This window comes from Fontibacillus phaseoli, assembly GCF_003337355.1.
Lineage (GTDB): Bacteria > Bacillota > Bacilli > Paenibacillales > Paenibacillaceae > Fontibacillus > Fontibacillus phaseoli.
Window position 1 is genome coordinate 173,014 of sequence record NZ_QPJW01000007.1, and the last position, 57,671, is coordinate 230,684.

Annotated in this window: 35 protein-coding genes (2 of these 35 only partly in view); 7 read left to right on the forward strand and 28 right to left on the reverse strand. The window is 50.5% G+C overall.

Annotated elements, in window-relative coordinates; translation table 11 throughout:
* The 11 genes from DFP94_RS17195 to xylA form a co-directional block, all read right to left on the reverse strand.
* Positions 1–43, reverse strand: partial view of a glycoside hydrolase family 130 protein gene (locus DFP94_RS17195; RefSeq protein ID WP_114497700.1) — the 5' portion only. 950 nt of this gene lie to the left of the window's left edge; the window shows 43 of its 993 coding nt (coding positions 1–43); it begins with the start codon at positions 41–43; its stop codon lies beyond the left edge, outside the window.
* Positions 44–111: 68 nt separating this feature from the next.
* Complete coding sequence (locus DFP94_RS17200; RefSeq protein ID WP_114497701.1) at positions 112–1,431, reverse strand: glycoside hydrolase family 125 protein; 1,320 nt, start codon at positions 1,429–1,431, stop codon at positions 112–114.
* A 68-nt stretch (positions 1,432–1,499) separates the two neighbouring features.
* Positions 1,500–4,616, reverse strand: coding sequence for an alpha-mannosidase (locus DFP94_RS17205; RefSeq protein ID WP_114497702.1), 3,117 nt, complete (start codon positions 4,614–4,616; stop codon positions 1,500–1,502).
* A gap of 4 nt (positions 4,617–4,620) precedes the next feature.
* Positions 4,621–6,918: a glycoside hydrolase family 3 N-terminal domain-containing protein gene (locus DFP94_RS17210; RefSeq protein ID WP_114497703.1), complete on the reverse strand. Its 2,298-nt coding sequence runs from the start codon at positions 6,916–6,918 to the stop codon at positions 4,621–4,623.
* 27 nt (positions 6,919–6,945) lie between these two features.
* Positions 6,946–7,863: a carbohydrate ABC transporter permease gene (locus DFP94_RS17215; RefSeq protein ID WP_114497704.1), complete on the reverse strand. Its 918-nt coding sequence runs from the start codon at positions 7,861–7,863 to the stop codon at positions 6,946–6,948.
* A gap of 22 nt (positions 7,864–7,885) precedes the next feature.
* Positions 7,886–8,824, reverse strand: coding sequence for an ABC transporter permease (locus DFP94_RS17220; RefSeq protein WP_114497705.1), 939 nt, complete (start codon positions 8,822–8,824; stop codon positions 7,886–7,888).
* A 103-nt stretch (positions 8,825–8,927) separates the two neighbouring features.
* Positions 8,928–10,427: an ABC transporter substrate-binding protein gene (locus DFP94_RS17225; RefSeq protein WP_114497706.1), complete on the reverse strand. Its 1,500-nt coding sequence runs from the start codon at positions 10,425–10,427 to the stop codon at positions 8,928–8,930.
* Positions 10,428–10,561: 134 nt separating this feature from the next.
* Complete coding sequence (locus DFP94_RS17230) at positions 10,562–12,076, reverse strand: response regulator transcription factor (RefSeq protein WP_114497707.1); 1,515 nt, start codon at positions 12,074–12,076, stop codon at positions 10,562–10,564.
* On the reverse strand, positions 12,069–13,892 hold the full coding sequence (locus DFP94_RS17235; protein ID WP_114497708.1) for a sensor histidine kinase: 1,824 nt from the start codon (positions 13,890–13,892) through the stop codon (positions 12,069–12,071). The genes DFP94_RS17230 and DFP94_RS17235 overlap by 8 nt, the downstream gene beginning before the upstream one ends.
* A 765-nt stretch (positions 13,893–14,657) precedes the next feature.
* Positions 14,658–16,154, reverse strand: a complete 1,497-nt coding sequence (gene xylB, locus DFP94_RS17240; protein ID WP_114497709.1) for a xylulokinase — start codon at positions 16,152–16,154, stop codon at positions 14,658–14,660.
* Between the two features lie 136 nt (positions 16,155–16,290).
* On the reverse strand, positions 16,291–17,607 hold the full coding sequence (xylA, locus tag DFP94_RS17245) for a xylose isomerase (protein WP_114497710.1): 1,317 nt from the start codon (positions 17,605–17,607) through the stop codon (positions 16,291–16,293).
* A 298-nt stretch (positions 17,608–17,905) separates the two neighbouring features.
* Here xylA and DFP94_RS17250 point away from each other — a divergent pair, with 298 nt between their 5' ends.
* Positions 17,906–19,078: an ROK family transcriptional regulator gene (locus tag DFP94_RS17250; protein WP_114497711.1), complete on the forward strand. Its 1,173-nt coding sequence runs from the start codon at positions 17,906–17,908 to the stop codon at positions 19,076–19,078.
* 90 nt (positions 19,079–19,168) lie between these two features.
* On the opposite strand, the gene DFP94_RS17255 is transcribed toward DFP94_RS17250, so the two are convergent.
* Together DFP94_RS17255 and DFP94_RS17260 are read right to left on the reverse strand one after the other, a co-directional pair.
* The gene (locus DFP94_RS17255; protein WP_114497712.1) at positions 19,169–22,726 is read right to left on the reverse strand and encodes an EAL domain-containing protein; all 3,558 of its coding nucleotides are present in this window, start codon (positions 22,724–22,726) and stop codon (positions 19,169–19,171) included.
* Positions 22,727–22,982: 256 nt separating this feature from the next.
* Entirely contained in the window at positions 22,983–23,789 is an 807-nt protein-coding gene (locus DFP94_RS17260) for a formate/nitrite transporter family protein (RefSeq protein ID WP_114497713.1), read from the reverse strand.
* 201 nt (positions 23,790–23,990) lie between these two features.
* Here DFP94_RS17260 and DFP94_RS25570 point away from each other — a divergent pair, with 201 nt between their 5' ends.
* Both DFP94_RS25570 and DFP94_RS17265 read left to right on the forward strand, forming a co-directional pair.
* Positions 23,991–24,146 (forward strand): hypothetical protein, encoded by a 156-nt coding sequence (locus DFP94_RS25570; protein WP_181873189.1) that lies wholly within the window; start codon positions 23,991–23,993, stop codon positions 24,144–24,146.
* A gap of 202 nt (positions 24,147–24,348) precedes the next feature.
* On the forward strand, positions 24,349–25,161 hold the full coding sequence (locus DFP94_RS17265) for a hypothetical protein (protein WP_114497714.1): 813 nt from the start codon (positions 24,349–24,351) through the stop codon (positions 25,159–25,161).
* A gap of 91 nt (positions 25,162–25,252) precedes the next feature.
* Here the strand turns inward: DFP94_RS17265 and DFP94_RS17270 are convergent, their stop codons facing one another.
* The 6 genes from DFP94_RS17270 to DFP94_RS17300 all read right to left on the reverse strand — a co-directional run bounded on the left by DFP94_RS17270 (position 25,253) and on the right by DFP94_RS17300 (position 34,299).
* Entirely contained in the window at positions 25,253–26,743 is a 1,491-nt protein-coding gene (locus DFP94_RS17270) for a glutamate synthase subunit beta (RefSeq protein ID WP_114497715.1), read from the reverse strand.
* Between the two features lie 359 nt (positions 26,744–27,102).
* Positions 27,103–28,722 carry a response regulator gene (locus DFP94_RS17280; RefSeq protein ID WP_114497717.1) on the reverse strand — a complete coding sequence of 540 codons (1,620 nt, stop codon included), beginning with the start codon at positions 28,720–28,722 and terminating at the stop codon, positions 27,103–27,105.
* Positions 28,697–30,610: a cache domain-containing sensor histidine kinase gene (locus tag DFP94_RS17285; protein WP_114497718.1), complete on the reverse strand. Its 1,914-nt coding sequence runs from the start codon at positions 30,608–30,610 to the stop codon at positions 28,697–28,699. The genes DFP94_RS17280 and DFP94_RS17285 overlap by 26 nt, the downstream gene beginning before the upstream one ends.
* A 63-nt stretch (positions 30,611–30,673) precedes the next feature.
* Positions 30,674–32,344 carry an extracellular solute-binding protein gene (locus tag DFP94_RS17290; protein ID WP_114497719.1) on the reverse strand — a complete coding sequence of 557 codons (1,671 nt, stop codon included), beginning with the start codon at positions 32,342–32,344 and terminating at the stop codon, positions 30,674–30,676.
* A gap of 110 nt (positions 32,345–32,454) precedes the next feature.
* A complete protein-coding gene (locus tag DFP94_RS17295) occupies positions 32,455–33,345 on the reverse strand; it encodes a carbohydrate ABC transporter permease (protein ID WP_114497720.1) in 891 nt (296 codons plus the stop codon).
* An 18-nt stretch (positions 33,346–33,363) separates the two neighbouring features.
* The gene (locus tag DFP94_RS17300) at positions 33,364–34,299 is read right to left on the reverse strand and encodes an ABC transporter permease (protein WP_425459265.1); all 936 of its coding nucleotides are present in this window, start codon (positions 34,297–34,299) and stop codon (positions 33,364–33,366) included.
* 289 nt (positions 34,300–34,588) lie between these two features.
* Here DFP94_RS17300 and DFP94_RS17305 point away from each other — a divergent pair, with 289 nt between their 5' ends.
* Both DFP94_RS17305 and DFP94_RS17310 read left to right on the forward strand, forming a co-directional pair.
* The gene (locus tag DFP94_RS17305; RefSeq protein ID WP_245954927.1) at positions 34,589–36,316 is read left to right on the forward strand and encodes a putative bifunctional diguanylate cyclase/phosphodiesterase; all 1,728 of its coding nucleotides are present in this window, start codon (positions 34,589–34,591) and stop codon (positions 36,314–36,316) included.
* A 143-nt stretch (positions 36,317–36,459) separates the two neighbouring features.
* On the forward strand, positions 36,460–37,314 hold the full coding sequence (locus tag DFP94_RS17310; RefSeq protein ID WP_114497722.1) for a GNAT family N-acetyltransferase: 855 nt from the start codon (positions 36,460–36,462) through the stop codon (positions 37,312–37,314).
* 28 nt (positions 37,315–37,342) lie between these two features.
* On the opposite strand, the gene DFP94_RS17315 is transcribed toward DFP94_RS17310, so the two are convergent.
* The 3 genes from DFP94_RS17315 to DFP94_RS17325 form a co-directional block, all read right to left on the reverse strand.
* Positions 37,343–38,248: a polysaccharide deacetylase family protein gene (locus DFP94_RS17315; protein ID WP_114497723.1), complete on the reverse strand. Its 906-nt coding sequence runs from the start codon at positions 38,246–38,248 to the stop codon at positions 37,343–37,345.
* 233 nt (positions 38,249–38,481) lie between these two features.
* Positions 38,482–39,480, reverse strand: coding sequence for a glycosyltransferase (locus DFP94_RS17320; RefSeq protein ID WP_114497724.1), 999 nt, complete (start codon positions 39,478–39,480; stop codon positions 38,482–38,484).
* Positions 39,481–39,526: 46 nt separating this feature from the next.
* Positions 39,527–40,510 (reverse strand): phosphotransferase family protein, encoded by a 984-nt coding sequence (locus DFP94_RS17325; protein ID WP_181873190.1) that lies wholly within the window; start codon positions 40,508–40,510, stop codon positions 39,527–39,529.
* Between the two features lie 154 nt (positions 40,511–40,664).
* Between DFP94_RS17325 and DFP94_RS17330 the strand changes: the two genes are divergently transcribed.
* Positions 40,665–40,844, forward strand: a complete 180-nt coding sequence (locus DFP94_RS17330; RefSeq protein ID WP_114497726.1) for a YjfB family protein — start codon at positions 40,665–40,667, stop codon at positions 40,842–40,844.
* 147 nt (positions 40,845–40,991) lie between these two features.
* On the opposite strand, the gene DFP94_RS17335 is transcribed toward DFP94_RS17330, so the two are convergent.
* Complete coding sequence (locus DFP94_RS17335) at positions 40,992–44,060, reverse strand: copper amine oxidase N-terminal domain-containing protein (protein ID WP_114497727.1); 3,069 nt, start codon at positions 44,058–44,060, stop codon at positions 40,992–40,994.
* Positions 44,061–44,275: 215 nt separating this feature from the next.
* On the opposite strand from DFP94_RS17335, the gene DFP94_RS17340 reads away from it, so the two are divergent.
* Positions 44,276–44,692 carry a hypothetical protein gene (locus DFP94_RS17340; protein WP_114497728.1) on the forward strand — a complete coding sequence of 139 codons (417 nt, stop codon included), beginning with the start codon at positions 44,276–44,278 and terminating at the stop codon, positions 44,690–44,692.
* Positions 44,693–44,800: 108 nt separating this feature from the next.
* On the opposite strand, the gene DFP94_RS17345 is transcribed toward DFP94_RS17340, so the two are convergent.
* The 5 genes from DFP94_RS17345 to DFP94_RS17365 form a co-directional block, all read right to left on the reverse strand.
* Positions 44,801–46,732 carry an LTA synthase family protein gene (locus tag DFP94_RS17345; RefSeq protein WP_114497729.1) on the reverse strand — a complete coding sequence of 644 codons (1,932 nt, stop codon included), beginning with the start codon at positions 46,730–46,732 and terminating at the stop codon, positions 44,801–44,803.
* Positions 46,733–46,760: 28 nt separating this feature from the next.
* Complete coding sequence (locus DFP94_RS17350) at positions 46,761–47,774, reverse strand: LacI family DNA-binding transcriptional regulator (RefSeq protein ID WP_114497730.1); 1,014 nt, start codon at positions 47,772–47,774, stop codon at positions 46,761–46,763.
* 1,036 nt (positions 47,775–48,810) lie between these two features.
* On the reverse strand, positions 48,811–49,359 hold the full coding sequence (locus DFP94_RS17355; RefSeq protein ID WP_114497731.1) for a hypothetical protein: 549 nt from the start codon (positions 49,357–49,359) through the stop codon (positions 48,811–48,813).
* A gap of 14 nt (positions 49,360–49,373) precedes the next feature.
* Entirely contained in the window at positions 49,374–56,885 is a 7,512-nt protein-coding gene (locus DFP94_RS26095) for a polymorphic toxin-type HINT domain-containing protein (protein ID WP_181873191.1), read from the reverse strand.
* Positions 56,886–56,920: 35 nt separating this feature from the next.
* Positions 56,921–57,671, reverse strand: partial view of an S-layer homology domain-containing protein gene (locus tag DFP94_RS17365; protein ID WP_114497733.1) — the 3' portion only. The gene runs 1,325 nt beyond the window's last position; 751 of the gene's 2,076 nt are visible here — the last part of the coding sequence; the start codon falls outside the window, past its right edge; the stop codon is at positions 56,921–56,923.

A 57,671-nucleotide genomic window follows, 5' to 3' on the forward strand; every position in this document is an offset into this window, starting at 1 on the left:
GCCAAGGCATGTTTTTCAGGGATTCGCCAATAATTTTGCTCATGATCATGTCTCCTTTTATAAGAACGTTTATTAATAGAGTTCAAGTTAGTTCAAGACAAGCCGGCCGACTTACAAAATGCCTTCCTGCATCGCCCGGTACACAAGCTGCGAGAACAGACTGTTCGACCAAGCGAACCATTTGCGCGTAAAAGTGTGCGGATCATCGGCATGGAAGCCCTCGTGCATGTAGCCGGTATCGGCGTCGGTCGCCTCAAGCATCGCGATCATTTCGAGCTTCTCTTCCTTGGTTTGCGCCGTAATGCCCTGCATCGACAAGGCCATATGCCAGATATAATCCTTCGGCGTATGCGGACTGCCGATGCCCTTGGCGGCTTTGCCTTCGAAGTAGAAAGGATTTGCCTTGCTGAGCGCGAACCGCCGTGTATTTTGGTAAATTTCATCGTCCGTGGTCACATAGCCGAGATACGGGATGGACATCAGGCCTGGCGTACCCGCGTCGTCCATCAGGCAGTAGTTGCCGAACCCGTCGGTCTCATAGGCGTAAATCGGGCCGAATTCCGGATGACGGTAAATGCCGTACAACTTGATCCCGTAATCAACCTCGAACTCCAGTTCCTTCAGTTCGGCCAGGAAGTCCTTATCGCGGAACACCCATTCTGCGAATTCCTGCATTTGGCGCAGCGCCACTACGGCGAACATATTGCCCGGAATGTTGTAATGGAAATCGCAAGCATCGTCGCTGGAGCGGAAGCCCGACCAGATCATGCCCGTGAAATTGACCGGCATGCCCAGGCCGCCGTTTCGCAGCGAATCTTCGGGAATCCCGTTGTTGCGCGAGAAACGGTACGGCGACTGTTCGAAATGGTGCTGCTCGGTTTTGAACACGTCGTAAATCCGCCGCATCGCTGCCTTGAAGCCGGCATCGAAAATGTCGGTCCGCTCGGTTTCTTTCCAGTACGCATAGGCCAGGCGGACGACGAAGCACAACGAGTCGATTTCGAACTTGCGCTCCCATACCCAAGGGGACATTTCCGTCACGTCCGCCGTGTTCCAGTGCCAGTCATTGGCCGATTCGTTAAACGCGTTGGCGTAAGGATCGACATGAATGTACTGGATATGGCGTTTGATCAGACCGCCGATGATCCGCTGCAGATCGGAATCGTTCTTGGCCAGCGGCACGTAGTGGATCACCTGCTCCACCGAATCACGCAGCCAGGAGGCCGGAATATCGCCGGTAATGACGAAAGTCGTGCCGTCATCCATCAGCTTGGTCGTCGTTTCCAGCGTATTCGGAAAACAGTTTTTGAACAATTGCAGCAATTTGGGGCGATGGGCGAGCTTGACTTCGGCATCGGCCAGCACGTCCTTAACGGCCTGCGGAAGTTCCAGCTTCGGCATCGGTATTTTCGGTAGTCTAAATTGTTCCATGGGCTATCGTCCGCTCCTTTTAGAGGTAGTTCAAAAAGTCATCTTTGGATTGAACACGTATTTATAATTTATTTGTTTATTTTCAGGGTCTTGATCTCATACGGGGCAAAGTCCAGCTTGATTGGCCCCGCCGCGGCGTTAAGCGGCTCAATTTCCCGCTCCAGCGCGTCGGACAGAAAGGCTCCGCTATACGTCCGGCTCCAGTCCAGCTCCACGGTCTCGCGTCCGCCGGAGGATTCATAGAAGCGGAGAATCACGCCGCTGCCGTCTTCGGCCGGTTTGACCGTATCGAGCACGACGTGTTCGCCCGTAAAGCCGATCAGCGAGTGCACCGGCGGCAACGAACCTTCGCGGGCTTCGGCGGCGACGACCGCCGGATCCAGATTCAGTTCCGCCGCAGCGCGCACCGTATGCGCCGATTGCCAATCTCCGGCATGCGGATATAGCGAATACGTAAATTCGTGGTCGCCCAAATCGGCGGTCACGTCCGGCCATTTCGGCGCGCGCAGCAGGGACAGGCGAATCGTGCTGCCTTGCACGTCATAGCCATATTTACAGTCATTCAGCAGGCTGACGCCGTAGCCGCGCTCGGATACATCGACGAAGCGGTGCCCGCAAACTTCGTATTGCGCCTGTTCCCAGCTCGTATTCCGGTGCGTAACCCGTTCCAAAGCGCCGAACGGAATTTCGTAGGTCGCTTTATCCGTGACGACATCGATCGGGAAGCCAACCTTGAGCAGCTTGTGAGCTTCGTTCCAGCTTACCTTGGTTTCAAAATCGATCCGTCGGTCGTGATGATACAGGATCAGATCCTGCGTGATCTCCGACTGACCGATGCTCCAACGAAAACGCAATACGTCCTGAACGGCTCCGTTAGCTACCACCCGGCTTTCCAGCAGTTTTGCTTGGCCGGCCGGCTGCCGCTCGTAGCGGCTGTCGATATCCCAAGCGTCCCACAACGTCGGCCGGTCATGGAAGAAATGGAACCGGTTTGCGGCTTCGCCCGCTTTGACGACTTCCCTACCGGCTTCTTTATCCCAAAGGCTGACGATTTCGCCGCGCTCATTGAACTTCAGCCGGTAGTACTCCGTTTCCCACTCGCCCGCAAAAGTCTTCCCGTGAACGGCATGATCCAACTCTGCATTCAGCGCGTCTTCGCTTCGCAGCCAAATCGTTTTGTAGCCGAAGGCCGGAATTCCGGGAACGTGTACCCGAATAACGTTATCTTCGCCATGCACTCCAGAGGCATTATCCAAGATCAGCCGTTTGCCGTTCTCGTCATAGGCGCCGAGGGTGCCGCTAAGTCCGTGGTCGCGGATAGGGACCGCCGCATCGCGGGACCAGCCCAGGCTGTTAAAGACGATATAAGGCTTGCCCTCGCCTTCCGTCGCCACCTGCCCGGCCAAAGACTCCAGACCCTGTGACAATCCTGCATTTCCCTTGCCGAAAATTTCCCTATATTCCTCTTCCGACGTCCCATACGTTTCGGTGATCGCCGATCCCGGAATGATGTCATGGAACTGGTTCAGCAAAATGAGCTTCCAGCCTTCATGCATCGCCTGCCGGATTTCGCCTGCACGCTCTTCCGGCATACCCGGAGCCGCCAGCGTATTCCAAACCTCCGCCTCGCGGTACAAAATTTCCGCCTTCCGGTTGTTCCGCTTGTTGCGGCCATGCGTCGTATACGTACCGCGATGCAGCTCCAGGTACAGATCGCCGTGCCATGCCGGGAGCTCCGGCTGCGCCGCATCGATCCCGGCAAAGAACGCCGCCGCGGTGCTGTACTCGCTGGCCGGCTGCCCGACCATAAGCTCGGCGCGGTCATTATATTCCAGCATCTCGCGGGTTACGCCGCCGCCTCCGTCGCCGTGGCCGTACAACAGCATCTGTTCCGGATGCGCGGCTTTCTCCCGGTAAGATTGCCAATGATCGTGAATATCTTTAGGGAGCGTATTTTCGTTGACTCCATGATTCAAATAAGAAAGCATCGGGGTTCCGTCAATCCCGACCCAATGAAATAGATCGTAGGGGAACACGTTCGTGTCGTTCCAGCCCAGCTTGGTCGTCATAAAGTAGCGCACGCCGCCATGACGCAAGATTTGCGGCAAAGACGCACAATACCCGAAGGTATCGGGCAGCCACTCGATCTCCGAGGTCATGCCGAACTCCTCTTGATAAAAACGTTGCCCGTACAGCATTTGCCGCATCAGCGATTCTCCGCTCGGCAAATTCAAATCCGGTTCGACCCACATGCCACCAACGAGTTCCCAGCGGCCCTCTTTGATGCGCTGCTTTACCCGTTCGTACAGTTCCGGGTCGTTCTCTTTCAAATAGGCGAACAACTGCGGCTGGCTCTGCGCATAGCGATACTCCGGATACTCGCGCATTAAGGCGTCCACGGTCGAAAACGTGCGGCTCGCCTTGCGCACCGTCTCCCTGGCCGGCCACAGCCAGGCGATGTCGATATGGGACTGGCCGACCATATGGATCAAGCCTTCGGCAGGACCCCCTATGCTCTTCACCCGCTCCCGGAGCCGTTGCTCCAGTTCAAGGATAGCTTGGCCTTCAGTAATCGCCGCAAGGTCCAGCGCTACGAATTCGTCCATCGCGGCATGCAGCGCCTCGATCAGGCGGGTGCGCCGGAAATCCTGTTCCGGGAGCAGCACGGCCGAATCCCGGATTACGGTCGCCGTGTACATTAAGCTTTGCACCGAGCGGTTAACTAGCACCAGCCTGCTGTTGATCGATAAAATCGGCGGCTGAATAACCGCTTGTCGGTTCAGGGGATCCACCGGTTCGGGAATCGGATCGAACAGTTCGATTTCCATCTCCAGCGGTCGATTCCCCGGCCCGACCGGAAGCGTTACAAACGTGTGATTCCGGTCCAGGCCCTGGTACGATTTCCCGCCGATGCGAAGCAACCCTTCGCCTCCGGACGCAAACACAAGACCGATATGGCCGTTCCGCCATGCCTCCGGCACCGCAAGCGTCATCCGGAAGAAATACGTCGTTCCTTGCTCACTTGGGAACCGCTCTAAATGCTGTCCTTCCGGGTAATTATCTTCCTCGGTGTACTTCCCGGGAACCTGATAGACGGAGGTCGTGATTTCCCACTCCCTCAGTTCGATCTGCTCCAGCCACTGCACATCCGATAGTTCCCGGATAAACCGTTTGATCCGTTCCATAGATTTAACCCTCCCGCACGATAAGTTTGGCGCTCAACGTCTCATTCACATGACTTCCGACGTGAATCACGAATTCCCCGGGTTCCACGACCGGCTTGTAATCCTGGCCTATATACTGCAGCTCTTCCGCGCCGACGGTAAACTCCACCAATCGGGTTTCGCCCGGCGCCAACTCAATCTTGCGGAAGCCCTTCAATTCCTTGGCAGGTCTCGTCACGACGCTGGCTACGTCGGTTACGTACAACTGGACTACTTCAGTTCCGGACCGCTCGCCGGCATTCGTCACTTCCACCGCTACGTTTACCGATCCGTTCGGAAGGATCGTCTCCGGCCCGACGCTCAGGTTCGCATACTTAAACTGCGTGTAACTAAGGCCGTATCCAAACGGGTAACGCGGCTGCGAATCTGCTTCCAAATACCGCTTGCCTCGCGAACGCTTGCCGTTATAGTAAACCGGAAGTTGGCCGACATGCTTCGGAATCGAGATCGTCAGGCGGCCGGAGGGATTGACGTCGCCGAACAGTATGTCGGCGATCGCATGTCCGCCCTCCTGGCCCGGATACCAGGCCTCCAGAATGGCGTCCGCGTGCTCGTCGATCCACGGCTCGGCAATCGGCCGTCCGTTGATGTAAACCACGATCAGCGGCTTGCCCAATTTATGAATCTCTTGAATCAACTCAAGCTGCACTCCCGACAACTTCAGGGACAGGCGGTCGATGCCCTCGCCGCAATCCATGTCGCTTTCCGCATTCCCGGTCACTTTGGAAGCTCCCGTCTTCAAATCGATGCTGCCTTCGCCAAAGTCCCGGGCGCTGGAACCGCCGAGTACCATCACGACCGTATCGGCCTGTTCCGCACAAGACAAAGCAAGCTCAAAACCTTCTTTGGATTCGCCTTTAATTCGGCATCCCGGGGCGTACAGCACCCGCTCCGGCGCCGCGGCCAACTTGCCGCGGACGCCGCCGAGCACGGTCGTGACTTTCGACTTCGGCTGCGGCGAAGTATAATCGCCAAGCTGGTTATAACCGGCGTCGGCGTTCGGGCCGATAACGGCGATCGTTCCGGCCGACTTCGACAACGGCAGCACGCCGCCTTCGTTTTTCAGCAGCACGATGCCTTCCCCGGCGATTTTCCGGGCCAGTTGGGCGTGTTCCGCGCTGCCGATCACCCGCTCGGCCTTGTCCGGATCGGCATAAGGCGATTCGAACAGCCCCAGCCTGAACTTCAGCGTCAATACGCGGCGAACGGCCTGGTCCACCACAGCCTGATCCAACTGACCGGACCGGACCGCCTCGAGCAGATGCTTGCCGAACATTTCACCGGACATCTCCATATCGATGCCCGCCTCGATCGCCTGAACGGCGGCATCCCGTCCGTCCCCGGCCACGTCATGGCCGGATGCCAGCATGTCGATGGCGCCGCAATCCGTAATGACCATGCCGTCAAAGCCCCATTCGCCGCGAAGGACGCCGTCCAACAAATCCGTGTTGGTCGTACAAGGCACGCCGTCGATTTCATTGTAAGCCGGCATGATGGAAGCCGCTCCCGCTTCCACAGCTTTGCGGAACGGCAGCAAATCCACCTCCAGCAACTCGCGCCGCCCCATATGGACCGGCCCGGCGTTGCGGCCGCCTTCGGAGCTGCCATAACCTACAAAATGCTTCAAAGTGGCGGCAACGCTGTCTTCACTGTCCATGCTGCTTCCCTGCAGCCCTTCCACCGAGGCCACCGCCATTTCGCCGATCAGATAAGCATCCTCTCCGAAGCATTCCTCCGTCCGGCCCCAGCGGGGATCGCGCACGACGTCAAGCACGGGAGAATACGTCACCGCTCCGCCCTGACTGCGGGTTTCCAGGGCTACCGCCCGGCACATTTCCCGGTATAAGTCCACGTTCCAGGTACTGCCGAGCGACAGCGGCACGGGAAATACGGTGGCGCCAATGGCCATATGCCCATGAGAGCATTCTTCCCCGATCAAAATCGGGATGCCCAACCGGGAATGCTCGATCGCATACCGCTGGATCTCGTTAACCGCTTCGGCCCCCTGGCGGGGAGACAATCCGCTCTCCAGGGTCACCCCCGTCCAAGGGTCGGCGCGAAGGACGCCGTATAGTGAACCGACACCTCCGTCCGCCACTTGTTGTTTAAAGCTTTCCGACAGCTCTATTTTTCCGTCTATATGCTCATAAGTCTGCCAGCCGAACGGCTGGATCAGCTGGCCGACCTTTTCTTCCAAAGTCATCAGGCTGAGCAAATGCTCCGCCCGTTCCCGTATCGGCTTAGTTTTGTCTTTATAGATCATGGTTTCCACTCTCTCCTCCAAATGATCCTATTCTTTAACTGCCCCTACCGTAAGACCTTGTATGAAATAACGCTGGAAGAACGGATATGCGAAAATGATCGGCCCCGTAGCCAGTACTACCATGGCCATCCGTGACGTATCCTGCGGCAATGAACGCAGCGCCTCCAGGCTCAACGAGCTGTTTTGCGAATTTTGCAAAATGAACTGCATGCTGGTTTCGATACGCATCAGCATAGATTGAAGCGGAACCAGATTCGGATTGTCGATGTACAATAAAGCGTTAAACCAGTCGTTCCAATACCCCAAGGTGCTGAACAACCCGATGGTTGCCAAACCGGGAAGGGATAACGGCAATACGAGCTTAAGAAAAATCCGGAATTCTCCCGCTCCGTCGATTTTACCGGATTCGATAATGGCGTCGGGAACGCTTGTACTGTAAAACGTACGCAGAATCATGATATAAAAGGCGTTGACCGCCAGCGGCAAAATCAGGGCCCAAACCGAATCTTTAAGCGAAAGCATTTGGGTCACGATAATATAGGTCGGTACCAACCCGCCGTTGAACAACATCGTAAAGAAGGCGAAAAAAGCGAAAAAGTTGCGGTATTTAAAGCTTTTACGCGAAATGGCGTAGGCGTAAAAGGAAATAAACAGCAAACTGACGATCGTGCCCACTATGGTCACGAAAATCGTTACCCCGTAGGATCGAAGCAAAGTATCCCCGGTTTGGAACACGTAGCGGTAGGCTTCCAGGCTCCACCCGGCAGGGATCAGTTTGTAGCCGTCTCTTGCCAGCACGTTTTCGTCCGTGAAAGAAATGATGACGACGAATATAAAAGGAAATACGCACAAAAAGGCGAAGATACCGGCAAAAAGATTGAATATTACATTCCAGGGCGTTGAAAGCCGATGAAAATCACGTGCTTTATAGGTTCTCGCAGACATGTTACTCACTCCTTCCGGTGGATTAGAACAAGGCGCTGTCCTTGTCAAATTTGCGTACGATATAATTCGAGGTCATGACCAGGACAAAGCCTACGACGGATTGGTACAGACCTGCCGCTGTACTCATGCCGATCTCTCCGGTCGTTTTGAGTCCGCGATAGACATACGTATCGATAACGTTCGTAACCGAATATAGGGTGCCGGAATCTCGCGGAACCTGATAGAACAAGCCGAAGTCCGCATAAAAGATTTTCCCGACGGCCAAAAGCGTCATGATGGTGATGATCGGGGTCAGCAGCGGAATCGTAATGTTGCGGATTTGCTGAAACTTGCTCGCGCCATCGATCATGGCCGCTTCGTAAAGCGACTTGTCGATCCCCATAATCGCCGCCAAATAGACTACGCTGTTGTAACCGACGGCTTTCCACAAATACACCAGGATAAGAATATAAGGCCAAACCTTAGGGTCGTTATACCACTGCATCGACTCCCAGCCGAGGCTCTGGAATACCTGGTTGAGCAGCCCGCGCTCGGAGCTGAGGAAGCTAAATGCGAAATAACCGACGATAACCCAGGACAGAAAGTAGGGAAGAAACATGCCGGTTTGATATACTTTAGCCAGTCTTTTGTTGGCGATTTCGCTCAAAACCACGGCCATCAGCACGGATAGAATCAGACCAATGATAATGAACGCGACATTGTAGAGCAAGGTGTTTCTCGTAATGATGTAGGCATCGTCCGTACTGAACAAAAATTTGAAGTTGTCCCAGCCCACCCACTTGCTGTTGACGATGCTCGCCCAGAAGCCGTCCCGGCTGAAGCGGTATTGCTTAAAGGCTATAATCGTGCCGAACATCGGCATATACGAGAAGAAGAGGAACCATAACGCACCCGGCAGAACCATTAGCAGCAACACTTTATTTTTGATGATATCGCGAAAAAATCCGCCTACCACTTTCATGCAAATCCCTCCTGATCGCTAAAATAAAAACCTGACGAGTGTAAAAAAGATCGGGCGTTAGGATCTTCACCCGCCCGATCTTCCTAAGCCTCATGAAGCTTGATTACTTGTTGTTCGCGGCTCTCCACTCATCGATTTGTTTTTGCGCTTCGGCAATGATCTTATCGAGTCCGGCTGCTTTGAATTTCTCGTTGGCTTTTGCCAGGTATTCGTTCGGATCCACCGTACCGGTCATCAGGGAAGACCAGAACTCTTCCTTCACGTTTTGCACGGCTGCGATTTCATTCGTTACCGCGGAGGTGTCGAAGTTGAAGCCCAGCAAAGGAGCGTTGATACCGGATGCGTTGAATTTCTTGAATTCGTCCCATTTGTTCTCCGGGTCTCCTTCATTCAGGTAGGTAATCATGATGTTGCCAAGCGAGAATGTAGGCATATCGTAGTTTTTGGCATCCGCCAGGTTTTTGAGCGTAGTGTCGTTCACTTTTTCGTAGTGGACACCTTCGATCCCGGAGTCGATCAGGTTACGCAGATAAGGATCCGTGTTCAGCAGGTTCAGGAATTCCATCGCTTTTTCCGGATGTTCGGAGTTTGCGGAAATGGCCTGCATGGAGCCCATTACGGACCAGTTGTAAATGTACGGTTGGCTGGCCGGCGTCGAAACTACCGGATAACCGTAGCTTGCAGACCAGAGGTTATCGGCCAGCGGCTGCGTTGCCGCACGGTCCATGAACCATTTGCCGGACTTGTACAGATCGTCTACGGATGTCGTCGTCGCTACTTCCGGAGAAACGTAACCCGCTTGGTAGTACTTGCGGACGGTTTCCAGCGTCGATTTGGCTTCCGGCGTTTCGAGGATGTTGATTACTTTGTAATCCTTCGTGTCCATATACACGGCCATCGGCATTTTCTCGATGACGTAGTCGAACGGTAAAACCGGCATGAAATCCTTCACCATAGCGTAAGGAGTGATGCCCGGTTCGTTCTCCTTGATCGTCTTGAGCATCGGCTCCAGGCTTTCCATCGTCGTCGCCTGGCTCATGTCCAGATTGTATTTGTCGAGCAATTCTTTGTTAAAACGCCATACTTCTTGAGCCGGGAGTTCTTTGTTGGCCGGAATCGCGTAGTTATGTCCGTCAACCTTGGAACCTTCCAGGAAAGCAGGGTCCAGCGTTTCCTTGATCCCTTGCCCGTATTTGTCTAACAGGTCATCCAACTCCATAAAAGCGCCTTTCCGCGCATTTTGAACATAGTCGAATGCCCAGGAGCATGTGAACATGATGTCCATCGGCTCGCCAGAAGCGGCCATAACTTGCATCTTTTGCGTGTAATCCCCAAAGTCGATCATTTTCATGTCGATGGTGGCATTGATTTTTTCTAAGGTGTACTTGTTGACTTCCTCCACCACACGATTCAGATCTTTTTGCGGAGCGCCGATGGTGTACCAGATCAATTCAACCGGCTTTTCGGCCTTTGCCGAATTGCCCGAATTGCCTGTTGCCGCCGAATTGTCGGCCGCTTTGTTTCCGCCGCAAGCGCTAACAATTAACGTAAGCGCAACCAACGAAGTTAGTAGCAAGGAGAAGCTTTTTCTTTTTTTGCTCATTTAGGTATAACCTCCCTTTGATGTAGAAGCATTAAAACTATCTTTACTGTAAGACATGAAAGCATTTTCAAATAGAAGAGAAAATAAATAAATCATGGTTCAAAATAAAGAAAAGAGTCGGCCAGCAGAGCATGCTAGCCTAACCCTTTGAATTCCGTGGGGGATACCCCGACATATTTTTTGAATTGCTTGTAAAAATACCCAGTTTCCCAGTAGCCGACATTGCGGGCGATTTCATGAACTTTCTGATGCGTCGTCTTCAGCATTTCCTTGGCTTTGTCGATCCGGTAACGGTTGATGTACTCGGTGAACGATTCGCCTACTTCTTTATGAAACAGCTGACCCAAATAAACCGGATGGATCTTGTAAGTATTCCCCAGCGTTTTCAGCGAGAGATCCTGGTTATAGGAATCCTGAATGGTGTTCAGCACCTGCTGCACCACCGGGCTTTTGACATCCCGGCTCAGGGCCTCCATGACCGCCGCAGCCGTGTTCTTCACAATGGCCACAAGTTCCTCCAACGTAGTTGCCGATCGGATCTGTTCAAATCCGCCCGAAAACATCCCGACGTCCTCGGAATGACGGATTTCTTGCAACTCCAGCTTAAAACGAATCATCCATTCCAGAGCCACTTCCTGAAGCAAGGCCGGAGACGCGGCGCCCGACTCGCCCAGTGAGGTAAACTGCCGGTCAATCAAAGCGAAAAGACCCTCTTTGTCTCGGGCAAGCAGCAGTCTGGAGCTTTCGTTCCAGTCAAACGAAGACGTCTCGGCGGTCGCGGAGCGGGCGTTCAGTTCGCCGTAGCTGATGACATCCCGTTCGGGAAAAATCATGAAATATTCCTGTGCCTTCTTCGCGTTTTCATAGCTGAGCGAAGCTCCTGTATCCCTGTCCTCTACGCTGCCCAGGGAAATTTGGGGCTGATAAGGGAACAAAATGGAAGCAAGGCGGTCGATTCTCGCCTGAACCTCTTGTGTACCTTGCTCCGGATCCTCAAAATGATGCAGCAGCACAATATCGCTGTCATTATTGCGAAACGGAATCACGTTGGGATTTCCGCCCAACTCCCGTTCAACCAAATCAAAAGAGCCGGCGGAATTCTGCCTGAACCTCAGCAATGAGATCAGAACCAGCGGCTTGTCGATGTCGATTCCAAGCAAGTCGGCTCTCTCTTTGAATTCCAGAGGGCCAATTTGATTGTACATCCAACGATGCATGACATTATCCCGCAAAATGCGGATGCTATATTCGTTGAGAGTCTCATTGCTCCGCGACAATTCAAGCTTGTTGCGGACGCTGGTCAAGGTTCCGCGGAACTCCTCCAGATTGATCGGCTTCAGCAAATAATTTTCGATGCCTAATGCCATGCCTTCTTTCAGATAGGCAAATTCGTCATATCCGCTTAACACGATCACCTTCAAAGCCGGCTTGAACTTCCGCGCCTCGCGGATCAGTTGTAGGCCGGTCATTTCCGGCATCGAGATATCGGTAATCAGAATGTCGACCGGCTTTTCTTGCAATGCCTGTAGAGCGGCTTTCCCGTTTTCGGCCTGGCCGACGATCTCCATGCCGAGCTGGGCCCAATCCACGATATCGTACAATCCTTCGATAATAAACGGCTCATCATCCACAAGAAATACTTTATACATTCCGGTCACCTTCCTCTAGCTCGGGGAAAGTCACGACCACCGTCGTTCCTTTGCCCTCTTCGCTGCGCACTTCCACTCCATAAGCATCCCCGTACAGCAGTTTCAATCTCTCATGAATACTCCGCAGGCCGAAGGATTCCGAATATTCGTCGGGCTTCTGAAGTCCTTGATTAATTTCCTCCAGCCTGTCCGGTGGAATCCCCCGACCGTTATCCTCCACCTTGGCTTGCAGCATTCCTCCATCGGAAGAGACTACGGAAATCGAGACGATGTTATCGGCCCGGTCTGTCCGCAGCCCGTGGATGATGTAATTTTCGATAATCGGCTGCAGGGACATTTTCATGACAGGCCTGGTATCAAGTCCTTTGTCATAATGAATTTCATACGCCAGCCTGTCCTTATAACGGATCCGGAACAGCTCAAGATACATTCGGCAGGCTTCCAGTTCATCCTTTAACGTGTAATTCCGCTTTTGCTGCACATAATTTTTGAAGAGCATCGACAGGCTGTAGATCATTTCGCCGACATCGTTCGCTCCCTGCGAAACGGCGCGCATGCGGATCACTTCCAGCGTGTTGTACAGAAAGTGGGGATTGACCCTGGATTCCAGCGCTTTCAATTCGGATTGCTTTTGCTTGATTTCCGCCTTATAGACCCTGTTGATATAAACATTCAAATTATCAAGCACGCTGTTAAAGCTCTTGGAAATGAGCCCAAGCTCATCATCCCGGTCGTCTTCAATGCGCACCGACAAATCGCCGTTTCTTACCTTGCGCGTAAAACGGACGATGCCGTAGGTCCGTTTGGCAAAATTGCTGATAAACAGGGACGGCAGGATGATCGCCACCAAAATACAAATCGCGCTGATCGTCAGGATGGTGTTCCGGAGACCGCGATAAGTTTTGGCAAGTTCATTTTTCGGGACCGTACTCAGAACAGTGAAGCTCCCCTGGTTTTGCATTAATTTCGTGACAATCAAATCGCCGCCTATAGTACCGTTGTCATACACGGAATTGACCTGATCGAAATGGGGGTACTTCCGGCCGTAATACGTGCCCGAACTATCGAATAGAACATCGCCTTTACTTGAAATCACGAGAATTTGGCCTTTCAAATTATCACGAAAACGCTCCAGAGTATCCTGCACCCGGTTCGTGTCGAAATAGACGACCAACTGTCCCATGTTTCGCAAAGACTGATTATTATTGACGGGAACCCGCACAGAGTACACCGGCGTTTCCGGCATGCCGATCGTTTTGCGGATCCAGATATTCGGCAGGGAGACGCCGGCTTCTTCCTCCAGATACATCGCATCGGGAACATAGGAACGGGAGGCGTTGGTCGGAATGATTTTAAACTGCTTAAAACTATTATAGGCGTATAATTGCTGCATATCCGCACTGTACAGCATAAGGCTCATAATATCCCGGTCATCCTCGACCTGGTTTCTGAAATATTGGACCGTATCCGTGGTGGAACCCGTATCGTTGAAAAACCGGTCCAGCCTGTACTTCACATAATCCTGATAAGGATGCTCCATAAAATAGGACGTATTATAAGCCAGTTCCCGGTCACGGTAGACGTCGCGCAGCATCCGCTGAACGGATTCGTATTTGCCGGAGATATAATTCGAAACGCTTTCTATCGCGCTTTTCTGCACGTCCATTTGCCGCTGGACTGCGGCTTCCGACATCACCTGATACATCAGATAGGAGAACGTAATAATCGTCAGAATCATGATCATGGAGAAGAACAGGATGATTTTCATGAACAGATTGTTTTTGAAGTATTTTCGGTAGATGCCTCCTACGATCATATCGCTCTCCTTTCCGCCAGGCGGCCGATTAACAAGATTATAACATGACCAAGCAAGCATTGCGGCTAGCCCCAATTCGGTTGCGCTTATTACAAGACGGTATGCGCACGTTCATTATCCAATCCGCTAAAACGCATTTTTCGGCTAAATTCGGCAACCGTCTCGGCCGCACTGGCTAAAGTAAAAAAACGCGCGTTTCCCTTTACCTAAAAGGGAGTCATAATCGTAATGATGAAGTTCCTTTAAAGTTTGCATTATGCACGCGGTTTGGAGTCCAGTTAGTTAAAGCAACTAATTCGTGCTCCAATGGCCCGGCTTCTCGGCTCAGTTGGGCCAGGCTCCAAGGCGGATCAGCAGGCTCAACGGCCCAGACTCATCAGAATGGGCTAGCCCCTCTCTGCCCGGCTCATTTGCAGGGCTCATCAGGCCTGGCCCCCAAGATTAACTGGAAATCCTACAGTTCATTCGCACGGCAAACCCGTTCTTAGCAAATTAACTGGGAAGCCTACAGCTAATTCCGGCACTTTAAGTGAAAACGGCGGAAAATGTGAAAGTTACCTGTAGGTAATACAGTTAATTGGCCCGAACGACCGAATCCCGCAATATTAACTGTAGGAAATACAGTTAAGTGCCTGGCTGGTGCTCCAATAGGAGCAGCCCGTACTAGCACGCACCGGCTAATAGTAAGTAAAGCGCGTGATTCCCATTACCTAAGGAGTCGCGCGCTTTTTATTTGTTATCTACTTTTCACTCCGACTAACCGCGTTAACCGCGGAATTCCTGCAGTCCCTCGTTCAGCGAGCGGGTTGCGGAGTAAACTTGCTGATACAGCTTGAACAAGCGGCCGTAAGTTTCCACGTTAGCCGGGATCGGCTCATACGTTTTGCCGTAGCCGATAAACTTGTCGGCGCACTCTTTCAGGCTGCCGAACCAGCCGCAGCCGACAGCAGCCATCATGGCCGAGCCCATGGCCGGGCCTTGCTCGTTCTTCAGCGACACGACCGGCGTGCCGAAGATGTCGGCCTGCATTTGCAACCAGACCGGATTTTTGGCGCCGCCGCCGATGGAAATGACGCGTTCGACCGTGATGCCGGCTTCGCGGAACAAGGCCACGGATTCGGCCAGCGAGAACGTGATGCCTTCCATCACTGCGCGGGCGAGATGTTCGCGGCGGTGCGTGCCGGACAGGCCGATGAAGCTGCCGCGGATCACGCTGTCCGCATGCGGCGTGCGTTCGCCGACCAGATACGGCGTGAACAACAGGCCGTCCGCGCCCGGAGGCAGCGAGCCGACAGGCTCCAGCAGTTCACTAAAGCTGAGCTCCGGCGCGAGCGAGTCTTTGAACCAGCTCAGCGAGTAGCCAGCCGCAAGGGTCACGCCCATGGCGTAAAAAGCGCCCGGATGCGCATGGTTGAAGAAGTGTACCTTGCCGGCGAAGTCCTTGTTCTTGTCCTCCTCATACGTGAGGACAACGCCGGACGTGCCGATGCTGCACAGCGCATCGCCCTTACGGACAATGCCGGCGCCTACCGCGCCGCAAGCATTGTCCGCGCCGCCGCCGAACACCCGGGTGTCCGGCGAGAGCCCGCTCTGCTGCGCGAATTCCGGCAGCAGCGTGCCGGTTTGCTCCGTGCTGCCGACCAGCGGCGGGCAGAACCCTTCCGGAAGGCCGAACGCCTGAGCGATCTCCTCGCTCCAGGCCCCTTCCGGAACGTTCAGCAGCAGCGTGCCTGCGGCATCGGAGATTTCCATCTCTACGCGCCCGGTCATCCGGTAGCGTAAGTAATCCTTCGGCAGCACGAACCGTGCCGCCTTGGCGAACAGCTCGGGCTCATGCTTTTGCACCCACAGGATTTTCGGCAACGTAAATCCTTCCAAAGCCGCATTGCGTGTAATGTCGAGCAGCTTGCCGCCGAGCTTCTGCTCGATTTCCCGGCACTCCTTCGTCGTGCGCGTATCGTTCCACAGGATCGCATTGCGCAGCACGTTGTTCTGCTCATCCAGCAGCACCATGCCATGCATTTGTCCCGAGAAGGACACGCCTTCGATATCTTCCCCCGAAACTCCGTTTTCTTGAAGCAACTGCTTCAGGCAGGCTACCGTTCCGTTTACCCATTCCTCCGGATTTTGTTCGCTGTAGCCCGGACGCTCCTGAATCAGCGGGTAAGCAGCCGTAGCTTCTCCCTTGATTTCTCCCTCCTTGTTCACCAGCACCGTCTTTACCGAGCTTGTGCCAAGGTCAATCCCGATTACGTATTTCATCACTTTACGCTCTCCCTTCAACCAAATAGTCAAGCCGTGGCCATCCGGCCAAATACCACAAAAAGGGACGGCAGGCGTCCCTTTTTGTGGTTTCAATCAAAGATCAATCGCACCGGTATGCGTTCTAACCGATTACTTATTTTGTTCCGAAAATGTATTCGTTCAAACGGGCTTTCACCAGCTCGAGATGGTTCGATTTATTACGGATGTCGCTGTGCTCAAGGGCATAAACTTCCAACGATTTGAAGTTGGCTTTGCCGGACAGAATGTCTGCGCCGATTCCGGATTTGAAGCTGGAGTAGCGCTCTTCGAGCAATCCGTCGATGAATTTCTCTTCTTTCATTTTAGCAGCCACTTTCAGGCCTTTAGCAAAAGTATCCATACCAGCGATGTGAGCATAGAACAAATCTTCCGGCTCAAAAGAAGAACGTCTTACTTTCGCGTCGAAGTTCACGCCGCCGGAGCCGATGCCGCCATTTTCGAGAATTTCATACATAGCGAGCGTAACGGAATACAAATCGGTAGGGAACTCGTCAGTATCCCAGCCGAGCAGCATGTCGCCTTGGTTAGCATCGATCGAACCGAGCATGTTGTTGATGCGGGCTACGCGCAGCTCATGTTCAAAAGTGTGGCCTGCAAGCGTAGCATGGTTAGCTTCCAGGTTGAGTTTGAAATGATCTTGCAAATTGTATTTTTGCAGGAACGCGATCGTAGTAGCCGCGTCGAAATCGTATTGGTGTTTCGTAGGCTCTTTTGGTTTTGGCTCAATCAGGAATTGGCCTTTGAAGCCGATTTCTTTGGCATAGTCGATGGCCATTTGGAAGAATCTTGCCAGGTTGTCAAGCTCAAGGCCCATATCGGTGTTCAGCAGGGACTCGTAACCCTCGCGGCCGCCCCAGAACACATAGTTTTCTGCGCCCAGTTCAACCGCAGTTTCCAAACCTTTTTTAACTTGAGCTGCTGCATAAGCGAATACGTCAGCGTTCGAAGTCGTTGCCGCACCATGGACATAACGCGGGTTCGAGAACATGTTAGCCGTGTTCCAAAGCAGTTTAACGCCTGTCGATTTCATGCCTTCTTTCAATTTAGCAACGATCACGTCGAGGTTTTGGTTGGATTCCTTCAATGTCGCGCCTTCCGGTGCCACGTCAACGTCATGGAAGCAGTAGTAAGGGGCGCCGAGTTTTTCAAGGAATTCGAAGTTAACTTCTACGCGCTCTTTAGCCAAATCCAAGCCGGATACGGTTTCCCAAGGACGGATCATGTTGCCTTGACCAAAAGGATCGCTGCCGTTCATTGTAAAAGTGTGCCAGTAAGCTACCGCAAACCGGAGGTGTTCTTTCATCGATTTTCCGAGTACGACTTCATTTTCGTTATAATGTTTAAATGCCAGAGGGTTGGTGGAGCCTGCGCCTTCATACTGAATCTTGCTAATGTTCTTGAAATAACTCACGTTTGAGTCCTCCCTGCATGATTTTAAATTTTAGTAAGCCCTTTCATGGGCTCCCTTAAAAAGATAGTTCAACAAATCAATTTTCGTTACTGTTCCTCGTATTCTAGGTGGTGAAAATCACATTTTTTGAACTTGATTCCAAAGGTAGCATGCCCCTTGTAATTCATCGCATGCCCTTTTCAACTAGATCGTATCACGTTATACTTAGTTTGTCTAGTAAACTAACTAAGTTATTCAGTTACCATTTTGTTTTTATGTTATGATGGCAAATATGAGCAAGTCTATACGGAGGATTATGATGAAAATTACCGGCGACCAGCAGTTGATAAAAAAAATGAACAAGAGCATCGTGCTGGACACGATTCGTCAGCGCCAACCCTTGTCCCGCGCGGATATAGCTGCCGGAATCGGTCTGAACAAAGCGACGGTCTCCTCGCTCGTCTCCGAATTGATCAACAGTAACCTCGTCACCGAAATCGGTCCGGGCGAATCGAGCGGAGGGCGGAAACCGACTCTCCTTCTTTTTAATAAAAGTGCGGGCTTTGCCATCGGCGTGGATATTCGGGTCAGCGATTTGCTGGCCGTGCTGGTCGATTTGGAGGGAAACGTCATTCGCGAGAAGAGCGTACCTTTGAGTGATTTTTCGCCGGAAATCGTTTTGGACCAAATCCGCAAAACCATCTCCCTGCTCAGCCGTAAGCTGCCGGAATCCCCCTACGGAATCATCGGAATCGGTATTGGCGTTCCCGGACTTGTCGATGAAAAAAGCAACGTCGTTTCCGCCCCCAATCTCGGTTGGGAACATGTTGATCTGGCCGGAGCGCTCGCTGGAGATCTTGGCGACAACATCCATATAGATAACGAGGCGAACGCCGGAGCCATTGGCGAGAAGCTTTACGGTGCCGGAAGGGATTCGCTGAATCTGATTTACTTAAGCATCGGGGTAGGGATCGGCTCGGGAATTATCGTTGGAGGAGCACTGTACCGCGGCACCTCTAATTTCTCCGGTGAGGTCGGCCATATGACCGTTGCCGAGAACGGCCCGCTTTGCCGGTGCGGCAACCGGGGTTGTTGGGAAACGCTTGCTTCGGAGAAGGCCCTGCTGGACCGGGCGGCCGCCATCTGGCCGGGAGATGATGCTCCTGATCTTGAGGATTTCCTGAAGGCTGCCAAACAAGGCGATGAAGAAGCCGTTAATCTGCTTAATGAAATCGGCTCCCAACTCGGCGTGGGCCTGGCCAACCTGGTTAACATTCTAAACCCCGAACTCATTGTCATAGGCAACCGTCTATCGCTAGCCGGCGAGCTGTTTGAAGATGCCATGCTGCGCACGATCAAGAGCCGTAGTTTGTCCTATCACCGAAAAAAAACGCATGTCGATTTCGCTAAACTGGGCATCCGTTCCACTGCACTAGGTGCGGCATCCATGCCGATCACGACCTTCCTGACGGACCCGGATATCAACATCTGAATAAGTATTACAGACGTTCGTTCTCCGATATTTATAAAAAGAGCAGGCGATTCCTCGGATCGCCTGCTCTCTTTATTTGCTTAATGAAATTCAAACCTGGGCTTTCCCGCTGAGGTCATAGACGGGGTTGCTGTGAAGCAACCTGATCGCTTCCTCTTCCGGAAGCGGTTTGCTGATATAATACCCTTGAATCACGTCGCACTTTGCCCGTTTGACATGCTGCATTTGCTGCTCCGTCTCGACGCCTTCCGCCACCACCTGAAGCCCCATCTTTCTGCCGATCAGTACGATCGCTCGGGCAAGCGAACGATTGTCATCGTCTTTCGGCACCTGTTCGATAAACGTTTTATCGATCTTCAGCGTCGTGATCGGCATTTGCTTAAGATACCCGAGCGACGAATACCCGGTGCCGAAGTCGTCGAGCGCAATCTGGATGCCCTTGGATCTTAAGAAGGACAGGCTTTGAATAAGCCGATCGAACGACTCCACGATGGTCGACTCCGTGATTTCCAGCTCCAGATATTGCGGCTCAAGGCCTGTCACTTCAAGCGCCTCCATGACCTTATTAACGAAATTATCCTGAAGCAACTGAATCACCGAAATATTGACGGCAATTTTATAAGTTCCGTGTCCGTCGTCCTGCAACCGTTTGGCGAACATACATGACTGCAAAATAACCCATTCGCCAATGGAAACGATCAGTCTGCTATCCTCGGCAACCTTGATAAACGTGAGCGGCGAAACAAACCCGAGCTCCGGACTGTTCCAGCGGATCAGCGACTCGAAGCCGGTGATCCGGCCCGTTTTCAAACTGAGCTGCGGCTGATAGTGGAGCAGGAACTCCCCGTTTTGCAAGCCCTGCCGCAAATATTTTTCCAGTTTAACCCGTTCATTGAACGCCTGCAGAAAAGAAGGATCGAAGACCATATATTTTCCCTTGCCCGCTTCTTTGGCCGCATACATGGCTACATCCGCATTCTTCAATATTTCCTCCGCGTTTTCTCCGTCTTGAGGATAATAGGAAATGCCGATGCTGACCGATACGTAAAGGTCGCTGCCATTGATATGGAACGGTTCGTGAAACCCTTCCAGCAAACGGTCGGCCAGATCGACCGTCTGCTCCTTCCGCTCCATGTTCTTCATAAGAATGACGAATTCATCCCCACCCAGCCGAAACAGGGTCCCTTCCTCTCTAATGATCTCGGAGAGGCGGGCGCTGGCATCCATCAGCAGACGATCGCCGAATTTATGTCCCAGCGTGTCGTTAATATATTTGAAGTTATCCGTATCTACGAAAAACAAGGCCGCTTTTTCCTCGGGACGGGAGAACACTGCCTCCAACTCCTCCAGCAGGTACAGGCGATTCGGTAAATCACTGAGGGCATCGTAATAGGCCAGATACTGCAGACGCTGTTGAGACAATTTCAATTCATGAATATCGGTATTCGATCCCGTAAACCGGCAGGCTTCCCCGTCTTCATTGAACACGATTTTTCCGCGAGCCTGAAACCAGCGGTATTCCCCGTCCTTCATACGGAGCCGATACTGACATTCAAACAGGGACTTGCGGTTTTCTATAGCCGCTTCCATTTCGCGCTCATAATCCTCCATATCATCCGTGTGAACAATGTCTGTAAGCATCTCGCTGGTCACATGATCTTCATGGGTGTAACCCAATAGCTCGAACCATCTTTGGGAATAATAATACCGCTTTCGCACCAGGTCGATTTCCCAAATCCCTCCATTAGAGGCTTCCGTAACACGGCGATAGCGCTCCTCATTCCGACGGAGCATCTCTTGATTCTCCAGCAGTTGCTCATAATTGATCCGCAGCTCCTCCTGAGCCGCCGTCAACTCCTCGCAAACCGCTTCCAGGTCCTGATAGCTCTGCTGCAGGCGGAGCTCCGACTGCTTGCGTTCCGTAATATCGATCATGGACCCGGCAAACCGGATAACATGGCCTTCGCTGTTTTTACGGAGTTTGCCTCGGGCTTCGATCCAATTATAGGACTCGTCCTTTTTGCGCATCCGATACTCGCTTTCATACACCGGCGTCTTCCCGTCCAAATAGTCCTGGCGCCGCTTCATGGTATCGGCAAGATCGTCAGGGTGGACGAGCATTTTCCAGCCCTCGATGCTATGCGGGATCTCGAACCTGTCGTACCCGAGCAGTTCAAATATCCGATCGGAAACAAAGTAATAGTCCGAATCATGTACCTTATCCCAAATGACCGCGCCCGATCCCAACGTCGCTAATCTGAACCGCTCTTCGCTGATGCGCAGCTTGTCCTCTTTTTTGATCAATTCATCGAACTGCAGTTCCAACTCCTCTTGGGTCGCCGCCAGTTCTTCATAGGTAGCCTCCAGCTCTTGATAGCTTTTTTGCAGCTTATTCTCATACATTTTGCGTTCCTGGATATCCACTCCAGCCACGATAAACACGTCCGGATCTCCCGACAAGCCGCGGATCGTGGCCGACCGGAACAAAAATACTTTAGGCGGGCTTCCGTCCGCGCAGACGAGTGTCATTTCCCGGTCATCCGCAAATTTCATGGTCAATGCATCATCCAAAAGGGCGAACAGTTCAAAGTAACGTTCCTTCAGAACTGGCAGATTATCGTATTTCTTGCCGACGGCATCACTTTCCTTAATACCGGTAAGCCACTCGGCATATTTATTGAAGCGGAGAATTCTCCTATCCCCTTGTACCGCCCAGATAAACAGGTTCGTATGATCCAGGATATCTTTGGAGAATTCCTGTTCCCCGTAAATCGTTCTCCTGAGCCGGTTGATATACAGCTTAAGCAGTACATAACTCAAGGCAATAAGCAACACAAGGACACAGCCGACTAATATGTATCGGTTGCGGATTCGCTCCCCGTAAAAATCGGAATGCTTGAAGAAATACTTTTCGTATAATTCTTCATAGTTCTTTTCCCCCCGCAGATCATCGATCCTTTGATTGATATAGTTCACCAGATCGGGCGATCCTTTGCTTACGCCATAGGCAATGTCTACGGGATACAGATCATGCATGACCTGACGAATTTCCTCGTTAAGTCCCTCCTTGACCATCAAATAATTTACGACTTGCTGATTCTCGAACAGAAGATCGATCGATCCTTGTCTTAACGCCTTAAGTCCCTCTTCAACCGTAGGATAAGTGCTGTAATAGTCCAATCCCACATTTTCCTTGAGTTGCTGTTCGGTGTATTGTCCGGCCGCAACGCCGACCTTATAATCCGACAAGGTTTCGACCGTTACTTCATCATCAAAATATTCTCTGGCATACACGCCAGCGTATGTACGCATTACGGGTTTGGAATAAATCAGATCGCTATTCCGACTCTCCATCACCGCCATCAGGCCGACGGTGTCAATCTCCTGGTTCTTTAGCCGAGCATAGGCGGCATCCCAAGTATCAAAAGTAAAATAGATCGAATACTTATCATCTTCAAATACCATGCGGGTCAGCTCAAGATCGAACCCTGAGGGATACCCGTGTTGATTGAACTTGTAAGGAGGATAGTCCAGCTCGGTGTAATAGGCTACGTTATAACGAACGCCTCCGGCTCCAAGTACGGGATTAGAGAAACATGTTACAAGTAGGACGGCAAAAATGAGCATCCAGAGGTTTCGCTTCATCATTATGCACCCTTTGAAATTATGGTCTACACCCGGCCATCAGAAGAGAAAAACGAGAGAGCAGGAACAGGATCGGGAGTCATGGTACTTGAAACAGTGACTGTGAGTCCGGCTTTCCAGAATATTCATCCTTTTTCGTTTAATTTTAACATATTCCGGGAAGTTGAAATAGGCTTTTTTACCTAACTTGCGAATCTGGTAATCATAAAAAAACAAGACCCGCTACTGCCCTATAAGCAGCGTCAGGTCTTAATCGGTTTTACTTTTTTGTCGAATCAGGAGTACTTTCCGCATCCAGAAACGGCTTGTTGACAAAATAGTACATATAACCCATCAATAAAACGCCACCCACCAGATTACCCAGCGTAACCGGGATCAGATTATGTACGACTCCGCCGAAGGAAATAGTCCCCGGGTGGTTAAGCACCAGCGCAATCGCGAAAGTACACATATTGGCAATGCTGTGCTCGTAACCCGAAATAAAAAAACAGAAAACGAACAACATCATGGCAAACATTTTAGCGCCGTCACCCTGGAGTGACATGGGTACAAAGAAGGCCAAACAAACCAGCCAGTTACACAGAATCGCCCGGAAAAACAATTCGATCGTCGACGTGCTCATCTTATGTTCCACGACATTCAGCAGAAAGCTGTTTACGGAAGAATCCGTGAATAGTCCCGTCAGATAGATAAGCAGCGCAAAAGCGCAGGCCCCAAGAATGTTGCCCAGATAACTGAGCACCCACAGCTTCACCACCTGGAGCCACTTCAGCTTCTTTCGAAGCGCGGCGTATGTGTAGTAAAAGGTATTTCCGGTAAACAAATCCCCTCCGCCGTAAGCGATCAGGATGATAGCCGCGCCAAACGTTACGGCGGCCATCGGATAAGTCAGCGGGGAATGCTCCAAGTAGAAGAAGTTTCCTGTCTTGAAGGCCACGATTACCCCAAATCCGATGAACATGCTGGCAAGCATGGCTCTGGCGATGTAACGAAGCTGGCTTTGTTTAAATATTTTGTATTTTTTCAGCGCCAGCTCTTCCACTTTTAGCAGCGATTCAGTTTCCATAGTGCCCCCCTTGTATTATTTCTCCTCATTTTCCATATATCCAAGACATTGTCAAGCCAATCCCCTTTTTCTGGGTAGAAGCTTGATATTTACTTTTTGCCGTAATTTATGCATAATGATAATTAGTATATGATAATGATTATCATTATTGATTTGTCCAACAAGAATTCGGAATTTCATAGAATAAGGAGTTTGAAGCCCATGAAAGTATCTACCCGCAAATCTTCGCTGCAAATCGACGATTACTTGGATCTGCTGAACCTCGCGTCCAGCTTGGAAGATCTCAAATGGCAAAAAGAAATTATCCGCAAGCTGGAATACCTGCAGGCGGAATTGCAGCCCGAGAGGCTAAAATAGCCTTACTACCTCAAGTTGGATTGACAAGCGCAGGATTTATACTGTATATTTGACAAAAATAGGATGCAAACAAACTTGCGATGGAAGCACCCGTAAGCAAAGGCACACTTCGTGCCTTTCTTGCGGGTGCTTTTTGTCGTCGGGAAGTCCCCGGAGAGATCCGGATGCTTTTAAATTTGGTAATCAAGGAGGAGTGCGTAAAATGAAAAAACAAATTCTGATGATGCTAGCCTTAGCCATTTGGCTGGCAGCGTGCTTGGGAGGTAGTACGGTTATGGCCGCAGCCATTGAATTTACCGATTCCCTGGGATCCCAATTGAACAAGACAGCCGACGGTGCCGGAGGCGCAATGCGAACCAAAATACTCAAGCAGTATGCCGACTTGTCCAAACTTCAAGATGAGCATAACTCTCTGGTGAGCAAAACCTCCGGTCTTCATTATGACAATGAAGCCCGGCTTACCGCCGCCCGTAAAGAAATCAAAGAAATCGACGGAGACAAAATTCGCAGGCTGGACGAACAAGTGAAATCGGCAAAAAGCAAGTACCAGCCTCTTTTTGATTCTTATTCATCTATCAGCAAACAGGCTTCCGCCGCCAAAAAGCTTAAAGACAAAACGTTGTCCAAACTGCTCCAAACCCAGGCTGATGGCCTTAAAACAGCCAGCACGCTGGCCAGGCAGGATATCCGCAACAAGGAATCGGCTCTACAAGCCGCCAAGAAAGAGAAGACGCGCAAAGCGAAGGAAATTCGGAAGATTCTCGGCGAGAGCGACCTTCATAAGAGCAAAATCAAGGCGGAGAAGAGCGCAATGGCTTCCACGAACAAACTGATTTCCACGGAGTGGAGTAATTTTAAGGCGGCAGTTAAAAAGAGCGAAGCCGACCGTACGACCGACACGCTTACCCGGCTGCATACCCTCTCTTCCCAAGCATTGAAGAACAAGCAGAACATCTATAATTTGGAGGTGAAAATTTCGGCATCCGCCAAGAATGCGGAAGACAAACTGCGTTAACGGTTGAAATACAACCGAAAAAGGCTGCACCGGTTCAAATCCGGCGCAGCCTTTCCTTCTCACCTATGCAACTTATTATTCATTCGAGGGATTAAATCACGGAACTCACAGTTTCTTTAAGCAGGTAACGATTGACCTCTTTGGCTGCCTGACGGCCTTCTTGGATAGCCCAGACGACCAGACTCTGTCCACGACGCATGTCCCCGGCAGCAAATATCCCCTCTACGTTAGTGCTGAAGCTTCCCTCCCTGGTTTTCACGTTGGAGCGCGCGTCTTGCTGAATGCCCAATTGCGACAACAAGCCCTCCTCCGGCCCGGTAAATCCAAGCGCCAGCAAAACCATGTCCGCCGGAAGCACTTGTTCCGTCCCCGGGATGAAGTCTGGAATCATCCCGCCTTGGTCCGAAGTCTTCCATTCGATCTCCGATATGTGCACCCCGGAGATGACTCCCCGCTCGTCGCCGACGAAGCGTTTCGTCGAGGTCAAATATCGGCGAGGATCGTTGCCGAATACCCGGATTGCCTCCTGCTGGCCGTAATCCGTCTTCAGTACCTTAGGCCATTCCGGCCAAGGATTTGCCGGCTGGCGGGTCAAAGGCGGCTGCGGCATAATCTCCAGTTGCGTAACGCTGCGGCAGCCATGACGGATCGCCGTAGCCACGCAGTCCGTCCCGGTATCTCCCCCGCCGATTACGACGACATCCTTGCCTTTGGCAGAAATATACCGGCCGTCTTCCAGGCCGGAATCCAGCAGGCTTCGCGTATTTTGCGTCAGAAAGTCCATCGCTTGATAGATGCCTTCCAGTCTTCTTCCCTCCAGGTTCAGATCCCGCATCCTCGTAGAACCGCCGCATAACACCACCGCGTCGTAAGACTCCAGCAATTGCTCCGTGGTAAGGTCTTTCCCTACCTCACAGCCGGTCACAAAGTCGATGCCTTCGGCCATAAGAAGGTCTACACGGCGTTGGACAGTAGCTTTATCAAGCTTCATGTTTGGAATGCCGTACATCAGCAGTCCGCCGACCCGGTCCGCGCGTTCATAAACCGTCACCGTATGTCCCGCTTGATTCAACTGATCCGCACACGCCAGTCCGGCCGGGCCGGATCCCACGACGGCCACTCTTTTTCCGGTCCGCGTCCCCGGGATTTCCGGCTGAATCCAGCCTTCGGCAAAGCCTCTATCGATGATAGCCTTCTCTATGCTCTTGATCGTTACGGGAGAACCGTTCTTGCCGACCGTACACGCGCCTTCGCATGGAGCAGGACATACGCGGCCGGTGAATTCCGGAAAATTGTTTATTTTCTGCAGCCGTTTCAAGGCTTCCCTCCAGCTTCCGCGATACACCAGGTCGTTCCATTCGGGGATCAGATTATGCACCGGACAGCCGGATGCCATTCCCGAGATCAGCCGGCCGGCATGGCAAAACGGAGTGCCGCAATCCATGCACCGGGCTCCCTGAACCCTCAGCTTCTCTTCTTCCAGCGGAACCGAAAACTCCTCCCAGGAAGATATCCGCCCCAGCGGTTGAATTTCCCCCGGCACTTCCCTCTGATATTCCAAAAACCCGGTTGCTTTTCCCATCTCCATCCCCCTGTTCCCGTACGCCGCCCAATCCATCCGAATTCCCGCGTCATTGCGTTATCGTTATAAAGCAAAACATTGCAAGTTTGCGTTACTATTCATGTTCGGCACACTAAATACGTTTATGTTATCACCGAACCCCTTGTCCGCTGAATGAAGAATGTCACTTCCAATGGCACAATAAAAAGCCCCTGCGACATATCTTTTATCCTCGATTGATCGGATAAAGATCTGTTTGCAGGGGTTTCCGGTCGCCGTATTGAATTTGAATGGGGCAAGTACGTAAAATGTTCTTACGATCGCTGTTGGCCGATTCTTCGGAATCATTTTACTCTCTTGCCAACATCTTATTCTTTAGTTCATTCCAGTTCCTCATGATTCGCCCGCCCGGAACCCGCAAGCCGTTCATGGCCCGCGAACAGCTTGCCGCGGTATTCGAACGGAGAAATGCCCTCCAGTTCCTTGAACACCCTGGAGAACTGCTTCGTATTCTCAAAGCCGACTGCGGCTCCGATCTCCGACAATTTCAGCGTATCGGTTCCGATCATCTCTTTCGCTTTGCGGATGCGCACTTTTTTTAAATACAGCACAAAGCTTTCCCCCGTATAGGCTTTAAAAGCTTCGCTAAAATAGGAATAATTCAGCGAGACATAGTTGCTCACCATGGCCATATTCAGCGCACGATGATAGTTTTCTTCGATATAGGCGACCGCTTCCCTCATATCCCCGTGTTCGCTGTGAGCCGAACGGATTCCCTTAATATATTCGTCCAGCCCGAGCAGCAACTGTTCCAGCGACCTGTAGTAGTCATGGAAGTGGCGGAAGTTCGTCATCGTGCCGACTTTCCGGTAGAGCTTCAATACTTCAATAGAAGCTTCCCCGTATACCCGGAACACTTCGTCCAGCACCTGTTCGTTGATGCGTCTGCTTACGGCTTCCAGATAAGCGATATCGATCCCGGGCAAAACCTCGATCCGGAAAATGTCATGCAAAAGCGCCCCGACCTCTCTCCCCCGGTTAGTGCCTAGAATATTTCCAAGCTTGCGGATATCCTCCTCCGGTACGGGAAACATCACCCTTTTCGCCTGCAATTCGCTGTACCAAATCAGCCGCGTTTTCGGAAAAATGAAGGTGTATTCCAGCGACGTCCGGGCATTCGCGTAACATTTGGCGATATCCTCCTGCCGGTTGCCCTCCTCGCTGATTCCCATCAGAAGGCCGCCCAGATCTTTCTCTGCGGCGAGTTGCGACAATTCCGCGAATTTCCGCTGCGGACCTCCGATCAGCACAACCCGGCCTTCACTGTCCAACAAAGAAGCATTTAAATGGCCTTGAACGCTGCTGAGCATATGTTCGGCCAGCGATTTGAGTTCGTCCCTATTCATCCGTCTTCCATCTTCATATCTATAGCTCAGCACGGCTACCGAAAAAGGAAGGGAGTAACCTTCGAATCCGATTTCCTCACCCAGTTTGGCCGCCTCTTCCTCCGTTATCTCAGGCTGCAGCAAAAACTCCTGAAGACGTCTTGACTGTAGCTGAATCCGATACGCTTCCGTCGTTGCAATCTGTTCAGCCAACTGCGAACGCTTCTTCAAGTCTTCCTCGCTTTTGCGCAGGGCGGCGAACAGTTCGTCCCGGCGAATCGGCTTCAACAAATAGTCCATGACCTGATACCGGATTGCTGCTTTAGCGTATTCGAAATCTTCATAGCCGCTGAGGATGATGACGATCGGCCGGTGGCCCGGATCATCCGGTCCGGATGTCCCCGACATTTTTTCGATCAATGTGATGCCATCCATAACAGGCATACGGATGTCGGTGATAACGACGTCCGCTCCCTCGGAACGATATAACTCCAGCGCTTCGGCTCCCTGTGTCGCTGTCATCACCTGATAGAGGCCCGGAAATTCCCGCTCAATCATCGTCTTCAACCCGATTCGGATATTTTTCTCGTCATCGACGATCAACAATTTTATCATTATTGCCTGCCCCTCCTGTCAAAAGCACTTTGGGTATGATCATAACAACACTGGTATAGCCGCCCGGCTCGCTGAGCACTTCCAGACCGTAAGCCTGACCGAAGAACAATCGGACTCTCTCCTGAACATTGATTAACCCGATCCCCCGGGCCTTTTCATCCTTTCCGAAACCGCCGGGAACCTTTTCCCTTGCGCCGATTAGATTCAGTTCCGCGTTCAACCTGTTCAACTGTTCGGATTCGATCCCGTCTCCGTTATCCGTCACCGAAATCCGGATATTCTCCTCCTGCCATTCGGCGACGCGGATATGGACTTCCCGGGTCCCCGTCTCTTCTCCCGTCCAGGCATGTTTTACCGCATTTTCAACAATCGGTTGCAGCGACATTTTGAGTACTTCCAATTCCATATAATCATCGGGTATATCAAGCCGGAGTTGAATGGGCTCATCAAATCGGATATTCATAACCTCTATATAGTTCTCGATGTGCCGGACTTCATCGCGGAGTTTCACGTACTCTCCGGACCATTTGAAGTTATATCTCATCATACCGCCTAGAGAGGTTAGCGCATCGGAGATGGCCCTCTGATTCTCAATCTCGGCCAGCATCTTAATGTTCTCTAAGGTATTGTAAAGGAAATGAGCGTCGATTTGGTTGTGAAGCGTACGCAGTTCCGCTTCCTTGGTCAGGGCCTGCTTATATACAGCCTGCGCCATCAGCGTATTGATGGTGTTCATCAGCTTCGAGAAGTGATGTGCCAGTTCCCCGACTTCACCGCCACCGCGGACGGCGATTCCGCTGTATGCCTCTCCCCTCCGGAGCTTCTTCATTTCCTCGGTCAGCAGACGAAGATTTTTCAAAATAAAAGCATTCATAATATAAGTAATGATGGTTACGAGCGTGATGAAACCTATATTGGCTCCGATCAATAGATTGCGTGTATGTGAAATTTCCTCCAGCACATTGTCCATAGAAACGATATTAAGCAGATCCGCATTGATTCGCTCGATCGGCTTGTGCAGCAGAAGAAATGATTTTCCGTTTTCCGTATAATTGTTATCCCATTCTCCGGTTACCCTGTAATGCTGAAGCCGCTCCCGGATCACCGTTTGCATCTTTGGATTGGCCGCAAGGAAAGAATTTTTGTCACGGGTAAATATCTGAGCTTCGCTATCCACGATCAACATTTGTGATTGGCTGTCCTGAATGACGGAGTAGGTTCTGGGGCTAAACTTCTCCAGCATCATATCTACCTGAACCATACCTACATGATGATTGGCCGGAATGCTCATTTCCCGGAGAAGAGACACCTTTGGTGAGAATGCAGGGGGCTGCCCCTTATAGCGGTTAAGGATATCCGGGTCATTGTAAAGGAAAGACCAGGATTCCATTCCCTTCATCTGCTCTGCCTTCCGGTACCATACTTCGTCAGCCACTCGGCTTTCGCGCAGAAACATCGGCCAAATTTCAATAATGTTGTTGCTGGAGAACATGCGAAGATGCTCCACATTAGGGTTATAGTATTGAATGCGTGTCAGATCCTTGAAGATATTGTTATTGAAATTCACCAAATCTTCGGTATCAGGCTCAATGGTATTAGCCAAGTAGTCCCTTGCATCCGGATCTTCATATGCGACCTGCATGGCCCGGGCCATGGATTCGATCTGCGTATCAATATGCAGTTCTTCCATATCGAGCAGGGAATAATTCTTGTCCCTTGCATCCCGCACATACATGTCATTAATCATTTCATACGAATAAAAGGACACCAACACGCAAGGTCCCAAAATAATAAAAACATAGGCGGCAATCAGCCGGCTCTGCAACGAGCGGCGCCCGAACCAATACATGAAGGAATCCCATATCGACGACCAGCGATTGCTCTTCATAAGCGGTGACTCCTTTTTATAAACACCCAAAAGCCCGCGTGCAGCGGGCTTTTGGGCATACTATTACTGCATGCCAAGCTTTTTCTTGTTCTCTTCGTATTTCGTTTGCTGGAATGCCATTACTTTGGCATTGCCCAGGTCTTCTTTCTTCTTCATGTAATCTGCATAAATCTTGTCAAACTCGGCCTCAGAAGGAGCCATCAACAGCTTAGGCAGCGTCTTGCTGCGCAAATCTTTGATTTTACTAAGGATGATACCCTCATCGGAGTTAGCCAACGGATCAATCAAGTCGAATTCCGAGACACTATTCGTCTTACCGCGAGTCCAGTCTTCCAATTGCTTGTATGGCTCTACCGATTGAGGCTTCCATTGTTCCGTAATGTTAGTATCTTGCATCATCCAGAACGTGAACGAGGATCCGTATTGCTTGTCGAATGCCGCGCGGTCTTTGTTCATCAGATCAAATGCTTCAGGCTTGAATTGGTCTTTTCCATCAATTGTATCATAGCTGACGCCTTTTTCACCAAGATAAAGGTCCTTTTGACCCTCTTCACTCATCAGGTAACTCAGGAACTTGATTGCACGAGCTTTGTCCTTAACATCCTTGGAGATCAGGGTTACTGTCCAGCCGGAAATGGAAGGGCCATTCAGCTTAGGCGCATCCAGGTTACTGTTCGCAGGACCGTCCACGGCGATATAGATCTTGTTAGGATCCTGTTGGAACAAGGTGCCCAATTGAGCTGCAAAATCTGTGCGTTGGTACAGCATGGCAAAGTAACGGCCTTGTACGATTTTTTCTTCCATTTGTGCACGTTTGTCGATGAAGATATCCTTCGCCAGCAAACCTTCTTGATTAGCTTGACGCAATGTCTTCATCCAGCGTACATATTCAGGGTCACTTTCGCGGTCATACAGCTTGCCGTCCTTTTCTCTCGGAATGGCCAGGTAGTTCTGAATGTAGCCTTCCAGGGAATCATTTCCGGTGGCCGTGAACTCATGCAAGCCGAGCGGAATCATCGGCTGACCGTCGATCTGAGGGAACATTTCTTTTGCTTTTTTCAGAGCAGCTACGAAGCCTTCAGGCGTACGCATGTCAGGGCTGCCGATCGCTTCGTAAATATCCTTGCGGACTACAAAAGTTTGGTTGGATACATAAGTATCTCCATATTTCTCGTAGTCTTTAGGGGAAGAGGAAGAGTTCGGATATCCGTATACATTGCCGTCCTCTTGAGTGTACCAGCCGAGTTTGTCCGGGTCGGCCACTTTGAAGAAGTACGGATCATATTCTTCAGCCAATTTATTCAGCGGCTCAACAAGGCCGCCTTCAATCATTTTCTTCACACCGTCTTCATACCAGCCGAGGGTGATGAAGTCAGGCAGTTTACCGGAAGCGATCAGCGTATTCAGCTTCTCGTTTTCGTTACCGGCTGGCACGATAAAGTTAACGTCGACACCCGTCTTTTTGGTTACATATTGGGACGTCGGATCGACACCCCATTTATTCGGGAACCAGGCAAAGTTCAAATACCAGTCAAACGTAATCGGAGACGTGTCAGACTTCCAGCCCGGTTCATCAGCCGATGGTTTAGCAGCCGGTTCGGACGGCGTCGTGTTGTTGGTGTTTTCTGTTTTGGCTGCATTTTTGTCGTTACCGCCGCAAGCGGCCAGAGACAGAACCATGATACATGCCATCAAAAGCATCATCATTTTTTTGGACTTACTCTTCATGCCCATGCTTTTTTACCCCTTTTCTGAATTTGTTTAAAGCTATAATGTGCAACTCCAGAACCGCCGCTTGGCGGACCGGAGGAGTTACTGCAATGAATGTAGGCTTACGTCGAAGATTAGCCCTTGATGGAACCGATCATCATACCTTTGACGAAATAACGCTGCAGGAACGGATATGCAAATACGATCGGAAGCGTTGTGACAACCATCGTCGCCAATTTAACGGACTGCGAGGTTACCGTTTTAGTGACTGCGCTTCCTTGCAAGGCTGTAGTCATAATATTGGAACTCGACTGCGCTACCACCCGGTAAAGGAAGGTCTGAATTGGCTGCAGCGATTCGTTATTGACGTAGATAATCCCTGTAAAGTAGTCGTTCCATTGATATACGCCGTGGAATAGGGCGATGGTTGCAAGCACCGGCATGGATACCGGAAGTACGATTTTCAGGAAGATCGTCCAGTCGTTTGCTCCGTCAATCCGGCCAGCCTCTTCCAGTCCGTCCGGAATTTCGCGGAAGAAAGTCATGAAGATAATGAGGTCAAAAAAGCTGAACAACACCGGAAAAATATAAACCCAAAAGTTGTCAAGCAAATGCAGATCGCGAATGAGCAGGTAAGTTGGAATCAGACCGCCGGAGAAGATCATGGTGATCGTTCCCATCAGAATATAAAACTTGCCGCCGATCAAACCCTTGCGCGAGAAGGCAAAAGCTACCATGGCTGTGAAGAATACATGCGCTACCACCCCGATGATCGTTTTTGCGATGGTGAGCCCCATTGCGGTCATAATGCCAGCATTATTAAATACGGCCTCATAGTTCTTCAGACTGAATACCCGCGGCCACCAGTATATGCCTCCCAGCATCGCATCCTTGCCGTCGTTAAATGAATTGATCAGTACATACCAGATCGGATACAGCGTAACAAAGCAGATAAGAAGCATTCCCAGATTGTTAAGGATATCGAAGGCGACATCGCCTTTTGTTCTACGTTTGGTTAAAAGCATGTGCAAGTCCTCCTTGGCCTAGAACAACGAAGTGTCGTTGAGTTTTTTGGATACTTGGTTCGCAATCAGCAGCAGCGTGATCGCAATGACGGATTTAAACAATCCGATTGCCGCAGAATACGAATATCGGCCGGAAGAAATACCAGTGTAATATACATAGTAATCAATGACATTACTAGCGCTGTCGTTCAGTGCGTTGCGTAATACCAGGATCTGGTCGAAGTTGGAGTTCAGCACGCCGCTGACGGCCAAAATAAACAGGATGCTGATCGTGGCTTTGATTGCCGGAAGTGTAACGTACCACATTTGTTGGAAACGTCCGGCACCGTCAATTCTGGCGGCCTCGTACATTTCAGGAGAAATGCTCGTGATCGCAGCCAAATAAATAATCGCGGACCAACCCAGCTCCTTCCACACATCCGAAGTGATGACGATCGTCCAGAAATACTTCGGGTCCGCCAAGTAAGAAATCGGCTGATCAACCAAGTTCAATGCCATCAAGATTTCATTAATAATCCCCACGTCCGACAACCAGGTTGCAAGGATTCCGCCCAGCACAACCCAAGACAAGAAGTGAGGCAGGTAAGAAATCGTCTGGATCGCCTTCTTGAAGCGCAGCGAGCGCACCTCATTCAAGAAGAGAGCGAACATAATCGGCAACGGGAACGTCAACAGCTTGAGCAAGCTGATGCCAAGCGTATTCTTCATGACATAGCCAAAATTTTCATCCGACAAAAATTCTTTGAAATGCTCCAGTCCGGCCCAAGGGGCTTCGGAAATGGTTCTGATAATGTCGTAATCCTTAAACGCAATGATGATGCCGTACATGGGAACGTAGTTGAAAATAATCATCCAGGCGATGCCGAGAAGAGCCATGATTTGAACATGTCTTTGCGAATACAGTTTTTTCAGCCATTTGCGCCTTTCTGATGGCGGCGTCTCTTTTTGTGTCATGGCTGCAGGTTTAGTAATCTGTTGCATTTCCATTCCCTCTGACCTCCAAGCTGTTCATGGGCTTAATGTGTAAGCACTTTCAAAATTCCATACTTTCATTCTAAGTTGATTCCCGGACAGAGGTAAGGCTTCAGATTTCGTATTGGAGGGCTCATTTTTCGGTTGTCGAAAAAGTATCCATTGATTTCCTGATTGGCCCACATGTATGATGGAACTAAGATGTACTCCCGTATACCGGACATCATCAGTTCAACAACCCGTTTACGGTTCATTTTTAGGGGGTCTTACAGTGGACAAGGAAGTCTATCCTGCCCGAATCGAGTCTACAATCAATGCTTCCGCCTTGCTGAGTTCTATCGATTTGATGAACGTAGGTTTGGCAATTACCGATCCCAACTTGAAGGACAATCCGCTCATTTACGTTAACCAAGGTTTCGAGAAGATCACCGGATATTCCCGGGATGAAGTTTTGATGCGAAATAGCCGGTTTCTTCAAGGGGAAGAGACGGATAAGGAACATCTTGGCGTTATTCGCCGGGCGATCAAGGAAGGCCGGTCGGATACGGTCACGATCAAAAACTACAGAAAAGACGGAAGTACTTTCTGGAATCAATTCATCATTAGCCCTATTCTCGATTCGGACGGCAAACCGCTATACTTTATCGGACTCCAGTTCGACGTCACCAAGGAAATGGAGGAGCGGGACGCTTCCAATCAGAAGATCCGCCAACTCTCATATTTCGACCCGATTACAGGCCTGTTGAACATGAACCGTTTTAAGGAAGTTGTAAAATCGGAGCTGGCCATAACCGGCAGCGAACAGAAAACCGCCGCCATTTTGCGGGTAAACCTGAACCGATTCAGATATATTAATGAAAGTTATGGGGAAGCGGCAGGCAATGAGATTCTTGTCGGGGTCGCGGACCGGATTCGCGGCTGCTTCAGCGAATGGACTCTGATCTGCCGTAGCTTCGCGGATGAGTTTATCATCTTGCTGTCCCGCCTCGCCGATCCGCTACAGATCCATAAAATGGCCAGCGACTTAAGCGGACTGCTTAAGAAACCGTATATGATGCACGGCGAAGAGGTCAGCATCGGCTTCGCTATGGGCATCAGCATTTTTCCGGATGACGGTCAGGATGTGCCCCAACTGTTAAAGCATGCGGAATTAGCTATGAAAGAGGCAAAAAACGAATCGTTAAGCGATCCGCATTACTTCGATTACTATCTGGTAGACAAGCTGCTGGAACGCGTCCAAATCGAGAAAAAACTGCCGCGTGCGCTGGCAGAAAACGAATTTGAACTTTTCTACCAGCCTAAAATCGATCTCGCTACCCATGCGCTTACCGGCCTGGAGGCGCTGATCCGGTGGAACGATCCGGAACACGGACGCATCTCGCCTGCTTCCTTCATTCCGATTGCCGAGGATAGCGGATTTATCGTGGAGCTTGGGGAATGGGTGCTATGGGAAGCGTGCCGCACCAATAAAGGCTGGCAGGATACCGGTTATCCCAAACTGCCGGTTTCCGTGAACGTATCCGCGGTTCAGTTCAGACATCCGCAGTTTGTCCGTACCGTAGAGACGGTGCTGGAGCAAACCGGGCTGGAACCCCAGTATCTGGAGCTGGAGGTTACCGAGTCGCTGCTGAATGACCCGGTATTGATCAAGGACCGTCTGGATTCCTTGAAACGCAGAGGCATTTCCTTATCGATTGATGATTTCGGAACCGGCTATTCTTCTATCTATTATTTGAAGGAATTGCCGCTACAGGTGCTCAAAATCGACCGGACTTTCGTTCAGAATACGCCGACCTCCCCGAGAGACAATTCACTGCTCCAATCAATCATCCAGTTGGGCAAATCGTTAGGGTTAACCGTGTTGGCGGAGGGAGTCGAGACGAAAGAGCAGTTTGACTTCCTGCGCCAAAACGATTGCGATCAAATCCAGGGCTATTACTACAGCCGCCCTGTCGATAGCGCCACGATGGGAGAAATGCTCCGGATTAGCATGATCTGACCGCATATTGCAAAAAACAGGCACCGGCGGTGATTAACCACCGGTGCCTGTTGCCGTCTTGTGACAAATCTTGGTGAAGTCCGCCTGGCCTTGTGCCTATGATGGTTTAAACTAGACTTTCATCTAGCAAAGGGGGAAAAAATTTGATCCGATTAAATGTAGAGGATTATTGCAAGGTTATGGAACCGTTGGAGCAGGTGCCGATTAATACCTTATTTGCCCAAACCGTCCTTTCGGGAATGGTTAAGGGAACCGTGTACGTGGATGATCCAAACCGTCCGGAAGCCTTTTATATCGCTCATTCCAATGGGATGTCCCTGCTGTTCGGGAATACGGAAAACAGTGCTTTTCTTGAAGGATTACGAAATTATTTGCTGAATGCAGGGCAAATCCGGAAAACATCGGAATGGCTTCAAGTGTATCCGGACAACTGGAATACCTTCGTCAGATCATTGAGCGAACCCGGACAGAGAAACAACGATACCGCACCGCGCAACACCTCCGACGTCAGCCAACCACCAATAACGGAAAATAGCAGAATCAATTTCACGTTTGACCGGCAAAAGTATGAAGCCGCGGCCAGCCAATCTTCTGCCGAATCCTTTCAAATCATCCATACAACCAAAGAGATCTTTCTGAAACTGGATGGACGCGTCAGCCCCAATCTTTTCTGGGTCGACGCGGAGCAATTTCTCGCCGAAGGGTATGGCTTCAGCCTCCTAGAAAACGGGGAAACGGTATCTACCGCATTTTCCGCCTACCGGATCGGAAACCAGTTGGAAATCGGCATCGAAACCTCCGAATCCGCACGCGGCAAAGGCTATGCCTTTCATGTCAGCCTGGCTTTGATCGCCTACTGTCTAGAACATGGCCTGGAACCGGTTTGGGCCTGCCGCAGAGAAAACGCGGCCTCTTACTGTTTGGCCCAGAAGCTCGGATTCGTACCTTCCATTAGTCTGCCTTATTATCGCCTGCAAGTATTTTTGCCAACTGAATAGTCAGAAGAAAGATAAAAGCTAAGGCAGGTTATTTCCCCTGCCGTTGCAGTTCGCGCAGCTCCTTCCAGGTAATCATCTTAATCCCTTCCTGCTGAAGCGCCTCCCGAACTTCAAGGTCGCGGAACAACTCGAAATCCCATTGTCTTTTTTCCCATTCTCTATGGATGGAACGCAGTTCCTCATCCGCCAAGGCAGGATGGATGATGATTTCCGAGACCCCCGGCTGCAGGGACCGCAGCGCTCCTATCATATCCCGCTTATAGGATTCATAGGTTTCCCCCGGCTGCTTACCGAACGGAAGCCCGACCAAATGGTCCAGGATCACAACGCCCAAGCTGTCCGCCAGTTCACCCACCTGTCTTGCGATCTCGGCGGCTTCCGCAGGCAATTTATTCATATCCGGTAACGAACGGGGCATTCGAAAAGGAAAACTGTATTGCACGCACACCTCGAATACGACGTCCAAGAAATGATTGCCGGTTACGAGTCCATACAAACTGCCCATATGATTATCCAGATGAGTAGGATCCACCCCCATGGAACGGGCCATCTCAATTTGGTTGATCATTTCGAGCCGAACTTGTTCCCGGTCGGCCTGCGGCTCAAAGGAGGCGCAATCCGCCGGAAAGAACCCTTCCTTTGTGACCAGGGTACTCACATCTCCATTACGGGTAACCGGCCCCCATTTATACCCGCCCCACTCACTGGTAAAAGTAAGATGTACGCCCACTTGATGCTCGGGGTGAGCCGCGCTCCAAAGCGCCGCCTCTTTCGCCCAACCGCAGGGCGTCATTAAAGTGGCCGAGGAAATAACCCCCTCTTGAAACAGCTGCTGGATGGCCAGGTTCTCAGCATGGCACATCCCGAAATCATCCGCATTGAGAATCAGCAGCTTGGCTTTGGGCTCATAGCCCAATCGTTGTCCCAGTGTCATTGCAAATCCTCCGTTCGCCATGATGGCTTTCATATAATAAAGCGCTTATAAATATAGAGGCAGCAGTGTATTGCTTGTATGCGAGCAAAAGGGGATGATTCTCCGCGAGACTGAAGGAAAACAGCGAAGGAAGCTATTCGTCTATTTATCATATGTGCGACGCTTCCTTCTATTTCCTGAAATTGTTTTCGACGCTTATCGTGAAACTCCTCTTCCGGCGATGATATCCGGTATTATCGCAGCCAACGCTCAAAAAAGTCTTGATACCCCTGCTTCATGACCGAACCGGAAAACTTGGAGAAGGCATATTCCCGGTTGTCCAAGGAAACCTTCAGCGGTGAAGCTGCCGCCATATTGACCAGTTCAAACCAATTCTTCTCATTGCCGGCAAAGGCATGACGGGAACTGATGTGATCGTAACAAGGATGCTCCGGCTTGACGACGATTTTCCCCATGGCAAGGGCTTCGGTCAACGGCATGGCGAACGTATCGAATTTGGAGCAGCTCCAGTACACTTTCGACGAGTTCATCAATGCGAAAATCTCATCCTGCGACAATGCAAACCGCAAGTTGACATTGGAGGGAATATCGTACTTTTTCATGCTCTCTTTGTACCGCAATCCGCCGAAGACCATAAACACTTCCTTATCGTGATTACGGCGGGCATATTCCAGCACCAGATCCGGACGCCGATTTTCCTCATCCCGGCCGATCCATAAAATCCGGTTATCCACAACCGAAGCAGGATCATAATGTCTCTCCGCCAGCTTCTCGCTGAACCCGATCGGGATCACATCCACATCCCTGACTCCAAACACGGTATCCAGCTGTCTTTTCAAAAATTCCGTCTGTACAATCGCCTTGTCCACATTGCCATAGAATGGTTTCATCATTTCATACCCCGTCAGCGCGGGATCCGGAAAGCTGTGGGGGAACAGCACGCTTTTGGGGAGGAACATTTTTAAGAAGGTGAACCCGGACACCGTGTAAATGACATGCTCAATTCCCTCGCCATATAATTGATCCAGTACAAGGTCATAATTGACGAGGTCTCCCTTTTCATGCTCATAGCCGGGAATCCAGTCGTGCCCGCTCACATGGCGCTCAGGGGAAATGAACACGACCTCCACTCCAAGCTCCCTGGCGATGTCCCGCAGTCTTTCGGCAAAAACGCGCGGTCCCTGAGATTCGGCGAACTGGATTTTTCGCATCACTAAACCTACTTTTGTCATATTGTATCTGCCCTTCCTCATAAATTTCCTCATTAGCGGCCTGAAATTACCACGCCAGCTTGTCCCCTTCATCATTTACAAACAAAAGCCTTGCTAAGCAAGCGGTCAAAATGTCCGTAGTTTCGTTCTTTTGTGCCAACAGCCGGTCCCGGGGCCAAACGCTGTCCCCTCTTTTGAGATCGCCGGAAATGAGCAGCAGCATCCATGAGGAGAATACCGCAGAAAAACAACAATAGACACGGATGAAATCATCCCGGTCCCATTTGCGTCCATGGTAAGCAGACTGCTTCAAGTAGTAGCCGAGTAGCTTTTCCCGCTCCGATGCGGGCAAGTTCTTTGGAAATAACGGATGCGACATATCAAGGAGATGGTACAAATCCCAAAATGGGGTGTTCAAATGCATATGCTCCCAGTCGATAATGTATAGCCTTCCGTTCGCTCCTCTAGCGTAATTGCCGAGATGCAGGTCGCCATGACTCAATACCCTGGTTCCGAGGTAAGCTTCTCCTTCCGTAAGGCCGTGGAGAAGCCCATCCAATCCCTCCGCTGATCCGGCCTCCTTCAGTAGCGCGTCAACTTCACCACGTCGTTCCATCAGGGCAACCGAGATTTGCTCCACAGGCGGCTTATTTCCTTGTCCGGTAAGACCGTTCCAATGCGACTCCGGGAAGGAGTGCCACCAGGCCATCTGCTTCACTACCTCCATAGCCAGCTCCACGCTGTACTCATGCCTCAGCCGACCAAGATCTTCGAAAACCAACCAGCCCGCCTCCCCCGCTCCTGTCTCCGAGGACGCCAACAGTTGGGGATAAACCGGCGGAAACAAATTCAGCACATACCGGTGTATCCATGCTTCACGGTCCATGCTCTCCGCGTTCGTCAGCGGCTTAAAAATATAACTCCGTTCCGGGGAGGGATAGAACCGTTCCACGATTTTTCCGTTCATCCCTTGATACAGCGGCTCCCTTTTCCAGAGATTTCTTCCGTTTAAAGTCCCATCCGGCAGAACAAAGCTGCTTAAACTTTCCACAACATGCTCCCCCTTACGATGTATCTGTAGTCTATGAAAGACGCACATACTTCTAAAATTTATTCAGTGTTAGCGTACAAAAGGTTTCAAACGATTGTCAAATCGGGAAAAGAAATCGAAGTCCTTGCCGATAATAATAAAGGGAGGTGTGAATATGGATATTGCAGCAGCAGCTACAGTCATGAGCCGGACCGCTCTTTCTCAAGCCGTGGGAATCCGAGTGCTGAACATGGCTAAAAATCAGGCGGAGGTACAGGGGCAGAATCTGATTCAAATGCTGGAGCAGAGTACTGGGAACCCCAATCTGGGAAAAAATGTGGATATACGAGTGTAAGTAAAAGTATTGCCTGCCGCGGGATCTATTTCCGCGGTTTTTTTTCATTGAAAAAACTGCCGATTCGTTGAGGAATCGGCAGTTTCATAGATCAAAGGGAACTTGAATTCCCTATAGCATAAGCAAGCTACTTATCAGACGGGTGCATTAAATTCCGTTGGTTACTGCAGGATTTACGGCAGCAGTAAACTTTCCGGACAAGCCGTAAAGATTTGGATTGCTGGTATCTGTAGGAATCGACAGGATATAGAGGTCATATGCGGAATCCGCTGTACTAAGCGGATTGCCTAAAGTGTCCACTGAGATAATTCCATTCCCCTGCCCTTTGTCTACCTTCACGAAATTTCTATTTGAATAAGCATTGACTGCCGCACTCAAATCCATGATTGTCCCTTCCTTCACCACGATGAGCGCATAAGAAGTAGCAACATTAGCGGTATCCGCCGGCTCATTAAAATTGACGCGAATCTCAGTGTTGGATACAGCCGTTGCAGTTGCATTGGCTACTGTTGCTGCCGCTACAGGTGCTTGGGGAGCCGGATTAATCTTAAATTGATTAGACATGGCCATTGCACCTTGACCGGATCGGGCTACGGACAAAACAATCAGTCTATATGGAGTGTCGGCGGTAACCGTTCTTCCGAAATAGTCTTTCGTATCTTGTACAGGAACATTATTAGCGTGGTCCCCTCCACTTGCAACCGTAGTAAAACTCTGGGCCGAATTGGCATCCGCCAGTGTGAAATTAGCCGCATCAGATGCAGGGACCACTAAAATACGGTACTCCAAAATATTTGACTCATTGGCCGGTTTTTTGAAGCTGACTTTGATGTCACTGGCTGTTCCTGTATTGCCATTAATAACAAGTGACAATCCGCTGACCGCCTGCACTGTCGAGCCGTCAGACAACGTAATCTCAGCAGCGGAAGACAGGGCGTAATTCCCGCTATAATTGTTATTGGCTACCGAGAGAACATACACCCGGTACTTGGTTCCGTTCTGGATCAAATGACCGTCAATGTCTCTGGCATTTGCGCCTAGCGTTTGAGTCAGCGTATTTCCGGCCTTATATACTGTAGTAAAGTATCCGCTCGCACTCGCCTTAGCCAAGTCGAGCGTGGTCGTTGCCTTTGCTACGATAACCCGGTAATGATTAATATTCGATTCATCCGATGCCCGGTTAAAGGTGACTTGCAGATCACGACCATCGCCGGAGTCGCTGATATCGTTCAGTACAGGAGTCGAAGTGGCGCCTACGCCGTAGTTGTTCCCCAGCGCAATTTGCGACGATTCACGGGACAACGTATTGTCTCCTGCATAACTTCCTCTGCCGACGGACAGAACGAATACGCGATAGCTGACTCCGTTGCGGATCAGATCTCCATCGACATCTCTTGTGCTGCTGGATAGGACTTTGCTGAAATTGCCTCCTGTATTCACCTGCGTATAATTTCTGCTATCTACATCATTGGCCTTGGCTAGCGTAAAGCTGCCGGATTTGGAAGCTTTCACCACCAAAATGCGGTAGTAACTGATATTGGACTCATCGGACGCCCTGTCAAAAGAAACCAGCAGATCACGACCGTCATTATAATCATTTACGTCGCTAATATACAAATTCGAGATGGAGCCCACACTGTAATTATTCAACAAGGTGATGGCGCTGGATGCGGAGGACAATGCGTTATTGCCCGTATTGCTTCCATTACCGATCGACATGACGAAGACGCGGTAGCTGACTCCGTTACGGATCAGGGCACCATCGACATCTCTTGATGTTGAGGACAAAGTTTGGTTTTGGTTATACCCCGTCTTGTTGAACTCGGTGTAATTAGAGTTGGATACAGCATTCGCCCGGGCCAGTGTAAAGTTCGAATAATCATTCGCCTTGACTACAAAGATCCGATAGCCCGATATTTTTGATTCATCAGAGATTTTGGTGAAGCTGACCCGCAGATCCCGGCCATCCCCGTTATCGTTTCTATCTTCAACCTGTGTAATAATAGGCGCTGCTACAGTTCCAACGCCCAGCGTGATGGCCGAAGATGCGGAAGATAGCTTGTTGGACGCGCTCGTATTGCTCACGGAGAGAACGAACGCGGTGTAAGAAACGTTGTTTTTGATTAGGTCGCCGGAAGTATCCCGCGAAGAAGAGCTTAGCGTTCCTGTCAAAGTGGTATTACTTCCTGTCGATTTGTTCACAGTCGTGTAATATTGGTTGGTATTGGCCGCAGCCAGATTAAAGCTGCCCGCATCTTTGGTCTTCACGATGAAAACACGGTAGCCCGAAATATCACTCTCCGCCGATGCACGAGTGAAGCTCACGGACAAATCGCGGCCGTCCGTGTAGTCGCTGATATCATTAGATCTTACATTCGTTGCCGCAGCTACGGAAACTCCCGTATCCAGGGTGAGCTTGGAAGAGGCATTGGACAATGCGTTGCCCGCATTGTTTCTTCCGACAGCCAATACATAACCCACATAGGATTGATTGGACTGAATAAGCGCTCCGTCCACGTCTCTTGTTCCCGAAGACATCGTGATGGCCGGATCGGAACCGTTTGGCCGTACCGTCGAATAATTGGAAGAAGTTACCCTCAGAGCCGAGGCCAGATTAAAGTTAGAGGCGTTCGCCGCCTTCACGATCAGAATACGGTAATGGTCCACCAACGATTCGTTGGAGGAGCGCGAGAAGCTAACCTCCAGATCGCGTCCGTCTCCTGCATTGCCTACATCACGCAAGGTGACGTAAGATACCGGATACAGCGTACCCGGCTGTTCTGTGGAGCTTCCGGTAACGATCGAAACCATCTTCGTCCTGGAGTTCCAGTTGACGGCCTCGCCGAGTGCCTCGCTGACAAAGCGGACCGGCACCATCGTTCTGCCCTTGATCGCCTGGGCCGGAACATCGAGCGACACCGTCTCGTTATTGATTGTCGCCGTTTTTGATTTGAGCTTTAAAACTACAGTTGTATTATTTTTGGTCGCAGTCACGGTTTGTGTCCACTGGTTCCAATCTACCGTGGCGTCCAATGCTTCAAAGATCGCGCGGAGCGGCAAAAGCACCCGTCCTTTAACAGACACCGGGGCCTGATCTGTAGCCAGTTTGTTGCCATCAATATACACGCTGATAGGCGTAGCGGCTTCCGCTGTATTTTGCAGCAGCATAGGCACGACCAGAATCGCTGCTAAAAGCATAGTCCATATTTTCCTCACAGTTTCATCCTCCCTCAATTTAAACAAAGCATAATTTTCTTATGACTATATGACGCGTCGGAGCTGATAAAAGTTTCTGCAATTTAGCATCCTAACAAAAATTACCCATCGCCAAAATTTTAGAACCCGAAAACTGAAACTAACTAGGTTGCCGAGCCGTAATACTTGTAGAAGGATAGCTACATAACTCCGACAATGAAAGAGGTTTCTTCTATATGAATATAAAAAAGATCGTCATCGTAGGCACCATGGCTTGCGTAATTACAGTGATCCCCGGCATTTCCGGCCATACTTCAAGCAAAGCCTATGCCGCCGTTTTTCCGGCGATGCTGTCCCATCTGGACAAATCGAAGGAAACCGGAAAGGACCGATTTATCGATTCCCTCGGCTTATCTGACGAGGGGGTATTGTATGACTCCTTGCTGGAAGGGCAGTCGCTGGCGGACATTGCGAAATCCAATGATAAGGAAGTAAACTCTGTCATCCAACTGCAGACGGAGCAACTCCAACAACAGTTGACCCAGCGTTTCGCAACAGGCCAGTTGAATGAAACAGCCTACAGGCTGCAAATGGAAGAAGCGCCGGGGATAATTAAAGATAGCGTTTATCAAACGTATCGCATTTTAGGATAGATCCGATCTCTCCATTCCTGAAAAAGGGCTGTTCCCAAGTCATCCGTAGATGAGGGAGCAGCCCTTTAAATTTTGCGCGGCCTGAGCCGGTGACAAGTCCCAATCGTCCTAATGCCGCTTCGGCAGCAGTTTAACGTACTCGTCCGAAAGCTTCATCAACTGTGTCACGTATTCATAATCGCTGCGGTATCCGGAAATATCCGGTACAGGCTCCAAGGTTTCCAGCGATATCGCCTTGCCATCGTCGAATCCCTGACCGGGCACGAACATGACCTCATTGTTGAAAAAAGAGCCTGTCGGCAAATAGTACCGCATCCCGGCCACATTTCGGTCGATATTCAGCAAATCCTGCCCAAACGCGGTGAACTTATCTTCCTTTAGGGACACCCCGAGCAGGTTAGCCATCGTCGGCATCATATCGACCTGGCCACCGGTCACCTTCGGAACAAGGCCCAGTTCTTGTCCCGGAATGTGAAGCAGGAACGGAATATTGAACCGGCTAATCTGGTCGTCATAGGCAATTCCGAGCTTCTCCCGGATTTCGTCCGCTCCCGTTTCGCTCGGCTGGATTCCGAAGTGGTCGCCGTAAATCGCCAGCATCGTGTTATCCCACATGCCGGCTTCCTTCAACTGCTCAATCAACTTCCCGATGGCATAGTCCGTGTAATTTACGGCAGTAATGTAATTGCCCAGATTCGTGCCTTTCAGGTCTTCGGGGAGTTGGATTTGCACCTTGTCTTCCGGGACTACGAACGGGGAATGGCTGGAAGTTGTGACAAACTGGGCGTAAAATGGCTGGCCCTCGCTCTCCAATTCGGTTAATCTCTCTATCCCGACCCGGTACATTTCCTCATCCGACGCCCCGAAATCATTGAAATGATCATTCTTAAAGGACGGCTTGTCATAATATTTATCAAAATTCAAGGCCGGGTACAGCTTATTACGATCCCAAAAAGTTACCGTATTAATATGAAAAGTGTTGGCCACATATCCATGCTGCTGCAGCAGGCGCGGCAAGCTTGGAATCTCACGGCTTCCATACCCTTTGGACATAGCTACCGCCGCCGTCGGATAGATCGACGTGTTGGACATGAACTCCGCATCCGAGGTATTGCCTGGACCGATTTGCTGGAAAATATGCGGGAAATAAACTCCGCTCTTAGCCAGACTGTTCAGAACCGGGGTCACCTCCTGGCCCTCCAGCTTCAGGTTGATCGGAAAGTTCTGAAAGGATTCCATCTGGATGACGATTAAATTCATCCCCCGTGCAGCTCCAAAATACTTCGGGCTATTCCCTTTACTGCCGTTGTCGTCCCCTGCCGTCCCGCGATACGGATACCCGGCCTGCAAATTCTCGACTTTGGCGATGGTCTCCTGGATATTGCCCTCCGCGATCATCCGCTCTTCCTCCCGGTTGCGAAGGGCGGCATCCGCTTGAAAATTCACGAAACCGATTTTTTCCGCGCGAACCAGCTCGTTATCGATTTTTTTGCCGGAACGGACAATCAGCCCGGATACGACTACGCCGATGATCAACACACTGACCATTCCAACTTTCCAGCCGAAGCCGGAACGGACGGGGCTGCGGGTACTTGTACGGAAGCTGAGGCTTCTGCTACGGCGTCGTTGCCGGATCATGTGAATAATGCCATTAGCAGCAAGCAGTACAAAATCGGAGAAAAACAAAAATTGTTCCGGACGGATCAGCGCGTTTACACTGGCCCGGATCTGCGGCACCTGATTTAGCTCGCTCAGCACCGCATAGGTGGGAACCGTTCCGAAATGTGCATAGTACAGAGTCGCTGCAAACAGCATAAATGAATAAATGAAGTTAAAGCTCCAATAGACTGGTCCTTTTCTTTTTACAGGAAAAATTAAATCTACTAGGCAAAGAATGGCCAGCATGGATATCGCTTCGGATAGCAAGCCTTGCAAGTGAATTCCCTCGTAGAAGAAAAAGCGCATCAGCCCGATTTTTAACAACAACAGCATGAAAATGAATATAAACTTTCCCTGATTCGATGAAAGCTGACTCCTCATTGCTTTATTCAACTCTTCTCTAATGATTTTACTGATTTTCCCCGCAAATACCGCATGATCCGCGGATTATGAACTCTGTAGGAACCACAAGCATCGGGGGTGCAACTTGGGGCGTGCGGATCATTTGATCCAACTGCTGAATCGCCTGCCGTCCGATGGTCTTGAAATCTTGCCGAACTGTTGTCAGAGGAGGCTGCATATACCTCGAAATCTCAATATCATCGAACCCGATCACCGAAACATCTTCGGGCACCGATAATCCGGACTCCGCCACAGCTTCCATTACCCCCGCCGCGCTCATATCCGAGCTGCATATCACGGCTGTCGGGGGCTCTGGGGATTGTAGAAACTGCTTCATCGCCAAATACCCGCTGTCTCTCGTGAAATCTCCAAAGTAAATATATTCGGACCGGTAAGGCAAATCCGCCTCCTGAATTCCCTGACGGTATCCTTCAAACCGCAGCTTACCTACATAGGAATCAAGATATCCGGCCACGAACGCAATTTTTCGGTGCTTCAACCCAGTAAGATAGTGCACGGACTGTTTGATGCTATCCATGTTATCCGAAGTAATATAACCCGCCCGAACTCCGAGCAGGTCCAAATCGATGAACACAGTCGGAATTTCGGACTGGAGCATTTCCTTAAAATTGAGATCATTCCGTTGAAAGCCGAAGATCAGCACCCCGTCCACATTCCTGCTCCTGCAATGACGCACCAGACTATAATCCGGATTCCAATCGATTTGAGCCAAGTAGATCAGATCATAACCCGACTCTTTCAGCGGTCCTTCCAACCCGGCAAGGAGCTGCACAAAAAACGGATGCGATAATCCAGTCGTCAAAAAAAGCCCCAAGGTCTGCGTACTGCCTTTGACGAGCCCCCGTGCCGTAGAGTTCGGAACGAACTGCTCTTCCTGAACGACCCGCATGACGCGTTCTTTCGTTTTAGCACTTACATTGGGATAATTATTGATGACCTTGGAGACGGTCGAAACCGAAACCCCGGCCGATTTAGCTATGTCGCGAATATTCCGAACCATGGCCCACCTTACTTCTAAACCATATTTTGAATCTATTCAAGAATACCCCGTTTCCCCCGGTGATGCAATGCGGACGAAGGGATGCCGGAACGCGCCACTGCCGCCTCCCAACCTATTTGCAGACCAAAAAAAGCAGAATAGTCCCTTATGAACATGCTATTTAAGGAAGCTCTCAATGGGATTAAGTAGTAACGATCTTTGGCAAACTACCGGGATTACCAAGTAAGAAAGGAAAGAAGTCCGCCTGATCCAATTGTTCATTCATCACATTTCATAAATAAACCAAATGGAGTATAAAATTCGTATTCTCCCTTACTCTTACACGGTATTTGATTACTTTTTCCTTCCCGTAAAGCGCGGTATTGTAGTGTTCACATAGCCTCTAACGAAACGGATTGAAGAACGTCCAATACACATTCGTAAAGTCCACTACTACACGGTCAATTGATACCTTCGCACCTTTCATGTTCAGCCCCCACCGGAAATTTTATAACGAATTTCCGTCTATATTTAGAGGGCAAGGTGGCTAGCCTTCACGTTGCCTTACCTGTATGTGTTGACTGGCACGTTACAAGATTATCTTTACAGCGTAATCATCGCTTTTTATATCCAGATCGTTGCGGAGTAAATAAAAATTATTAACAGCTTCTATACCCTTGGTAGTCGCTCTACGTTAGCAAAATGATGTTATGCGTTTATCAAAATAAACAAACCGCCCATGGCGGTTAGCTACAGATTCAAATTATTTTGGAAAAACCGTGAGAAAACAAAGGTAAGGTTTTTGAATCCAAATACGATGGTATCTGATAATTAGGGAGGTAATATGAAAGGAGAAGCTTGTTCAGGTAGTACCATTTAACGCTTCGACGAGTACGTACATTCAAATTCAGAAGAATTTCATATAGGGCTAATGAGGGTAAAGCTTAGTTCAAGACAGCCGCCCGATTCATTCGGCACTGGGTATGTCCTAAGTTTCATGATGAGAACAAAAAGAAACCCATCAAAATAATTTTGATGGGCGTAAACACGATAAAATTTAACTACTATAAGGATAATAGGACGATGAATCTTCGAATAGACAATTATAAACACTAGGTGTATCTTCTTGTAATTCTAAAACTACTCCAGGTACAGCTTTAGTCAACACATTGTCATCTAACACTGTGTACCCTTTGTCACTTAGAAATCCCCGTATTATTCCGTCTATACTATTTTGATTCGAAAGAAACGGCACATTGCTACTTTGTACTACAACAGTATTATCCTTTTTTTCATATTTAAGATACTTGACCACCGCATAAGGTGCAATCAATGACATCTGTACATCCACTCTGTAAATATTGCCGTTTTCAGAAATGAACTTTTCAAATAATTGGCTACCAAAGGGAGAATCAATGTCGGATAAATTTATGCAAATGCTAAAGCATTTTGAATAACTAAAATCCGTCATATTTTCTATATAATTGCCTACGAAAAGTTCTCTAAAATTCTGCAGATAATAGTCTCTATCTACATAAGTTGACAGAAGAAACGATAAATCACCATTTTTATAAACATTCTCTATAACTTTTACTATATCGACCAAAATAGTTTCCCTCCTTAATTAACAGGATAGCCATGAAGATTCCCTTTACCATCAATATGAACCTTTATTCTCACTGTACTATTATCCCAAATCTTAACTGTACCGTCCGGCTTGACAACTGTGCCATTCATCCAGGCTTGTTGAGTTAGTTCAACTCCATTCTGTCCGTCCGGCCACTGTGACTTACCTGACACATTGTTAGGGTGTCCTGGGACATGTTTACCTTGCTTCCCTGCGTCAACAGGTGGCGCGCCCTCCACAACAGATACTTTCCCTTGACTTGGTAATTTATCGCAAGAACCAATATTATGAACCCAAATTCCCAAATCACTTACAAAATACGTGTGGAAATCGGCAACAGTAAAGTTGTACACCTTGACCTTTTCTTCGTGCTTAACAATCTTAATGTTATCAATCGTCAAGGTGTTTCCATTGCTCTGCTGTAGTTTATCCCCTACCTGCAAGTCTACCGCAAGCACCCAACCTTTGCCTTCAACCCAAAATGGATGATTATCGGTTGTTTCAATGACTTGGTCGCCTACTGTAAGTTCATAGATGATTTCCTTTTCATTTCGATAAAGATGCGTAACTTCCTTGTAGGCAACCTCACCAGTCTCTTCATCCTTGGAAAGAACCTTATCTCCGACTTCAATGTCTTCGATATTCTTCTCCCCTTCGTCTGTTTGAACCTTAGTTCCAGAGGTGAAGCAGTTACATCCCAAAGTTTTGCCGGTTTTGCCGGTTTTGCCGGTCTTACCCGCTTGTCCCTTTCCGCTCGAAGTCTTTGATTTTTTGCCAGTCGTTTGATTTAATGAACTTTTTATGCTTCGTATTGGAACTTGAGGTGAAACATTGCTATACATTTCTTGCGCTAGTGGTATTGCCAGTACCCATTCTTGATAATATTTTTCTTCGCTTATACCTGATGCTTCCCAAAAAGTGGAGTGATAAGGCTTTTCATTGCTTTGATATCTTACGACACCATCTTCACCCATTAACCAGAACCCATATACAACACTATCTCGAATCATTGGTAATGCATGTATTAAAAAATCAGGAACATAATAATCTACAGGATTGCTTTTATTACATATACCATAATGTGCATTTCTTCCATCGGGGGAAACGCAGTAGTTTCCGCTCGGATCTACGTAACCTGTCGGATTATTCTCCACATACGTATACAAATTCAAACTCTGAGGATTATTAATCTCTCCTTCATACGTATCCTGACTCACAAACCGTCCGATTCCTGAGTCAAAATATCTTGCCCGCGCGTAAGAGAGGCCGCTTGCGGAATCATACCCAAGTCCCGTGTAGCCGAACAAGTTGTCCGGTCCCGGGTAGTTCAGGTCGAACTTCTCCGGTTTTTCCGGTGTGCCAAATTCCTCGTAGTGGTAGCGAAGAGCTACTTCACTGTTTTGGTTCAACAAGGCAAGCGGGCTGCCTAGCATGTCATTCAGGTAGTACAAGGTTTCCGGCGCAGTGTTCGGTGCTGCTCCGCTGACTCCAGGGGTTGGCTCCCAGGCTGTGCTGTCGTCTGCGCTTGGCAGATAGCTCATGCTGATCCGTTCTCCGCCTGCTCCGTAGACGTAAGACTGTACCCATTTCGTGCTGCTGGCATCTGTCGCATACAAGGGCTCTGGCAAGGGGCTTGTGATGTCATAGGTGAAATAAACTTCACTCTGCTGCTTCTTGTACTGCGGTTCCCAGCCACCAATCGATCCTGCCGGATGGCCGGATGGGTAACGGTTTTGCTGGCTGCCGCTTCCTACGGTAATGCCCATATATACTCGGTTATTATCGCCGTCATATTGGTACTCCGTTTGGTCGCCTGCCGGGTTTGTGTGGCCGATCAGGCGGTTTGCCGCATCCCATGTGTACGTCTCCAGTACGCCCGGTCCTGCAAAGGCGGCGAGCATAAGCGGGTCAAAAGCGTCCGGTCCGTATACTTGGTCCGTTACGCCGAGTTGGTTAGGATCTACCTGACCCGGGTCAATCTGCGACCGATCCATTTGCATTGGATCCATTTGCGTCGGATCCAACGGGTTCGAATAAGGGTTCAGTTGACCTGCGCTAGGCGGATTCGGAGTTACCGGACTTGTTCCATTCGGGTTCAAATCTGTTTGGTTCACACCGGTTCCTGCAAATGGGTCAACAAACGCATCCGCCAAAGGATTTACGGTATCCAGCACATCCGGAGTTCCTGATGCCATGTCAGGAACCAGAGAATTTATCGTTCCATAGACGCCCTGCGGCACCGTGATAAGCATCAGCGCCGCGGCGCTGTCGACGCCCGCTACCTGCAGCAGATTGCCGCGCATGTCGTAGGTGTAGTCTTTGTAGTCAGTTCCTTTGTCCCAACGGGTAAGCTTGTTCGCCAAGTCGTACGTATAATTCTCCACTTCCGGTACACCCATGACGGTTTGGGTCTTCTGCAGACGGTTGCCTGCCGGGTCATAGGTGTAGGATGTGGTTGAGCCATTCAAATTCTGCACTTCGACCAGACGGTTCAAAGCATCGTAAGTATAGTCCTCAATGTCCGCCGGCTTCGGCGTGTCTTGAGGGCGATCTTCATCCCGGCCTTGTTCCTGCCGCTCTTTATGGATGATGTTGCCCACCGGATCGTAAGCATATTGCAGTTGCTCGAGCAATTGCCCCCCGGTATTCCGGTGTTCAATTCCCACCAATTGTCCGAGCGCATCGTATTGGTAACTGCTGATCTCCCCGCCCTGCAAGGACCGGCTTGTGGCCTGACCGTTCAAGTTATAGTCATAGCGGGTCTTGTTCTGCTGCCCGTCCGTCACCTGGCTGATTTGACCAGCCTTGTCATAATCGTAGATGACTGAAGTGTTGTTCGGGTAAATGATCCGGCTGCGCTGGCCGGATGTCGTCCATTCATAGCGGACATTCTGGCCGCGCGGGTCGATCATTTCCGTCAACCGGCCCAAGGCATCATAGTTATACCGGGTTTGACCGTTGCCGTCATCCATTGTCAAACGACGGTCCGCAAGGTCGTATCCGTATTTGATATGTTGACCGTCCCCGTGCAGAATTTCGGCTAACCGGCCCCGGCGGTCATAATCGTAACGTGTCGACATTCCGTCAGGAGCAATTACAGACTTCACATTCCCGTTGCCGTCATAAGTCATGGACGTAGTTTCCTGCAGCGGGTTGACCGTGCTTTCCATAAGCCCACGGCCATTGTAGCTGTAGCTTGTGACCGCACCAAGCGGATTCTTCTTCGTAAGCAGGTTGCCCAGCGCATCGTAAGTGTAGGACGTCATATTACCTTCGGCATCCGTTACTTTGGTCAACTGCCCCAACTCATCGTAGTTGAATTTGGTGGTTTGACCTTTGGCATCCGCCAACTCCGCTACTTGGCCGAGCGCATTATAAGTATATTTCGTTTCATATCCCAGCGCATCACGAATCAAGGTTGTACGGCCCAACGGGTCATACTCGTACGCGGTCTTATTGCCTTGGGCATCCTTGTACTCGGTTAATCGGCCGCGTCCGTCTCTAACCTTGAACGTCTCTCGGGACAAGGGATCAATCGTGCCGCTCTCATAGCCGCGGGCATCATATTTGGTCGTCCATGTGATGTCATCCTTCAAGATGGTGGACGTCAGCAGATTCCCGGCTGCGTCGTAATCGTACTTGGTTTGGTTACCCAATGCGTCGATCTTGGCAATCATCCGACCTGCCGCATCGTATTCGTACCAGGTGCTGTTACCGAGCCCGTCTGTCTCTTTAATGAGCTGCCCGGCCGCATCGTATTTATACTGGATGACCGTTCCAAGCTCGTCCTTCACCGTAAAAATCTGGCCCAGATGGTTATACGTATACCGCATCGTGTTGCCCTCGGCATCCGTCATTGAAGCCATATTGCCATTGCCGTCATACGTATAAGTCGTGCTGTTGCCGTCGGCATCCACTCGTTTGGTGATCCGACCCATGCTGTCATATTCGTACTGGTTCACGCCGCCGCTGCCATCGCTCTCCTTCACGATGTTGCCGACCGCATCATACCCGATTTCGCTGAGATGGCCGAGCGCATCTTTGACCGAGGACATGCGATATACTTCATAGCCGTAGACTGTTTCAGAACCGGCTTCATCCTTGGATGTCATAAGATTCCCATTGGCATCGTAGGTCGACTCAGTCGCTTGTTGCAACGCGTCCTTGCTTGCCTGGATCCGGTCCTTGGCATCATAAGTAACTTCTTCAATAACCCCTTCACTGTCTCGGGTAGAGCTTATGCGGTGAAGCGGATCACGGTCAAACTCCATCACATAGCCAGTCGGATCTGTCAGAGCTTGAGCAAATCCGGCCCCATCAAGCGTATATTGGGTCTTTTCCCCGCGTGCATCTATAATTTCCGTTGGCACGCCCTTGCTGTCTCTTGCGATCGTTACGCTATTGCCGAGCGCATCCTCCGTGCCGGTCAAATTGCCTGAAAGATCATAGGTGTATACCGTAGCTTGATCGAGCGCATTTACAACCTCTGCCGGAAGGTTCAGATCATTGTATCGGATCACTGTGGATTCCCGGTTTCCGTCAGCCACTTGTACCTGGTTCCCCCGGGCATCGTAGCTCGCCGTAGTTTTGTAGCCGTTGCCGTCGGTCACTGCCGCCAAACGGTGGCTGGCATCATAATCATATTGCCAGTTCGACCCGTCCGGCATCCGCACCTCGGATAACAGGAACCGGTTCCCCCACTCATAAGCCGTCTTATTCCCCTGCGCATCGGTGCGCTTCGTTTCGCTGACCGACAATAAAGTCGCGGAAATACCGACCGGCGCGGAGCCTCCGGTACTTCCGGCAGCGGTATTCGCATTGCCGGTTCCCGCCCCGGTTGCCACAAGGGTTTCGGGATAGGTCAGAATCGTCTTCCCGTTTCCGACACCCACTCTAACCTTCGGAGTCTGGTTCGGTGTCATATCGCCGCCAATCGCAAAAACACCGCCTGCGACGACAGACATTTGATTGTTGACATTCACATTGTCGCGGACAAACAAATCTCCGCCTATGATGTTCAAATCGGCAAGTTGGTTATTGGAGACAATACCGCCCAGGGTCATCTCCTTCGCAATGTTCATAGTCACTTTCGTATTAATCGACAGGTCGCCCTTCACGATCACGGTTTGCGCATCAATCGTCAATTGCCCGCTGTTGTACGTCAGCACGCCTGCATACAACGTATCGTCGACTTTGACGGACGAGTCGTTGTTTAAGTGAATCGTACCGTTCGACCAAATATTTCCGTAGGACCCGCCTACTTTATAGGCATTCAGCTCCAGCTTCGTATTCGCGTTCAGGCCATTCTCCAAAATAAGCGTGCCGTAAATGCTGACGGTGATATCTTTATTCGTGTTGATTCCGTCGGCGATCAAAATGACCGGCTTGTTCGCACTGCCAAAGGTCACGCTTTCCTCAATATTCAACTGCGACGCCCGGACAATGGCCGGACCGCTTCCGCTGCTACCAGCAATTTTCTTCTTCACCGCATCTACATCTCCGGCGATCCCGGAACTCGCGGAAGCCTTGAACCCGTCCGCCTTCGTCTTAATCCCTGCTGCCAAGCTATCCAGATAATCTGTAATGACCGGCTTCAATCCCGGTACAATTTTGTATGGAGGGGCATTGCGTAAATTGTGCATCGTCCCCGACAAAATCACGACATCCGACTCCGGAATATCCCGCCCGTTGTTCGGGTCAATCGACACCAGTCCGGACGGCAGAGGGTCATCCTCTTCCCCACGTACTACCGGAGCAACTTTACCGCTATACTCGGCCGTTTCCGTCGAGCCATAAAAATCGGTAAAACCCGTCACCCTTTGATGCTGGTCGTAAGTCACACTCATCACTGCGGTTTGGGCCGGATCCGATACCGACACCACGTGATGGTTACCGTCATAGCCAAACTTCGTCACCGAACCGTCCACATCGGTAAAAGAAACCATATCCCCCGCGCCGTCATACCCAAATTCGAGCTTCCGGTTCGTGTGATCGGCGATCGACACCAGTTGGCCGCCTCCGTCATAGTCCAGCGTAAAGGAGGCCCCGTCCGTAACAACCTTTTGCAAAAGCTTATTTAGATAGGTCATCTCAATCTCATTGCCGTTCAAATCACGAATCAAGGTCAGCAACCCGTTTGTATCAAACTGGTAGCTGATTCCGTGCGGTGTCTCAAGCAAATGCCCGTTTCCGTTTTGCTGCAGAATCCAATCCGTTCCTGCCGGAGTTAAGAATTTGCCGCCCGTTATTGGAACAAATTCAAAGCGGGCTCCATCCGGCTGCATTAGCTCCTGTTTACCGTCCACCGGTGTAAGCCGCCATTCATAGGAATGATGCCACCCCAGCCCATTGACTCCGGTATAAGGATCACGGCTCAGGTAGGATATGCCGAAGCTGAGCGGCATTAGCGCTTGCAATTCAAGAGTATCCGTCGAATAAGCAAAATCTCCGCGCGCGGGCTCCACGACGCCGCTCCAGGATGGATTAACAATGCGCAGCCGCTTCTTGATCGCCTCGGCCGTAAAATTCGGCAAATCCGCTTGGGTCAATTGTCCGGTGGTTTGCGGATTGACGAGCAGGACCGACGCTCCGGTTACATTGTCTCCCTCGTTTACCGTACTCAGCCCGTTCCAGGCTGCTATTTCTTGTACCTTCGCATGTACGGAAGCTGAAGAATCCGCTTTGTAGTAATAACCGGCAAGCGCCCGCCAAGTGACAGGGAAGCCAGGTGCCACATAGCGAAGCACTTCCTTGATCTCGGAATAGCTTGAGGTTCTTCCATCCCGGTGGCTGCGGGCGGCAATCTGGATCCCTTGCCCTGCGCCCAGGTTCAGCGACTTGCTCCATTGTCCCTGCCCGTTTACCGTGATCCCGGTATGGCTGTCCACAAGATTCCCGCTGTCGTCACGCAGTTCCAGACTGACTGTTGATCCAGCTTCGGATGTGCCCTGAACCACTGTCGTTCCGGAATTCCCCGACTTCAGGGAAATCGATGCCGGCGGCTTAGGCTGAGTGCTGTTCACAATCTCAAAGCTGCCGATTTGACCGTAATACACCCCGCCGCTATAGTCAGCCGGGGTAACGGCGATATAATATTTACCTTCTGACAGGGGAACGCCCCCGATGTTGCCGTCCCACTCTACTTCGTGCACGATATACTCGCCTTGAGCATTCTTCGTCCGGTAGGTCCCGCTCGAAATGAGTTCCTCCAGTTTCGGAGACTCGCCATTGGCGCCCGGTGTGCACAGATTTATATTCACTTTATGTTCCGCCTGGCCGTTATCCGCGGCGCTGAAGCTAAAGCTGATGACCGTCTTCTCGCCCAGATCCGTATTGATCTCGCTCGGCGAGATGCGCAGATTGGTCGAAGCGTTGGCTTTCGGAATGCCCATGCCCGGAACGAACGGAACCGAAGTTACCAGCATCGTAAGGACAAGCATGCTGACCAGCAAGGCTCTTGTCCGGCCAGAGCGTATTTTATGAAATACTCTTTGCAACAAGTTCATATAGCTATATCTCTCCATTCACTAAATATATGGAATTACAACTGCCCGATCCGTTCCAGCAGCCTGTAAACGACAGTGGCAGCTTCCGCTCTCGTCGTTGTGGCGCGGGCGTTGATACGGTCACCGCTACCCTCTACGAGATGCAACGATACCGCCTGTTCCACGAGCGGCAGTGCCCATGCGCTGATTGAAGCGCGATCTTCAAACTTATCCAAGCCCGCCTCTTGTTGCTGTCCTTCTCCCAGCCGTTCTTCGGCGGCACGGACTAGCATCGCCATCATTTGTTCCCGGGTGAGGGCGTCTTCAGGTCTGAACAGCCCTTGATCGCCTTCCGCAATGCCTGCGGCAGCGGCAGCCTCTACCCAGCCGAAGCTCCACTTCGCGGAAGCGACATCCCGGAAGGTCGGCTGCGCTGGTGTGACCGGTGATATCCCAAGTGCGCCGGCCAGCATTTTACTGAATTGGGCCCGAGTTAAGGTATCCTTTGGCGCAAAAGCATCCGCTCCCATCCCGTCAACGATACCGCGGGCGGCCAGCACTTCCACTTCCTTCACGGCCCAATGGCTTGAATTCAGATCTCCAAAGCTTACCTTCCGCAGCAGCACGGCATAGGTGCCGGACAAACCGATCGAGGTGCGGACGATCCGTCCGTTGGAGTCAGACGTAGCCCCGCCAATATAGGTCCAATAGCCAAGTGCATTATCGTATCGATAAATGCCGAGCTTTTCCCGATGCCCCGTCCAGTAGGCCTCATCGTCGTAAGCCAGCGCAAGCTGTGCTTTTTTG

Excerpts from the sequence above, each read along its gene's own strand:
- DFP94_RS17255 (WP_114497712.1), bottom strand. The coding sequence starts at position 22,726 with ATGATGAAGCGAAACCTCTGGATGCTCATTTTTGCCGTCCTACTTGTA.
- DFP94_RS17315 (WP_114497723.1), bottom strand. The coding sequence starts at position 38,248 with ATGACACTGGGACAACGATTGGGCTATGAGCCCAAAGCCAAGCTGCTG.
- DFP94_RS17250 (WP_114497711.1), top strand. The coding sequence starts at position 17,906 with ATGAAAATTACCGGCGACCAGCAGTTGATAAAAAAAATGAACAAGAGC.
- DFP94_RS17220 (WP_114497705.1), bottom strand. The coding sequence starts at position 8,824 with ATGAAAGTGGTAGGCGGATTTTTTCGCGATATCATCAAAAATAAAGTG.
- DFP94_RS17205 (WP_114497702.1), bottom strand. The coding sequence starts at position 4,616 with ATGGAACGGATCAAACGGTTTATCCGGGAACTATCGGATGTGCAGTGG.
- DFP94_RS17210 (WP_114497703.1), bottom strand. The coding sequence starts at position 6,918 with ATGATCTATAAAGACAAAACTAAGCCGATACGGGAACGGGCGGAGCAT.
- DFP94_RS17235 (WP_114497708.1), bottom strand. The coding sequence starts at position 13,892 with ATGATCGTAGGAGGCATCTACCGAAAATACTTCAAAAACAATCTGTTC.
- DFP94_RS17295 (WP_114497720.1), bottom strand. The coding sequence starts at position 33,345 with ATGCTTTTAACCAAACGTAGAACAAAAGGCGATGTCGCCTTCGATATC.
- DFP94_RS17280 (WP_114497717.1), bottom strand. The coding sequence starts at position 28,722 with ATGATAAAATTGTTGATCGTCGATGACGAGAAAAATATCCGAATCGGG.
- DFP94_RS25570 (WP_181873189.1), top strand. The coding sequence starts at position 23,991 with ATGAAAGTATCTACCCGCAAATCTTCGCTGCAAATCGACGATTACTTG.
- DFP94_RS17270 (WP_114497715.1), bottom strand. The coding sequence starts at position 26,743 with ATGGGAAAAGCAACCGGGTTTTTGGAATATCAGAGGGAAGTGCCGGGG.
- DFP94_RS17285 (WP_114497718.1), bottom strand. The coding sequence starts at position 30,610 with ATGAAGAGCAATCGCTGGTCGTCGATATGGGATTCCTTCATGTATTGG.
- DFP94_RS17265 (WP_114497714.1), top strand. The coding sequence starts at position 24,349 with ATGAAAAAACAAATTCTGATGATGCTAGCCTTAGCCATTTGGCTGGCA.
- DFP94_RS17225 (WP_114497706.1), bottom strand. The coding sequence starts at position 10,427 with ATGAGCAAAAAAAGAAAAAGCTTCTCCTTGCTACTAACTTCGTTGGTT.
- DFP94_RS17340 (WP_114497728.1), top strand. The coding sequence starts at position 44,276 with ATGAATATAAAAAAGATCGTCATCGTAGGCACCATGGCTTGCGTAATT.
- DFP94_RS17260 (WP_114497713.1), bottom strand. The coding sequence starts at position 23,789 with ATGGAAACTGAATCGCTGCTAAAAGTGGAAGAGCTGGCGCTGAAAAAA.
- DFP94_RS17320 (WP_114497724.1), bottom strand. The coding sequence starts at position 39,480 with ATGACAAAAGTAGGTTTAGTGATGCGAAAAATCCAGTTCGCCGAATCT.
- DFP94_RS17345 (WP_114497729.1), bottom strand. The coding sequence starts at position 46,732 with ATGAGGAGTCAGCTTTCATCGAATCAGGGAAAGTTTATATTCATTTTC.
- DFP94_RS17200 (WP_114497701.1), bottom strand. The coding sequence starts at position 1,431 with ATGGAACAATTTAGACTACCGAAAATACCGATGCCGAAGCTGGAACTT.
- DFP94_RS17300 (WP_425459265.1), bottom strand. The coding sequence starts at position 34,299 with ATGACACAAAAAGAGACGCCGCCATCAGAAAGGCGCAAATGGCTGAAA.
- DFP94_RS17215 (WP_114497704.1), bottom strand. The coding sequence starts at position 7,863 with ATGTCTGCGAGAACCTATAAAGCACGTGATTTTCATCGGCTTTCAACG.
- DFP94_RS26095 (WP_181873191.1), bottom strand. The coding sequence starts at position 56,885 with ATGAACTTGTTGCAAAGAGTATTTCATAAAATACGCTCTGGCCGGACA.
- DFP94_RS17290 (WP_114497719.1), bottom strand. The coding sequence starts at position 32,344 with ATGGGCATGAAGAGTAAGTCCAAAAAAATGATGATGCTTTTGATGGCA.
- DFP94_RS17350 (WP_114497730.1), bottom strand. The coding sequence starts at position 47,774 with ATGGTTCGGAATATTCGCGACATAGCTAAATCGGCCGGGGTTTCGGTT.
- xylB (WP_114497709.1), bottom strand. The coding sequence starts at position 16,154 with ATGAAATACGTAATCGGGATTGACCTTGGCACAAGCTCGGTAAAGACG.
- DFP94_RS17330 (WP_114497726.1), top strand. The coding sequence starts at position 40,665 with ATGGATATTGCAGCAGCAGCTACAGTCATGAGCCGGACCGCTCTTTCT.
- DFP94_RS17230 (WP_114497707.1), bottom strand. The coding sequence starts at position 12,076 with ATGTATAAAGTATTTCTTGTGGATGATGAGCCGTTTATTATCGAAGGA.